Genomic DNA, 57,671 nt, shown 5'->3' with positions numbered 1-57,671 from the left:
AGTTCTCGATTCGATTCTAGCGGGGTACGTTGACGAAGGGCTGACCGCCGACGAACTGGTCGAATCGGGATACGACCACGAAACGGTTCGTCGGGTACTTTCGATGCTACATCGATCCGAGTACAAACGGTTTCAGGCCGCTCCCGTGCTCAAGGTATCTCCGAAAGCGTTCGGCGTGGGATGGCGATACCCGCTCGCGGCGAAGTACGAAAGCACCCTCCCGGAGTGAACGAAATCGGGGGAGTGTGTCACGTCCGTCCGCCGACTCGACGACGATACTCGTCGACGTAGCCACACTGAGGAGGAAATGAGAGAACCGGCTTACTTCCCCCTTCCACCGCGGAACCGGGACACCAGACCGGATGCGTACTGCGCCACCGTCAGTCCGAACACCAAACTGACGAGACCGAGTCCTCCCCAGAAAACGAGCGTCGAAGGTAGGTTACCCGTCTTTGCTGGGGAATGAATTCCGCTCATACCGCCGGACTGTTTGTCCGCGCCCACATCCTTCTGTGACCCATCACCATCGCCGACGTTCGATCCCGCATCGTTCGCCTGTTTGAGATCCTGCAGGCGTAGTTTCGAGGTCGTCGTGACGTGCTTGTTCAACCACGGTGTCATCGACCGTCCGGCCACGTCGGCGACGATATTCCGGAAATCGGCGTACGTGACCGTCCCATCGTGTTCGTTCATCCGGTGAAATACGTCCATCAGGCTACGATGCCCGTCGGTCGCCTGCTGTATCTTTTCGTCGAGGGCCCACAAGGTGAGCGCCCCGCGATAGTACGGGACCTCACGGTCGGCCCACGTGTTCGGTTTCGAGAGCGTCGATGCGTCGTACGATTTCGACGAGAGCGTTCCGACAACGGCGGATTTCGAGGTTTCGTCCTCCTTCATCGCCAGATCCGACGCGAAGTAGGCGGCGCTGGCCTCCCGAAACCACTCCATCTTATCGCTCAGTTCGAACGACTGTCGCGTGTGGAAATACTCGTGTAACCAGAGATTCTGTGGATCGTCGAGGCGGGCGTCTTCGTGTACCCATAGTTCGCCGTACTTCGGCGAGGAGTACCCACCGCGCCAAATCGGGTCGGGGAGGACGAACATCAGTACGTCGTCCGGGGGCTGGCCGGGAATCCGTTTGCTCGCCGCGCTGAGCGAGTTGAAAATCGACTTGGGGGACTCGGCTGGAGACGCATCGGCCGCGACGATCATCCGAAATCGTTGCCCGTCCGCGTGACGGACGCGTTCGTGGTACTTTCCGACGTACGTGAACGCCGACCCGAGAACGCCGGAATCGGCGAACGAAACGCTCCGATCCGGATAGTCGTCCTGGAGGGGGTGAAAATAGCTCCAGTCGTCGGCGGCCGTGGATTCCCACGCGACCGACATCCTCGGCGTCGGTGCGAGCGCCCAGTCGTCGGTCGCCGCGAACTCGCGACCGCTTCCGGAGTGAACACTCGTGGTGATCGTCATCGACGGGGAGTCAGTCTCGCCGTCCCAACGGAGTGCGTGGTTTCCGTTCCCCGTTTGGTCGCTGACGAACCCATCCGAGGACACCACGTTTCCGGTGTAATTGATGAGCCAAAAGTGGCTCCCGTCGTCGGGTGTCTCGAAATCGAGATGATAGCGAACGGTGCCGGATTGGGACGCGTGCCGCTCGATGGAAATCGAAACGGACGGCGGCCCGCTCGACGACTGTCCGCCCGACGATTGTGCCGTCGCTTGCGGAGCGAACGTGCCAGCGACGAGCGACAGCACGAGTAGTAATACGACTGTCCTCCCGGTAACCAGACCCACAGACCCCATTTACAGCCACGTCGGCCGGATGGAGTTTTGTTATACGTCGCCTGAACGAAAACAGGGTCGATCAAAGTTGTATGATGGTTTGCAGTGGAGGATGAGTTTCCGGAACTTCCGAGTTTCCCAAGGAAACAGTTTTTAAGTGAGATGGAGAAATCCCATTTCCGACGTTCTAGAAGGTCAGTTTCAGTATTCTTTGTTGGGAGAAAAGAAAGCACACACCCCCCACGTTTCCGACGTTCTACGAAATTCTATGTGAGTCTCTTTATGGAAGCAGTCGATGACTAACCGGAACAGGGAATTGAAGTCACTGGTTTCCACTCACACAGCAATTAGAAGACGAGTGGGGAGTGTTTTCTAATTGAAATCTAAGTCTAGAAAGTCGCTAGAAGAAACGTCGGAAACACGGGGGGTGTGGGTGTTCTCTGTATAGAGTCTCCACTAGAGGATAACGTCGGAAACACGGGGGGAGGGAGTGAAAAATGAATTCCTTCGATGAGATTTCGGGAACATCGGAAAAGAGGGGGGAGAACCGGTTCAAACTTCGGAAACAAGGTTATGATATATAAATGGAAAGTAGATCGAAATACAGCCCAAGAACGCTTAAATCGGGTAGAAACATCGGAACAAAGGGGAGAACAGATGACTATACGTCGGAAACGTAGTTCAATACAATCCACTGCAAATACGCCGCCAAATGCGTTGCAACGCCGATAAGCACAATAATTAACGTCGGAAAGGAGGCCCCATAATATCATAGGAGATATATGTGAGTTGTTACAAATAGTTGGTGTATGAACCAGTCTCGTGGTAACGAGCCAAACCAATCCCAGCTACGAACAGATGGTGGTGAGGGGTTCGACGTTGCTCGTGAAATTTTCGAGCAAGAAGATAACATCTTTTCAAATAAGGGCTTGCTCGAAATCGATCACGTCCCAAGTGCCGACCGGATCGTCGGCCGAGATGACGAAATTCGAATGTTAGCGGAAGAACTGCGAAGTGCCGTCAATGGGCACTCACCTGAAAACGTAATTATCTACGGGAAAACGGGAACAGGGAAATCACTGGTTTCGCGCCACGTCACAACCCGTGCAAAGGAGTTAGCGAAAGACGGGGTCAGTATTGGCACAGCATACGTCGATTGTTCAACCCATAGCACCGAGACACAAGCAGTTTCGACCCTTGCGCGCCATTACAACCAACCGGATGTAACACAGCTTCGAGTTCCTGAAACTGGTCTCTCTACTGCTGCCTACTATGAGCGACTCTGGACAGTCTTGGATTCCCAATATGACGTTGCCATCATCATCCTCGACGAAGCAGATTTGATGACTGACGATAGCATATTGATGAAACTGTCTAGAGCCGGTGAATCCGGTAGCACATCCTGTCGTATCGGAGTTATCGCGATCAGTAACAAGATCGAATGGGCAGATGATCTGAACGAACGAGTAAAGTCGAGTCTGCAGCCAAAGGAGATGGCCTTCCAACCGTATGACGCCACTCAGTTGGAGCAGATCATGGAAAACCGGAAAGACGCATTCCAATCCGATGTATTAACGAGCGACGTTATCCCGCTCTGTGCGGCTTTTGCGGCTCAGGACTTCGGTGATGCACGAAAGGCAATTGACATCCTTCGTCATTCGGGCAATTTAGCATATAAGCAGGATGCAGAGCAGGTAACTGAAGCGCATGTCCGAGAGGCGCGTACTGAAGCAGAAAAGGATCGCTTCAAGGAACTTATCGAGGGGGTTCCACAACAAGCAAAAGCAGTGCTCTTAGCACTCTCTATTCTCACAAACAACTCGGCACAAGACGAATTCGCCACACAACTCGTCTACCGCCAGTATTCGAATATTTGCAGGACAATCGATTTAGACACACTCTCCGAGCGGCGCTTCCGTGATATCTTGAAAGAGCAAGCATTTCTCGGCCTTATCGACATCCAAAAGGAGAATCGAGGTCGTTCCGGTGGCATCAATCTCCTCAATCGGCTTGTCGAAGATTCTGACCTCGTGTACGATATCCTTATCGACGATAACCGATTTTCCGAACTGAATGATAATCTCGACCAACGCCGTGTCCAAGACTGGTGAACCTGAACCTCTCTGTGTACAGTAGTTCCGAACGTCAAAATCTGTGTGTGGAGTACCTCTTCAAGTAGTGTGAACACTAGATACTAGTCACAAAATCGACTCCTAAAAATCATCTCTTTAAATACATCGTGGCTTTTTGCTTTAGCTTGCTTCCGTAGGAGACTCAAGACACTCTACAACTGGTGTGTGACCACAACCATTTCCGATGGATGGATACGCAAACAACGGAATTACACCGAACCGTCACCACTCCGCGACGCTGCCGTCATCGTGTCGCCAGACTGGGTTGTGCCAGTCGTCGTGACCGGCGCGCTCGCGCAGGGTTTCCTCGTCCGGTTCGACGCCCAATCCGGGGGCGCCGGGGAGCGAGACGTACCCGTCCTCGTAGTCGAAGACGCTGGGGTCGGCCAGATAATCGAGCACGTCGCCGCCCTCGTTGTAGTGGATGTCGAGGCTCTGTTCCTGAATCAACGCGTTCGGCGAGCAGGCATCGACCTGTAGACAGGACGCGAGTGCGACCGGGCCGAGCGGACAGTGTGGCGCGAGCGCCACGTCGTAGGCCTCGGCCATCGACGCGATTTTGTGCGTTTCCGTGATTCCGCCCGCGTGCGAGAGGTCGGGTTGAATCACGTCCACTGCGCCCGATTCGAACACCTCCTTGAAATCCCAACGGGAGTACATCCGCTCGCCCGTCGCGATCGGAATCGACGTGTGAGCCGCGAGTTGTGGGAGGAACTCGTTCTGTTCCGGAAGCACCGGTTCCTCGATGAAGAACGGGTCGTGCGGTTCGAGGACGTCGGCGAGTCGCTTCGCCATCGACTTCGCCACGCGCCCGTGGAAGTCGACGCCGATGTCCACGTCCGGGCCGACTTCCTCTCGAACCGTCTCAAGTCGCTCGCCGACCGAATCGACCGCCGCGGGCGTGTCGATTCGACGGAGTTCGGGCGTCGCGTTCATCTTCAGCGCCGTGAATCCGGCGTCCACCTTCTCGCGAGCGGCCTCGGCGACGCCCGCCGGGCGGTCGCCGCCGACCCACTGGTAGACGCGTACCCGGTCGCGGACCGGGCCGCCGAGCAAGTCGTACACCGGCGCGCCGAACGCCTTTCCACGGATGTCCCACAGCGCTTGATCGATTCCCGCGATGGCGCTCATCAGAACGGGACCGCCGCGGTAGAATCCGCCACGATACAGTCGTTGCCAGTGATCCTCGACCGGCATCGGATCCTCGCCGACCAAGTAGTCGTCCATCAGTTCCTCGACCGCGCCGCGGACCGTCTTCACACGGCCCTCGACGACGGGTTCACCCCAACCGACGAGTCCGTCACTCGTCTCGATTCGAAGGAACAGCCAACGCGGCGGGACGGCGAACAGTTCGTAGTCCGTAATTCGCATGTCGGACTGTTGTCGCGGGCGGTGGTAGTGATTTTGGGTCGCGACAGACACCGCGGCCCGGTGGTGGTAAGCGCCGTCTATCGGATGGGGGCTCTCCGACGACTGCGAACGGAACGGTTCAACACGTCGCGACGGGTATCGTCGGAGAACGTATGGACGCGTTTTGCTCGTGGAGCGGCGGCAAGGATAGCAGTCTGGCGTGGGATTTGGCGGTGGACGAGTACGACGTCTCGCGGTTCGTCACGATGATGGTCGACGGACGGGACGACCGCGATGCCGGGTCGTACCACGAACTCATCCGGCGACAGGCCCGCAGTGTCGGGACGACGCTCGTGCAACGACGGGTGACGTGGGAGACGTACGAGGAACAGTTCAAACGCGTCCTCGAATCACTCGACGAGAAGTACGGCGTGTTCGGCACCGTGGACGTCGATGCCGATAGGGAATGGGTCGAATCGATCTGCGACGAAACCGGCGTCACACCGGTGTTTCCGCTTTGGGACCGGGAACCGACCGCGACCTACCGGACGTTCCTGGACAGGGGGTTCGAGGCCCGCGTCGCGAAACTCGATTCGACGGAGATCGACGAGCGATGGCTCGGGCGGCCGCTCGACGAGACGTTTCTGAACCACCTGCACGAACGCGGTGTTCACCCGTTGGGCGAAGGAGGGGAGTACCACACCGTTACGGTCGACGGACCGTCGTTCGAGACGCGGATCGATCTCGAACTCGTCGGCTCGAAGCGGCAAGGCGACGACATCGTCGCGACGTTCGAACTCGAACCGGAGGACACACGAGATAGCCAAACGTAAAGCGCTCGCCTCCGATACGCGAACCATGGACGAATTCGAGAGCCTCAAAGGCTTTTACGACCGCTACCCGGAGGAGTGGGCGGCGTGGCGCGAACTCGTGGACACCGTCGAAGCGACGGCCCGCGAGTTCGGCTTCCGCGAGATCGACGCGCCGAGCGTCGAACCCACCGACCTCTTTCGGGTGAAGTCGGGCGACGAAATCGTGGAACAGACCTACAGCTTCGAGGACAAAGGCGGACGCGAAGTCACGCTCATCCCCGAACAGACGCCGACTCGCTCGCGGTTGGTCCAACAGAGAAAGGACCTCGGCACGCCGATCAAGTGGTTCGACACCTCGAAACGCTGGCGCTACGAGGCGGTCCAGAAGGGACGCGACCGCGAGTTCTTCCAGACCGACATCGACATCTTCGGCGTCGAATCGGTCGAGGCGGACGCGGAGATCATCGCCTGTGCGGCCACCATCTACGAGAAACTCGGGGTCGCCGACTCGGTGGAGTTCAGACTGAACGACCGACAACTGCTGGACGCCTTGCTCAACGCGATGGACGTGGAGGGAAGCAAGGACGTGATGCGCGTCATCGACAAGAAGGAGAAGATCAGTCGAGAGGAGTTCCTCGACAACCTCGAACTCGAAGGCGTGGACCGCGAAACCGCCGAGGAGATCGACGAACTCACCGCCATCAGCGGAGACATGGAGAGCGCACTGGTCGAACTCTCGAACAAAGCACCCGAGGGCGATGCCGCTGACGATGCAATCGACCGCATGCACGACCTCTACGACGTGCTTTCGGCGTACGGTGTCGAGGAGACGTGTACCTTCGACCTCTCCATCGTTCGCGGAATGGACTACTACACCGGTCTCGTCTTCGAGGCGTTTTCGACCGAGAGCGACCTCCGCGCGCTGTTCGGCGGCGGCAGATACGACAACCTCATCGAGCAGTTCGGGAACCGCGAAGTACCCGCAATCGGGTTCGCGTTCGGCTACTCCACGACGATGCAGTTGTTGAAGGAACTGGACGAGTGGCCCGACGAGGCGCTCTCGACGGACGTCTACGTGTTGACGATTTCCGATTCCGTGCGCGAAATCGGGATGGAGTACGCGAAGGGACTGCGTGCGGAAGGGCTGACCGTCGAAACCGACCTGACCGGTCGGAGCGTCGGCGAGCAGTTCGGGTACGCCGACCGCATCAACGCCGAATACACCGTCGTCGTCGGTGAACGAGACCTGAACGAGGGCGTCGTCACGGTTCAAAACATGGATTCCGGCGAGGAAGACCAGGTACCGAAGGACGAAGTCGTCTCGGAAGTCCTCGATCGACTGTAGGGTCGTTTTTCTCTTTTCTTTGGTCGAGAATCGATCGATAGCGCTGGCTGATGGTGGTGACATCAGTTATTCCGAACATCCACCACCAAGATATACCACTTGAGAATAGATATGGTAGTATGGCGTTCAGTGACCATCTCCTCACGAGAGGGAGCGACCTGTGGGAAGAGCAGAAAGCACATCCGTTCGTCGTCGAATTGGCGAACGGAACGCTCGAAGCGGATGCGTTCCGACATTGGGTAGAGCAGGATTATCGCTACCTGCTCGATTACGCTCGCGTGTTCGCCGTCGCCGGCTGCAAAGCACGCGACGAGGCGACGATGACCCACGCGTTCGATGTCGCACACACGATTCTCGCGGACGAAATGGAGTTACATCGCTCGTTCGCCGCCGACTACGGAATTTCCCGTGCCGAACTCGAAGCGGTTCAAAAAACGCCGACGTGTCTCGCGTACACGAACTACCTGTTGCGAACGGCCTACGAGAGAACGCTCGCCGAACTCGCAGCGGCCGTCTACCCGTGCGGTCAGGGATATCTCGACGTCGCGGAGCACATGGCAACCATCGCGGACGGAGAGCACCGATACACGCCGTTCATCGAGAAGTATACGAGCGACGAATTTCGTGACTCCGTCGCATGGATGCGAACGTTCGTGGACCGACAAGCGGACGAATCACCGGGAATACGTGATGCGATGGAGAATGCGTTCTTGACGAGTACACGCCTCGAAACGGCATTTTGGGGAATGGCGTACGACGGAGAAACGTGGTAGTGCTCGGGGAGAGCTATCAAAACCAGCAAAACCAGCAAAAATAGAAAATTCGTCAAAACCGTCAAAACTAGAAAAACAGTCAAAACTTCCAGATACGCCAAAAACAGAGTATCGCCACGGTGGTTTACTTTCACTTAGCTGTAGTTCCGTATGCGGCCGAAAACGGACGATAGCGGAGGTAAACGTCACGAACGAATGAGGATTTACTTTCACCATGGATAAGGCTCGAAGTTTTTTGAAGAATGGTCGTATGCCAGCGTATGGGTGTCCACGATATCGACGGACCGATCACGAAGTGGCGCTACACGTGCCCGAACGGCCACACCAGTTGGGAGACGACGAACAGCCACTTCTGGTGTCACCAGTGTAGTCGGCTCCCCGGAATGGACGCCGAATTTTGGAAGCTACATGATAGAAAGACGGGCGAGCGCCTCGCGCGCGAGAAGGTGAGTATCCATGGCTAAATCCGAGTGGCAGAACACGGGCGATACCGTTCGACGTGGCGTGTGGAATCGGCACACGGACTCGAAGCGCTACTGCCGAAACCCTGATTGTGGAAACGAACACGTCGATCCTTCGTTCGCACGGACGATGGGAACCGAAGACGGCATCGTCTATGCCTGCCCCAAGTGTACCCGTTGGGCGGCGCTAAAACGCGGTGCCGCCGCGGATCCGACGATCGAACATCGTGTCGATAGGGAATGGCGTTGACACCGTCGAGTTCCGGCTTTGGCACCCACACGCTTCACTCGGTAGAACGAATCGAGTTCACTTTCATCCCGGATAAGAACAACGGCTTTGTGCGACTGTCATCTCCCGTGTGTTCACGGATTTCGTTTCCACGATGCGGGCGACGAGAGCCGCCCGTCACTCGAAATCGATACCCGTGATCTCGAACCGTGAGCCGCCCGTACTGCCCTCGTAGACATCGATTTCCCAGCCGTGCGCTTCGACGATCTGTTGAACGATGGAGAGACCGAGACCGGTTCCGTTGTCCGTCGTGTAGCCGCTTTTGAACACTAGCTCGCGCTCGTCCGGATCGATTCCGGAACCGTCATCGACGATACAGACACCGTTCGAAATGCGTTTGACGTGAACCGTAACGTCCCGGCTGACGTGCTCGATGGCGTTTCGAAACAGGTTTTCGAAAACCTGGCTCAACCGGTCGATATCGGCCGAAATCTCACCCTCGACGTTCTCCAACACGAGGGTTGCCTCGGGCGGAGCGATACGCGACCACGCGTTCTCGACGATATCGTAGAACTCGGTGATTTCCTTGTCGTTGAGCGCGTCGGGTTTGCGTGCGAGGTCCAGCATTTCGTTTATCATTCGTTCCATTCGGTCGAGCGCACCACGAACCTCCTCAAACGCGTCCTCGGAGTCTTCCATCTCCGCGACACGAAGATATCCCTGTGCGATTCCGAGTGGATTACGAAGTTCGTGAGCGAGCATGCTAGCGAACTCGTCGAGACGCTCGTTCTGCCGCTGGAGTTCCTGCTTTCGCCGCTTGTGCTCGGTTACGTCTCGGATGATACCGATGATTTCGGGCATCTCCTCGTCGAATCGCATCAGAGTGGTATTGATTTCCGCGTACCGTGTTTCCCCGTCCGGCGTCATGTACGTCACCGAGTACGGCGAAGGATCGGGATTTCGCCCTTGGCCACGCATGTCGGCGGCAAGCCTATCGAGCGAATCGTTGGGGAACGCGTCGATACTCTCCAACCGTTCGCCAAGCACGGTCGATCGAGTGAGTCCGGAGACACGGCAAAACGCGTCGTTGACTGCCTCGATTCGGCCATCAGCATCGAGAACGAAAACCGGGTCGGGGGCGGTCTGAAACAACGTTCGAAACCGCTCTTCGCTCTGTTCTTTCTCCCGCTCGATTTCGACCGATAGTCGCCGACGTTCGAGCAACCCATCCAATCGTGCCTGCAGGACTGCCTTCTCGATGGGTGTCGTGATGGCTTCGTCGACTCCCTGCCACACTTCCGGTGTCCGTGCGGGGGACGTCGTCGACGTGACGAGCAGATAGGGGAGAAACGTGGGAAGTGCGGCTTCCTTTTTGCGTTCGAGTTCATCACGATGTCGGCTGAACGATGCCTCGTCGACGATACAGAGGTCAAACGACACATCGAGACCGTTCTCCGGAAGAACGACTTCGTATTCGGACGTGAGCCAGTCGGCTAACAGTCGACGGTTCCGTCGATGATCGATGAGCAACAGAACACTCCCCTTCGAAACGGACTCGGTCCCCTGTGCTGTCCTATTTTCGCTCATGGTTGTCGTTTCCCGCTGGACGTCAACGAACGAGATCGGTGGAGAGTGGAGAGTGGCGAATGAGCGACGGACGAAACGACCCATAGTTGTGTCCAAGAGGGAAGCATGATAGACAGCCTCTTCCTGTCAGATTCGGGATTATTATTCATAATTCTATCGAATAATCCAACACGGCATCTATTTGACGATAACCGTCAGTTTTTCGTCTCCGATGCGTCGTTCTGTTTTGCGGACTCCATCAACTTGGAGCCGGATCCGTTGCGGTTGTGGAACTCCGCGCGGAGGTCATCGTCGTCCAAATCCATTGCCGTGGACGAAAGTTCGTTTCGAAGCGATGCCAACTGTGTTTCGAGAGCGACGTAATCCTCGTTTTGCGAGAGTTCGTTCGCTTCCTTTCGATCCTCCAACGCGGCCCGTTTCGACGACAGCGAGAGAAACTGCTGTACCTGTGAGTCGTACGCCGAGCGGGTTTCGAGTGAAGAGACGATCTCTCGAAGTTGCTCCGGATCGGAAACCGGTTTGCAGATGTAATCGTCGAATCCGAGTTCAAGGATGTCGAAATCGGGTTCGACCGCAGTTACCATCGCAACTCGACAATCGACCGATAGCTCACGGATTTTGCCGAGGACTTCCTGACCGGAGTAGTCCGGCATGCGACGATCGAGAAGGACGATATCGACGGAATCGTCGATTTTATCTAGCGCTTCAGTCCCGTTGTACGCCTTCCTAACGTCGTAGGAATCATCAAGCCACCGAGCATGCAGGTCCGTGATCGCATGCTCATCGTCAACAATGAGAACAGTTGGCTCGTCAGACATTGGTTACGTGGTGTTTCACTGCCATTGCTATATCAAACGTAGCGAGATCAATTATACGTTGGCAGTGACTTCGAATATAATGCATGAACTACACTCACTTGTCTTGCAATCAATAGACGGATGGACTCCATTTTGATAAAAGCTTTTCGATAATAGCGCCGAAGATGGGAGAAAACAGCGGGAGGAGGCACCGATAGCTACAATATTGCCGACACCATGCATGGGATAGAGAGATGAGCGTTTTGACCGAGTTCGTCGTGCCAGCAGAGGAGTTCATCCTCCACGAAACACTGCGACGAGTTTCCGCGATTCATGTCGAGATCGAGCGCGTCGTTGCGGACAGCGAATATGTAACTCCGTACTTCTGGGCGAGTGGAGAGACGTTCGAATCGTTCGAACGTGCACTTGAAGACGATATAACTGTCGAATCATTAACGGTTCTGGAAGAACACGACGACGAACGGTTTTACCGGGTTTCGTGGCGCCAGCGTACTGGTACAGTCGGTCACGCCGTCTCGAAACTGAAAGCCAGTATCCTCGAAGCGACCAGCGATGGAAAGAACTGGTTTCTCAAGTTGTTGTTTCCAAGCGAATCGTCACTGACGGAGTTTCACGACTACTGTGAAAACTACGATCTCTCTTTTCAGTTGACTCGACTCTACGAATCTCGACATCCGAACGCGTTCGGGAAATATGAAGTGACGCCGAAACAACGGGAAGCCCTCGTGACCGCGCTCGATTCCGGTTACTTCAACGTTCCCCGCGAAGTAACGTTGGGACACGTCGCTGGCGAACTCGATATCTCACCGAACGCACTTTCGACGCGATTGCGACGCGGGCACGCAAATCTTATCACAAACACGTTACGTCACGACGGATGACCCTGCATTTGCAAGCCAATACTTTTTGATAACCGGGTCGCTAATAAAGGATGGTAATAGTCACACACTGGCTTTAGGGTAGGCTGATGTATGGCTTAAAACGAACACGGGTTGTCGGAAACAACTCGCAGGTATGAACGACGATAGACGGGTACGAAACATCGAGGTAAGCACGTATTTACCTCCATGTCTATCCACGTCACTCCGAAGATATCCTCGACAGTCACACCGAAAAAACCGGAACGACAATATTTGGGCCCTACAATTCACGAATCGGACACTGTCAAAGGATTCATCACTTCGACAATTGGAAATGCAAACGTATATCAGAGGATAGTCTAGGAGAACAATACATTGATATCATGCCGCAGTGTATTTAATATGATAGATACTATCCAGAATATAGAAGTAAAAGAATATATTGAGAAATGGAATAAATGAACGTTCGCAAGATAGAAGAAGACCTTCAAGGAGCGTCAAACGTTCTCGTCCTTGCCCCTCTCACCCCTGATGGCAACCGGGCGCACATGGAGCTTGTAGCTTCGATGCGGCCAAAAAATCTCAGTTTAGCAACCGTTACCTACACGCAGCCACCGGGACAGTGGCTCGAAGATTGGCAACGGAGTGTCGGGGCACCACCACGGGAAGTACGGTTCATCCATGCGAGTGGAATGGCCCAGTCCGAGACGTATGACGAACAGACTCCCGATTACGTGACGACGGACGTCGTTGACCCGACCGACCCGATGGAGATCATCGTTCCACTGAGTGACCGCCTGAAGGAGTGGACGGACGGAGAAACGCAACCAGTAGTATCAGTACAAACCCTAACAGTTCTCCTCGAATACGTCGATTTTGATACTGCATTTCGCTATCTCCACATACTTACACACCGAATACAAGCTGCAGGAGCGGTCGGATATTTCCAGATGGATCCCGATATCCACGATCCAGAAACCACGAATACTCTAAAAACGCTGTTTGACGTCGTCGTCGAGGTTTCCGATAGCGGTGCCGATTGGACGACCACACCGACCTACACTCCGAGCACGGAAACGGCTGAAACGACCGAAGCCGAGGACGACACCGAGCAACCGGAACAACCATCGACTGGCCCACTGTCGTCCATTCGAACGATCCTTTCCGGCCTCTTCGACCGAAAGAAGCCGGAACAGGAGGAGGAACCCGCCACCGAAACCAGTGTCGAGGAACCGACCGAAAGCGAAGAGGAGAGTACGGAGACGGTCCAGACACCGATCGGGAGTTTAGCGGACGAGGAGATGCTGACCGACGAAGAACGGATCCGTTCCCTTCTCATTCAGTACGGCGGTCGAATGAAACAGGCGGATATCACGACCGAGACGTCGTGGTCCAAGTCGACCGTTAGCAGGAAACTGTCGAAGATGGAGGAAAACGAGGAGATAACGCGGGTCCAAATCGGACGGGGAAATCTCGTCTTCCTCAATGGTTCCGAACCGGAAGCATCGAAATCGCCGTTCGAAGCTTAATCCTCATCGACGACGAAGGTACTGGCGATGAGTTGCTTAGTTGCTCGTCGTAGCTGTTGTGAAATCGCCGACGTCGAGACGTCGAGTTCTGCCGCGAGTTCGCCTTGTGAGATTCCCCGAGGAACGTTGTAATAGCCCGATCGATAGGCAGTGAGAACGGTATCTCGCTGACGTTCGGTCAACCGTGTACTGTCGATATCCGTATTCGAATCCGAATCGTACAGTTGACGGACGTGGAACGTAGTACCGACTTCCAGACACGCTTTTCGAAGATCGATGAGGGACTCGCGCGACAGGAGTTGGATCCGAACGACCCACCCTCCGTTTCCGCTCTGGATATCGAGCGTCCGAATACCCAAGTCGTTGGCGGTCGGAAGGAGCGGGAGCGTATCCGGTGATGGTCGAATTCGGTACGTTCGCCGGTCACCGGACGTCGAAAAGAGGATTGCTTCGCTCACGGTCGTATCCGTCTCAAGGGAGCGTTCGAACGACGAAAAATCGGTTCCAAAGACGGACACGAAGTGAAACGAACCGTCGGCTACCGGCGTTCCCTCGATCTGAACCGACAGTTCGGAGGTCGATTCGAGTGTCGGAACGAGAACGAGACGTTCATGGGAAATGAAAACCTCGGCGAGGAGAGTTTGCGGAGCGGAAGTAGGCGAAGAATCATCCTGCATACAGGACTCCGACGAGTCGTTTAGCTCCTTGGAAGCCTTGTCGGAATTGGATGCGCCATGTGCCATTGTCGAGGAACCAAATCCGGTTGTGGTATTACCGTACCTGGCTTTAAAGTTTAGGGAACAAAATGAGCGCGAAAGAAAGCTATTCGAAGCCGTATCGGAAGGCACCCTTTCGTAATTGAGTTAAATCTCGAATTGTTTTCTGAATGTTTTCTAAGAAGGTATGAAGCTGAACACGAGGGAGATAGGAGTCATGAGCGCTAACGACCCTCGCGGCCGGATATTGTCACACCCCGCCTCCGTGCTGGGCGTATCTTTCTACGTCTTATCTCCTGATTACTATAGAGAGGTTAACCAAAATCGTTCGCCGAGAGTGATTTGATGGGAAAATAGCCGTGAAAGAAAGAGAGGAGGGATACCGTCCACAATTGTTTCAGCAGACATTTCGGACGGCGATAGAGACCAATTCAAGGATAATACTGCCGATAATTCAAAAATATGTTCCGACAATAATCCCCAGACGAGGAGATGAAGAACGCAGACCCCATCGAAAAACGGTACAACAAGGCCCAAAACACCGTTTTTAATCCCCCAACCGCCATAATGACCGTCCAAGTACCCATAGTTTTATCCGACAAATAATAAAAGCAACAGATAAATCTGTCCTACATGTTATAGGGTCGTTAACTGAACTAACAATCTATCGCAACCGTTCGCAACAAATTGGGAGAACATTATTGGTTTATTACCCATTCTAGCGATAATTCATCCGTCATGAGCGCTACTGAAGTTCAGGCGGACGACGGAAGCACGCGTATCGCAGCAGATGTGAGTCCGGAACCGGAACTTTCGAAGGATAAAATCTTCCATCTCCTCCAGACCCCTCGAAGGCGTCACGTGCTCCGTTATCTCAAAGACAACGACGGAATCGTCGAGATGCGCAACCTCGCGGAGCAAGTTGCGGCGTGGGAGAACGAGACGACGGTCCAAGCGCTCACGTCGGACGAGCGTCAGCGTGTGTACATCCCCCTTTACCAGTCCCATCTTCCCAAACTCGATGAGGAAGGAATCATCGAATACAACCAGAGCAGGGGAACGGTCGAACGAACGGAGCTGGCGGATCAACTCGACCGGTACCTTACCGTCGAAACGCAAACGGAAGACGACGAAGAATCGATCCAACAACCGTCGTGGGAATCGTACTATCTGGGCGTCTCGGTGCTCAGTACCATTCTCCTTGCGGGGACGGTTCTCGGCGCACCAATACTCACAGCACTACCTGGCGTAGCGATCGGTGGGAGTATCGTTGCGATGTTCTCACTCGTAACGCTCGCACAAGCGATGTCAGAACGGGCGCGCGGACGATAACGGGGACCTATTCGACGATACTTCGGTGGTACAGAAGCTATCAGTTGGCGTGCGACGTCAGTTGCTCTTCTTTCGCGGCCATATTATCAGTAATTCTATCTATGAGTGCGAAGATGGCCTCTTGGTGGTCAGTTTTTGAATGATGTATCGATGTCGGATTGACACCGATCCGTTCGTACTCAGAAAAGTCAAGGGTTCGATCGTTTCGTTCCTCGTACTGGGCCTGTACTTCCGCGAGCAGTCCGTGAATATGAATCAACTCTTGCTTCTTCATAGTATAGCCACATGATGACTCAGCACATATATTATCTTGGGCCATTTTTGGACAGATTTTTCGGGAATAACCGTTTAGAAACCGGACAACAGTGATGAATGTTTGTCAAGATTGCGGAGCTGTCAAATTCAAAAACAGAGGGAGAAACCCATTTTCACCGCGCAAGACGAGCATTATCATGCACTTAACTAATACCCCATAGACATAACATCGAGTCGAACATGTACGACCTGACTGGCTTCCAGCGAGACCTGTTGTACGTCATCAACGGGTTGACCGAACCACACGGCCTCGCCATCAAAGAGGAACTCGAAGACTACTACGAGAAGGACATTCACCACGGGCGTCTGTACCCCAACCTCGACACCCTCGTGGACAAAGGACTGGTCGAGAAGGGACAAGTCGACCGCCGAACGAACTACTACACCCTTACTCGACGTGGTCAGCGGGAGATCGAAGCACGACGGGAGTGGGAAGCGCAGTACGTTGGCGAGAAAGAAGCAGCAGAACTCGCAGACTAACGGCACCGCCTTTTTCCGCCCGTTGTAGTCCGTTTGTACTTAAAGCACGGAACTACTAACGCATAGCTTTTGGAGGGTTCTTTTCATATCCCCACCTGATGGCCATCGGACTGCAACGGGAGCGGAGATAATGCCGAGAAATCACGACGTATCGAACCGAGTCGACGCTATCGAGCGATGTGCATACTGCAAAGATTACGTCCCAGTAACGCGCATCGAAATGGAACTACAAGAGCAAGAAGCGTATCTCCGAGCGAGCGTAGACATCTGTGAGAACTGCTTAGACGAATTACGCTGAGGGAGAATCGAAACGAGACGGTTCGCGTTGTTCCCGACTATCGTCACGCTGCATTGAAATCACACGGAAAGGGAGTGGCTAACTGACACGAGCCAAAATGCAGCTAGCACACATGCGACCACTGCGATGCTGGGAACGAGAGTAAAGAGGGGAAAGTGAAACGCCGCGCCGAGTAGTAAGAACGATCCGAGCGAGGAGACACAGAGATAATACGTATCCCATCGGTGTTCATCACCGCCGGTCTCGATGTCCGATGAGTCCTCGACGGACAGATACCGCTCTAACTCGGCTACTAGCGGGGTCTTTCTGACGATACCGCGGTCTTTGTTGTACTCGATGACGCCTTCTTCGTCGAGTTTGGGAAGGTGGGATTGGTAGAGAGGAATGTAGGTACGTTGACGCTCGTCCGATGTGAGCGCTTGGACCGTCGTCTCGTTCTCCCACGCCGCGACTTGCTCCGCGAGGTCGCTCATCTCGACCGGACCCTCCGTCTCGCGGAGATATCGAACCGCGGCACGACGCCGTCGACTCTGAAGGATGTGGAACACGTCGTCCGTCGAGATTTGCCCCTCGATTACCGATTGCCCATCTGAAGCCCGGTCATCGATACTAAGCGAAGGCCGCTCCATCGTGCTCATGACTAGTACAACCGTAATCTGGAGAGATAATAAACAGACGACGCCCTCCCATACCGTTTCAAACTGTTTCAAACGGTGAGAAAGATCGGAACTGCATGGAACGGCATTCCGAGTTTATATGGAGGATGCACGTAGCACTGAATGAAATGAGCCAGGCAAACCACATACCAGCCTGGGCAGCATCTCCCGAGGAGTTCGAACGAACTCTCGAAGTCCTCGTTTCCACAGCACGTGAAAACGGCGTCCAACTCGACCGCTCGTGGACGTTCCGTCATGACGAGCCCGAATATGACGATGTGACGGTGGAAATAACGAGCCTCGCCCCGCGCCCTGAACTAGCCGACCCAACTCCAAACCAACCAAGCGTCTCCAAAAATACGACCACCGCCGACTTCGAGGTAGCTCTCAACGAGTTGCTCATGAAGGGCCAGGAAGCAGGAATGGTGTTCGACCGTTCGTGGACGTTCCGCGACTCGAACCCCGACAGCAACGATACGATGGTCGAGATCTCTCGATTAGCAAAACCTAGCTGTTAACCCTATTCTCGTTTCATACACCATAGATAATAGACACATTATCCAGAATACGTCGCCGTCTTCGTGTTTCCGGGACAGAGATGTCAGAAGGAACCGAAAGCCATCTATGAGGTGCCATCCGGGGATTTAAATGTTCGCATTGAGTATAGAACATTGATGAAACGGTCCACTCGCCAACGGGAGCGCCGCGCGGAGCAAACCGAAACCGAGGAGGAGGGGGTCAAAGGATGTCCCGAGTGCGGGTCGAAAAACCTCGTCAATAGTGCGGACCAGTCCGAACTCGTCTGTGATGACTGTGGATTGGTCGTCGAAGAAGACCACGTCGACCGCGGGCCGGAGTGGCGCGCGTTCAATCACAGCGAGCGACAGAGCAAGTCGCGCGTCGGTGCACCGACTACGCAGACGATGCACGACAAAGGGCTGACGACGACCATCGACTGGAAGAACCAGGACGCGTATGGTCGGTCGCTGTCGTCGGAAAAGCGCAGTCAGATGCACCGACTGCGAAAGTGGCAAGAACGCATTCGAACGAAAGACGCGGGCGAGCGCAACTTGCAGTTCGCGCTGTCCGAAATCGACCGAATGGCATCCGCGCTGGGTGTCCCACGGTCGGTACGCGAGGTCGCGTCGGTTATCTACCGGCGTGCATTGGCCGAAGACCTGATTCGCGGACGCTCCATCGAAGGCGTCGCAACGAGCACGCTGTATGCCGCATGTCGGCAGGAGGGTATCCCACGAAGCCTCGAAGAGGTTGCAGAGGTATCGCGGGTGGATCAGAAAGAAATCGGCCGAACATATCGGTACATCTCGCAAGAACTCGGTCTCGAGATGAAGCCGGTCGACCCAAAGCAGTACGTCCCCCGTTTCTGTTCCGACCTCGGTGTCAGTGAAGAGGTACAGTCGAAAGCGAACGAAATAATCGATACGACCGCAGAGCAGGGGCTCCTCTCGGGGAAATCCCCGACAGGCTACGCTGCTGCCGCGATTTACGCTGCCTCGCTTCTCTGCAACGAGAAGAAGACGCAGCGCGAAGTCGCCGACGTCGCCCAAGTGACGGAAGTGACGATCCGAAATCGATACCAAGAACAGATCGAAGCGCTCGGTATCCACTAAGCGTTTAAGCGCTTCAGACATCCAGCCCAATTTTTACTGCCCGAGGGAGTTTCCGACTAGTTGCGAGACAGGTCGGCTACATCGGGCACCCTGATTTCCGATGAGTATGAGATATCAGAAGTCGTGTGAACGTCTGGCATGTAACATCTCCCTTGGGCGTGGCTGCTGGGGGAGAACACATATTGTTGGATTTTCTATACGAATCGGGACGGAACTTCTCCGTCACGTTTCGTCGGAATGGATCGTAGAACGCGGAGGGTACGCTATCGAAGTTACGTCGAGTGGAAGGAAACGTTCGCCCGGAAGGAGAACTTTCGTAGGAGGATGGTGACACGAAGCGGGGTGCCAGCCCACTACCATCGCCTCCGGCAACGCCGGGCGAGTCGTTTACCGTAACGCACACAAGACGCCCACATGAGGGCGTACTAAACACGACGTCGGTAGAGCACTTTATTATCCACCAATTAAACGACAATAGAAGCAAAGATACCAGTGATGAAAGGACGGTGAGAGTGTGTCAGAACCAATTATCAAAATAGATATTGATCAATATCATTAAATAATTTGGAGTCTTCGTTGGGATTATGATTGATATTATTGAACTCGTCGAAGAGAACATCGAGTCGATGTTAAATTCCGGTGAGATAGAATGTCCGTCGGAGGACTGTGATAACCGGCACTTTCGGGTCGACATTTGGCAGGACGACGAACAGGGAATCGTCGGAGACGCCTGTTGCCGCGACTGTAATCTACAGATACGACTTGATCTACCCGACGAGTCGGTCAATAAGGCCGGATCCACGCTCGAAGAGTTGGAATCGGAATTACAACAGCCGACGCCATCAGCAAGCGATGGAAAGCAGGTAGAGATCGTTGAGTGACTATAGAAGATGGTGACAGGTGTCCAAACGTTCGCCGACGCGACGTCCGATAGATATTTGCCCACTGCACAAAAATCACGAGTGTAAGAATCAGAGAAAGGGCAATATTTGAGTATTGTGCCAAATATCTACAGACATAACTCAATAATCTTCGATCAATCGGATACTGTTAAATAATATTTGTAATAGGGGGGCATAAATATTGTCTGAAGTAGGAAGGTTTATAACCTCTGTCAAAGAATATCACACCATACTACCATGTCAGAGGCAGAAACGGTTAGTAACGTGGCGACCGCACGCGACCTCACCGCGTTTCAGCAAAACGTTCTGATAGTCCTCGCAGAAGAATCCCGATACGGTCTCGCTATCAAGCGCGAGCTTGAGGACTTCTACGATGAGGAAGTGAACCACGGCCGTCTGTATCCCAACCTCGATACGCTTATCGAGCGTGGGCTGGTCGAGAAGAGCGAGCTCGACAAACGGACGAACGAGTATGCGATTACGGACGAAGGTATCGAGGTTCTCCTCGACTCGTTCGAATGGCGCTTCAAGAAGTTCATCACGAACGACGAGCGCGCGGAAAAGGTCGAATCGCTCCTCGAAGCGGCCCAGTAACCTCCGACGGTCCCCGATCTTTTTAGAGTAGTACCGACGCGTAAGCGTTCACTCGAACTGCATGAGACGTTCTCTAATCTCTTCTCCATCCACTCCGTCGAGTGCTTCGAGTCCGGCCTGTACGACCAGCGGATAGAAATGGCGGTTCTTCTCTAGTTCGTCGCCGACGGCTCGTTCGTACGCGAGATTGAGCTCCTTGTAGCGGAAGTCGAGCGTGGAACGCTGGTTCTCGGGGAGATACATGTAGGTGCCGACGCGAGTCGCTTTCACGCTCTCGGAGTCGCTCACAGCGGAAGAACCAGTGGTATCGTTCACGTTCCGCGTACGGGAAAATCCGACCGATTCGTCGCTTGCGGACGCTTCGTCCGGTTTGGAGAGTTCGGATGGTTCGGATGGTTCAGATGATTCTGATGGTTCGGATGACTTTGATCGTTCGGACTGTGTGGACGGTTCTTCGGAGTCTTCCTGTTGCTCGCGCTGTGCACGGCGACGACGCCGAAGACGGTCGGCACGGCTCTCGTCGCTCATGCGGTTACCTCCACCAACCCGAGTTGACGTTCGAGGTCCTCGGCGATAGAGAGGAAAACGGCGGCCATGTCACACTCCTCCTCGAACTCGAAAATCGAACAGCCAGCCGAGAACGCACGTTGGAGGGTTACCCGTTTTCGAACCTCCCAAACGGGAATATCGGTGAACGCCTCATCGAACCACTTGAGCATCGAGTCCGCCTCGTTGGTCGCCTCGACGCGATTGGCGACGACACCGAGATCGCGAACTTGTGTGTCGTACTCCGCCTCCAGTACCTCCATCTGGTCGAACAGGATTTCCAGCGCGCGTTTACTCGTCGATTCGGCGAGCGCGGGGATGAGTACGTTTTTAGCGGCGAGCAAAGCGTTGTCAGTGAGATTGCCGAGATACGGCGGGCAATCGATGATAATGACATCGTAGTCGGCGTCGAGCGCGTCGAGGACCTGTACGAGCCGCTCTCGGCCGCGCATCGCCATCGTCAGTTCGGGTTCAACACTGGTCATGTCGATATTGCTCGGAAGCACGTCCATCTCCTCGTGGGCGACGATGAGCGAATCGACGTCCCCGCGCACCTCGTGATCGGTCAGCGCGTCGAACAGGGTCGGTGGTTGTGCCTCGTACTCCGATTCCAACCCCAGTCCTTCAGTTGCGTTCCCTTGTGGATCGAGGTCCACAAACAGCACATCGTTCCCCCGATGACTCAACGCCCCGGCGACGTTGATAGCTACCGTCGTCTTTCCCACCCCGCCTTTCTGATTCGAGACGGCTATTTTGGCTGTATCGGACATACAAAATCGAAAAACCATCCAAACCACATAAAACCGCGTCAGACATTCACAAAGGAAGCTCAAAAGGAGGGTTGCGGGCTTCAAGGGACGAATATTCCGAGTTGATGGGAAGAGAGAATCGAACAACACATCGTGAGCAAAACCAGAAAAGAGAGAAAAACTGTCAAAACCGGTTTTGACGGTTCGTCTAGCAAAACAGCTTTGGCACAATTGGTACTGATGGAGGGGCAAGCGAGGAACTCCTGAGTAGCTATACGACAGCGTTAGACGGGACGCTGTCCCCGCTCGACAGCGATCATGAGCGTTCCGGCAGCGAGTACGATCACACCGACTGCGAGCAGCACGATTGGCCCGTCGAATCCTGGGATGTAGCTTTCGAAGAGTAAAGCAGCACCAATTACCAGTAAAGCCACCCCAGTCCAAAACCGTCGTGTTCGACCGAACATCCTGGACTAGTTCGAGAGACATGTGTATAAAGAGAGGGGCAAAGAGAGAGAGAGAGAGAGGGCGCCAAAGAGAGAAGGCCGAAGTAACTGAGGGGCGAGTTCGGTCGTCAGCCAACAGAACCGACGAGTAGTGTCGAATGAGGGTATCGGAAACAACTTATTTCGATCATCAAATGAGAGGAATACGAAACGGCGGCAATTCGTCGCAACGGTCGGCGCCACGGGGGTTGCTGGCTGTTCCGCGTTCAGTGTGGACGACGAAGTGGAGACACTGACGTCCAGTCCGAAGGGGGGTAACGCGACAGTAGAGATGAAAACCGACGGGGAGGGTAATTACTTCGACCCAGTCGGGTTGTATCTCATTCCGGGGGACAGCGTGACGTTCATCACGAAAAGCGGAAACCACTCCGCAATGGCCTACCACAAAGGAAACATCTACGCCGAAGCCAATCGGATACCGAAGGACGCAGCAGCGTGGGGGAGCAAAGTCCTGCAAAAGGGGAAATCGTACGAGCACACGTTCGAGGCGGTGGGAACACACGGCTACTACTGTATCCCCCATAAGACGCTCGGGATGCTTGGACGAATCATCGTCGAAAAACCGGGTGGGCCCGCCGAGGGAGGTATGTCACCGGATGTGAAAGTACCAACTGGAGACATGATTCCCCGTAAAGGGTCAGTTTCTCACAGTGATTTCACGAAGTGAACCGTACATCGTGAGCGAGAGTTTGTGTACCCGATTGAAGTGTGAGAAATGAATAAGAGCGGAGAACGCCCTCCAGCGGGTTTTGAACGCCATCGTATGAGAGGTTGTCTCAAGGAAATACTATAGGGGTTCGGTCGTTAGTTGTCGTCGGGATGAAAAAACAAGAGCTCATTCATCTGCATGGACTGCTTTCGGAAGTACGAACACGATTCGAGATCAAATCCGACTCTACATTTGACTTCCCGGAATATGACGGACAAAATACGCGACCTACTTCTATTCATCACTCGAAAAACGACCACCGAGAAGCAGTACTCACGCTAGGGGACGAGCTTACGACAGAACTGACGAGCGAGACGACCGAGACAGTCGCTCCTCACGCCGACTAATCCTACACAGCAGTATCGGAAGATCACGATACCGATCAGCGGTAGCGCTCGATAGCGACGTTCTCCAAGAGGAGACGGACAGAAATCCGTCAATCGAGGAGGGGAACGGGTCGAAGCAAAGACAGAACGACGAAATCGGGGAAATAAAGCCGACTGTTGGAACTACTGTCAAGATATTTACGTTATCGGTGAGAATATTTCAGGAGTAGAAACCAGAATCCATAGAACTGTAAATAACCCTTCGCTAATTTTGTATAGCGTCATGTAATATATTCACTCGAAAATCGGCCGCAGTCATGCGATTTTCGAGGTCCAGATAGCAATTCCGATTATATTGGTAATGGGAAGTGGGTTATCACCGGTGGTCGTGCGGAATGGTCGACCGAGAGAAAGGGTGGGTTTCACAGTCAAAGAGCGGGGACGACGAACGACGGATAGGAGAGCGCTCGATTGAGAGTCCGAGAATCGGAATCGCTTCCAGTACCGATCGAAAGCACGTCACCTATCGGACAGGCGTTCCGATTCGAACGGGTGGGAAAGACATGACTACCGTCATCGTCGAATCCGAATATAGTTGTTATCAGACACCTACAATTAGCAATTGAAAAAGACAGTAGTATGATGAGTATTTAGGCGATAAATATGCAAAACAGGAAAACCAGCGGTATAAGCGAGTATTAGAGGATTCGAAACGACATGAAACCATCTGAGAGAGATATCTGGGTTTAAGATATTACAACCGTACATTTTATCCGTAGGAGAACGTACAACTGACCGAAATCGGAAGAGTAAGGTATTGTCAGCGGTCGTACAAGGTATCCCTTCACGGAAGAAAACAATGATTGAAGCAGTCCGCGTCCTCTTCGTTTCCCCGCCCGACGACGAGGGAGTGACAACGGTGCTTCGAGAGCGATCGGGTATCACCGTCGAAACGACGGCAGGCGTCGAAGATATCCACGAGATACTCGAAATAGCCGACTGTGTCGTTTGTACGACAACGATCCGCGGAATGGACGTCGTTTCGTTCTTGCAGGACGTTCGACAGTCACACCCATCTATCAGGCGTTTTCTCTTTTGCGATGCGGATGACCGGACCGTCGAGAACGTCCTCGATAACGACCTCGCGGAATGGATACCAGCAGCGGGTGGTGGCCGTGCATTGGCGAGTAGAATGAACCACACTGCGAAACGGATTCACCACGATAGACGACTCTCGGCGGTACAAGACGCACAGAAACGGCTGATAGACGCCGAGGAAGAGGACGCGATTGCCGAAACGACGGTCAACGTTGCGGAATCGGAACTCGGCTACTCGTCCGCAATCGTGGCACGATACGACAGCGAAGAGGGTGCGCTCCGACCGGTCGCATGGGAAGGAGTTTCCGAACCGGACGACGAACTGTTCGACATCGACGCCGGTCTTGGGTGGAAAGCATTTCTCGAAGGGGAAACGTGCAGCGAGAGCCGAAATGACCACTACGGGCGACGTCTCGCCCTTCCGCTCGGAAAACACGGTGTACTGATCGTCACCGAGGGTTCACAGAACGAGTACGACGAGAGCAAATCGAATCTCACAGAGGTACTCGTTTCGAACGCCGAGACGGCACTTACCCGTCTCGATCGTGAGTGGGAACTTTCAACGCAAGAAGCGGCCCTGTCGGATACCGAAGCGATACTCAACTGCACACAACGCCGAGAATCGGTCGTTCGAGACGTACTGACGACGCTCATCGACATGGATACGCGAAGTGGCATCGAGCACGCCGTCTGCAAGCGGTTGACGAACGCGGACCCCTATCGATTTGCATGGATCGGGGAGTACGACTCGACGACCGACAAACTCTCGGCACGGACGTGGGTGGGTAACGAGCAGGAGTTTCTCGACGAACTCTCGGAGACAGGGGCCGAGACAGCACAAACGACCGCATGGACGGCGGCACGGGAGAGGGAACCAGCAATTGACGATGATCTCCTCGGTGACCCGCCGTACGAAACGTGGCGACAAGAAGCACTCAAAAGGGGATATCGGGCGGCAATCAGCGTTCCCCTCGTCTACGGAGGGAGTATCTATGGCGTTCTCACCGTGTATGCTGGCGGACCGGGTATGTTCGATTCGGAAGAAAAATCCCTGCTCGAAGACGTCGGAAAAGCGATCGCCTACGCCATCAATGCCGTCGAAAGCAAGAAAGCACTGGTGAGTGACAGCGCAGTAGAGCTGGAGTTCCGGGTATGTGACCCGCAATTTACGCTCATCAAGCTCGTCAAGATGGCCGACTGTCGGTTCGAATTCGAGAGCGTTATCCGCGAAACGGACGATACGCTTCGACTGTTCTTCACTACCGAAGGAACGACGCCGGAATCCGTCGTCTCGTTTTCCGACCAGTCGCTCATCATCAACGATATCCGGCACGTCACCGGGGATAACGAGAGAAATTTGTTCGAATGCACGGTGACGGGGACGAACGTAATCTCGTTGCTGCTCGACCACGGAGCGATCCCAAAATCTGCGACAGCGGAGGGAAGGGAAGCGAGACTGACCGTCGAGTTGCCACAAACGGCGGACGTTCGCCTGTTCGTCGAAACGTTCCAAAATCGCTACAGCGACACGGAACTCATCGCCCGTCGAAAGCGAGACCGACCGGTACAGACCGAGCAGGACTTTCGAGCACAGTTGCGCCACCGCCTCACTGATCGGCAATCGGAAGCGTTGGAAACGGCGTACTGGAGCGGCTTTTTCGAGTGGCCGCGGGAAAGCACCGGGCAAGAGATCGCCGAATCGCTCGGAGTCTCACAGCCGACGTTCAACCGCCATCTTCGGGCATCAGAGCGCAACTTGCTGACAATACTGTTCGAAGACGAGTGAAACAGAGACACGATTTATACATATTGAAGCCCGGGGGAAAACGGGCTACGAATATAGCTATAACATCCATCAGTCGGCCGTTAATTATATACTACAGAGATGAGTGGAGAATCCAACAATGCCACTAACCAGCCACATCCTGGCAGTTTGACAAAATCGGCACCGACGGTATCGAATAACGACGAGACGGGTATCGAACGACAACTGTACGATATCGTCGCCGAAGTGTCCCTCTCCGGTCCCGATCTTCTCCTCTCTCCCACTGTCAAAGCCGTTACCGATGTCACCATCGAAATCGAACACTTGACCGGGACGACGCCGAAACACCTCTTTATCTCAGTCCGTGGCGAGGAGTTCGACACGTTCGAGCGCGAACTGCAACAAGACCACACGGTTGCCGAGCCGGTGCTCGTCGAGACGTACGAAGGACGCCGAGTCTATCGGTTGGAACCGGTTTCCACCGTCGAGCTCATTGCGCCACGCTGTCCGGAACTCGACGCGCGTATCCTCGACGTGGAAAGTGGGGATGGCGGTTGGGTCGTCAGGATGCAGATACCAACCCGCCAAGCACTCGTCTCGTTCCGGGAGTACTGCCTGGAAAACGACGTGACGTTCCGTGTCAACCAACTCGGTAACGCGACGGACCACGAGGAATCCGATGTCGTGGGGTTAACCGAAAAGCAAAAACAACTGCTTCGGATGGCGTTCGAGTGCGGGTACTACGAGATTCCACGTCGAATCTCGCAGAACGAACTCGCACACGAGCTCGATATATCGACATCCGCGATATCACAGCGACTCCGCAGGGACACGGAACAACTAATCGGTAGTACGTTAGCCGTCGAGAAGAAGGATTGCTGACGATAGTGAAGGAACAACGCTGAACCCAGCGAGGAGGAACTTAAAGTCTACACGGTTGAAGCCGCACGTTTTGGGAGGGACAGCACATAGAATCGCTTGAGCATGTCAGGGGATGTCAAGCGTTCGGTGGCCGCATGAATCCGCTCGGTCACTTCGGTATAGTACTGTTCGTCTTTGGATTCGTCACTTTCGGATTAGTTACGCGCGACAAAATTCGGGCGGCGAAAATAGTAACCGTAGCAGCACTGGCCATGGGTATCGCACCCGATATCGACCTCCATATGGCGCAGTTATCACACCGAGGACTCACGCATACGCTTTGGGCGGCGCTCCTCGCAGGGGGAGTACTCGCTTTCATCGTATACTGTTTCGAGCCGCTCGCACTCGATGGAAAACGCGAAGAATCGTTCTATGGGTTCGTCACTGGGTTCGGAGGAGTCTGTTGTCACCTTGCTGGCGATGTGATCACGCCGATGGGAATCAAACCGCTCTACCCAGTGCTCAAAAAGCCGCATACGTTCAACCTCGTCTATGCGAACAATGGACCAGCGAATATCGCGTTACTCGTCGTCGGCATACTGACCTTCCAATTGACGGTCCGTCAAGCACGGAAATCCGACTCCATACCAGCGTACGACACGGGATTCGATCACGCGGAATTTCGATTCGATTCCGAATCAGGAACGGACGTCGAAACGTGACTCGATGATGTGTGTCCCTTGAACGGATACGCCCAATCCGTTTTCGATGGTAGTGAATACACATCGTGTCCTTTCTCGGCCGTTCGGGCAACAGTTGCGTGTGTAGCTCGAACATTTTTATTTATAGACGAGAAAATTAAATATAAAGATCTGAAGAGAGACGAAGTGGTTCCATTTTATGAGTGATAATTTATATATTTTAGGATAATCGACATCATGCTCAGCGTTGAGAAATAGATGGAAAATTATATAATATGACGGAAGTGTGTGTTAATCGAGAACAGAGCGATGAGCAGAAACGATAGAAGAGGGGGTCTCGTATCGAGGGAGACGGGGATATCGAGAGAGACCGAAACGAAGACAGGGACGGATATCTGTTCGTACTGCGGTTCGATAGTTGAGACGAACGAATGGCATCCAGTCCTCGCCAGTGATGATGGAAGTGGGTTCCGAATCCATGCGTTCTGTGATAAACGATGTCGAGCGCTGTGGGGAGAATAAACGCCTCTCGGTAAACTCGTCCCCCAGCAACTGCTTCCGTCGAAATCGGTTACTACTCGGTGACGAGCACTTTTTTGACGACTTTGGGATCTTCCAGCAATCGGTGTTCGGTATAACTACCTTCAGCACTCCCACCGCTCTGACGGGCTTGTTCGATAACGTCGAGGAACGCTTGCTCGCGGAGCAAGTCTCGCACGCGTCGGGTTGAAAGCGGATCGCTATCCATCTGGCGACAGACTTGTTCGTACACTTCGTATACCCGGCTGGTTCGGAACGCATCCACGTCAGGATTGTCCAGCGAGAGGATTGCAAGGGCCTGGAGCGCGTATTTTGAGTGTGGCGTCGCGCCACGAATCAGTTCACGAAATCGGTCGTTTTCCGCGCGTTCGCGCGCCTTCTTCACGTACTCTTCCCGAACCCGCTCAGCGTTCTCCGCTTGCGCGAGTTCACCCGCATATCGAAGGATGTCGATCGCTTTGCGAGCGTCCCCGTGTTCCTGTGCGGCCTGAGCGGCGGCGAGCGGTATCGTTCCGGGCTCCAAAACGCCCTGTTTGAACGCGTCACTACGGGCCTCCATAATGGCTCGAAGCTGGTTGGCATCGTATGGTGGGAAGACGAATTCACGCTCACAGAGACTCGATTTCACCCGCTCGTCCATCCGATCTTTGTACTTGATCTTGTTGCTGATACCGATGACGCCGAGTTTACAGTGCTGTAGTTTCCCTGCTTCACCCGCACGCGAAAGCTGCATCAGAATATCGTCGTTTTCCAGCTTGTCGATCTCGTCGAGAATGATGACGACGACGTCGTACAGAGCGTCGAGAATCCGCCACAGGCGCTTGTAGTATGTCGAAGTGGAGATTCCTTTGTCAGGGATCGAGATGTCCGTCTCCTCGGTGTTCGTTGTGCTCGCAATTGTCTGGACGGCTTGCGTTTCGGTGCTGTCCTGTGCACAGTCCACGTAAGCGACACCGACGGTGACACCCTCCTCGTCAGCCTCTTCGACGAGACGACGGGAGACGTGTTTGGCACAGAGTGATTTTCCGGTTCCAGTTTTTCCGTACAGTAAGACGTTGCTCGGAGATTGGTTGAACAAAGCAGGATTCAGAGCGTTCGCTAGAGCAGAAATTTCATCGTCTCGGCCCACGATCCTCCCGTGAGTAGGGAGGTGGTTGATTTCGAGGAGTTCCTTTTTGGCGAAGATGAGGTCCTCCCGGGAGAAGAGTTCGTCCGAGTCGGCATCGCTCATGGACACCACGTTTCCAGTGAAATCCCTTTACTGTTCCGGGCAGGACATAGGTGGAAGTCGGATGGAAGTTGGGTAGAAATCGGATCGTTCAGTTGAGTTCTGCTGGTTCCGGTCGAACCGCGACCGTACTCTGCGCCAAACTTTGGTCGTCGTTGTCGGTGGTGAGTCGTTTGGAGATCAGTCACTTTGGGAGAGATTGAAGTGAGACACACACACCACGTTTCCAGTGAAATCGGCTGAAAAGGTGGGGGTGAGAAGAGAACTCCCGGCAATATTCACCTATTATTGATGACAACAACCATATAGATCAAGAGGGCATATGGAAAAATATATATACCTACACAGCATAAAAGTCCATTGGGTAGTCATTAACTACAATGAATTCGTGACGTATGTCACGAATAGTTAGAGCTGAAATGAGGGTTGGACTGTTCTCGCGAATTCGTAGGGTTTTCACTGGAAACGTGGTGTCTCAGGAACGCGATCTAAGCAGCTGATGACGAGAGAGAATCGGGAGCGAAAAAGAAGAGGAACGGTATTTTGCCCGTTTACGTGGGCGTTCTCACACCTGATTTCCAGTGAAATCGATCCGTTTCCCAGAGCGAATCGATCCGTTTCTCACACCACGTTTCCAGTGAATTCTCTCGTCCTCTCGATCTCCTCGTCATTCTTGCTTTCCTCGTCATTTTCGCTTTCCTCGTCCCTCTCGTTTCTTTTCCGTCTTTTCGTTCTCCTGTAATCTTGACTGTCACCCCGTGTTATTTCGTTCTCGTTTGCTCGGATCAGAAATCTAAGAACTGCTCTTTTTCTTTCCCTTGGACACCTCGCTTCCGGTGAAATTTGTGCTTATACGGCTTGTAGACCGTGTCTATCTGCTGACTGCACTTCTCTTTTTCGTGTTTGATTCTTGTCCATTATTGCTTTCCAACTCCTTCGCATACGCTTCCTTTTAGACTTCGGGACGCTTCCTCACTGTCTGAACCAAAAGTTTATAATCCTATATTTTCACTGGAAACGCGGTGTCTCCCTTCTGTCTATATATTTTCATACAAATATAATTATTCTCCTTCTTGTTTATGTTCTTCACACGTACTTCATGGGGATCTGTAGCATTTCCTGTTGTTTTGTGGTAAGGAAACCCCCATCAAACCCCCATTTCATCTGCACCCCCACCCACCTTTTTCCGATTTCACTGGAAACGTGGTGTGTGTGTGAATGAGATATACGCTACCATATGACATGCAGTATAACTCGACATCTGTATCGTTCTATCTACTATCTAATTGTATTTTTCCGATTCCGAACACGGCCAGTCGACTATCGAATGGTCCGTGAGAGCAGTTTCCATGCTATCAACGATTCCACAAAATTAAGTATACTGTGCTGTATTTTCCCATATATGATCTCCATATTATCGTTTCGCGATTTTCACTTCCCAGTAGGATCGTACTAGATCGTTCATTCAACGTTCAAACAGTGCTTGAACGGCTTAGTCACGCGATAATAAAAAGTCTCCACGTATACGCTATGAAAAAGATGCCCTCCCTGATGACGTATCGCCGTACTCCTGTGCTCCCCTCCCACGTGTTCGCTACTGCGATGTCCGAATCGCGTTTCGAACGTAGACGAAATACGGGCAGGAATTGTAAGCATAGCGGCCAGAAAGAAAGTATAGTCGGCCGCTCTTGCATACAAGCAACAACTCTCGCGCCCACTTGGTTCACAAATCGGCACCCATCCCACTCACAAAGTGAATGGTGCGTGTCGGAGGGTGTCGACGAACCCCGGTCAGGGAAACTATCAAACGACTATCGAAGTTGGAGTGAAATCTGATGTCACATGAAATCAATGAACGACAAAAATGGGATGTCGTATCGAAGTTAGTCGAGCTTGCCAGCGACGAACGTGCCTGGCTCGCGACAGCGATGGGGACGGGAGTGCTGGTGTATCTCACGTACCTCATGACGCATCCGTACCCGGCGTACGGTGCGGGCCTCTATATGAAAATCGCACGTGAAATAAGTGCACACGGCTACGGTCTCCCGGCCCAAATCCCACTTTATACCAAGGAGGGTGTTCCGTTCGCCTATCCGCCGTTGATGTACTACGTTTCTGCGATTCTGATGGACACGACTGGCGTCGATCCCATCACGTTGAGTCGTCTCCTTCCCGGTCTCGTCACGATCCTGTATCTCGTGCCGTTCTACTATCTCTCGCGTGAGATACTCGATTCGACGCCGCGAGCAGGATTCGCCACGCTTCTCCTCGCAGTGTCACCGCCCGTCCTTCAGTGGCACCTCTCTGCGGGTGGCATCGTTCGTGCCCCCGCATTCCTCTTCGTCGTGACTGGCGCGTACACGGGTATCAAGCTGTTCAAAACGGAGGAGAGAAAGTGGCTCTTAGCCTCCGCTGTCCTTTTCGGGTTGATCATACTCACCCATCCGGTTTACACCGTCTTTTTCGGGACGACGTATCTCGTGATGTACGTGTGTTTCAACCGAACGCTCCGGGGACTGGTGTACGGTGGAATCGTCGTCATGGGAGGGGTGGTAATCTCCTCCCCATGGTGGCTTCAAATCATCGCCATTCACGGCCCCAGTATCTTTACCGCCGCTTCCGGGACACACACAGGCTTGGGTGGTGGGACGCACCGTCTGATCAAGCAGTTCATCTACCCGCTGGACATGAGCATGCCGACCATCTTCTTCATCGGCTCGTTCGCCGGTGCGGCATATCTCGTCGCAAAGCGACGGTTTTTCCTCCCGTTGTGGATGCTTTCGGGTGCGTACATGCTCGGAAAGCTCCGGTATCAGTTCCCGGCAGGTGTGATGATGGCGTCGGTACTCGTGTTCGAGGTCGTCATCCCGCTGGTCCGTCGCTGGTCGAAGCGGACGCGATACTCCCGGTCCGCACCGCTCGCTGTCATCATGGTTCTCGCGATCCTGGTATCGAGCGTCGGTGTCGCGTTCGCGGCGGGTGATTTACACTCCCATCTCGGTAGTTCGACACAGCCGTCGTTCGTGGACGACGACGACATGGCTGCGATGCAGTGGGCTCAGGACAACACGAGTCCGAGCGCTAACTTCGTCGTCCTCGGCGACAGCGCGGAGTGGTTCCCGCTCATGACCGACCGGACGATTCTCATCGGCCCGTGGGGGGTTGAGTGGAAAGGCCATGCCAAGTATCGGCATCAGCTAGGCTTGTACAAGCGAATATCTCGCTGTCCGGGCAAAACCTGCTTGACCCAGAAGTTGGTTTCCAACAAGGTCAACCCGGATTACGTGTACGTCCCGAAAGGACATTACACCGTCCGTGGCATCGACGAATATCAGAAACCGTGGATGCGTGAGCACCTCGTCGATTCGGATCGATACAAACTCGTCTACGAGAACGAGGGTGCGATGATATACCGCATCGAAGAGCCGATGGAACCGACACAGGTTCCGGACGATGGACCACAACCGGTTCCGTCCCTCTCCGAACCTATTTCTTCATCGTCGTCCGTCTGATCGTCTGATTCAGAATTCCGTTGAGATTCTGGCTTCTGAGTGAAAGCATCCGTAGCGGTGCCATCATTCTCGTCGCCGTCATTCAGTACACCGGCATCGTCACCGCGGTTCTGTACGCTGTCGTCCGTGCGACGGGGAACAATTGACTTGTCGAAACACGTCACCCGAATAGCGTCGAGTAAAGCAACCAGATGTTGAGGACGATGATGAGCGCGATGACGATCCCGAGCATGCTCGTCGTTCGTGACGAGTTGCGGAACGAACCCATGATTCCCTCCTCCCGGGTGAACCAGACGAGCGGGATGAGGACGAACGGGAGTTCGAAACTCAGCGCGACCTGCGAGGCGACGAGCACCGACGTCGGGTCGAACCCGGCGACCACGACGGCCAAACTTGGAATGAGCGTGACTGATCGTCGAATCCAGACGTTGATGTTGAGGTCGAGGAAGCCATCCATCACCGTCTGTCCGGCCATCGTCGCCACGAGCGACGAGGAGAGTCCGGCGGCGATGAGGGCGATACCGAACGCCAAACTAGCGTGTCCACCGAACACACCATCGAGCGTGACGTACGCTTGGTTGAGGGTTTCGATGCCGGTGCCCTGAAGCGCGGCCGCCGCGACGATGAGCATCGCCGCATTGACGAACATGGCCCCGAACAGCGCGATGACGGTATCGACGCTTTCGAGGATGAAGTGACGCCGGTGAACCTCTTCCGTATCCCCTTCGTCCTCGATGAGACGGCTCCGACGATCTTGGACGATGTACGGGTGGAGGTAGACGCTGTGGGGCATCACGGTGGCACCGAGTATCCCGATAGCGACGTACAGTGCGCTCGCATTCGGGATACTCGGTGCAAGTCCGCTCGTGATTTCTCCCGCGGTCGGTTGCGCGAGCGCCATCTCGAAGATGAACGCGATCGAGATGACGCCGACCAGGGACATGATGAGCAGTTCGACCCATCGAAATCCTCGTTTGTGTGCGGTTCTGACCCCGAGAAGCGCGAACGAACTGATTCCCGCCAGTATCGCACCCGCCCAAAGCGGAAGCGAGAAGATGAGGCTGAAACCGATGGCTGCGCCGATGATCTCCGCCATATCCGTCGCGATCATCGCGAGCTCCGCAGCAGCCCAGAGTACGAGGACGACAGGCCGGGGCAATCGCTCCCGACAAAGCTGTGCGACACCCTTCCCTGTTGCGATACCGAGCTTCGCCGCGACTATCTGAATTCCCATCGCCATGAAACTGGCGAGGACGATGACCCAGAGGAGCGCTGATCCGAACTTCGCACCGCCCGAAATGTTCGTGGCCCAGTTACCGGGGTCCATGTACGCGACACTGATGATGAATCCCGGCCCGAGGTATGAGAGAACTTCCCGAAAGGAGTATTTCATCACATCATCTCCTCGTTGTCGGTAGAGAATCCCAATCGCTCGTTTGCTACTCGCGACATGGCATTCCAGCTCCCTGCTTTTGACTCATCTAATTCTTTGTTTAGCGTGCCCAAATATAACTCTGATGTCTTCCCCGGTATGTTGCGGGATTCTCCCGACAGCGTCAAAATTTTGTTCACTTCGGTCGCTCAGCCATCGGCGCTACCGATTCGAACCGTGAGGACGGGGACCTCCGAGCGACGGATGACGTTTTCGGTGACGCTGCCGAGCATCCCTCGCACGACCCCGCTTCGACCGTGGGTTGCGATAACGATGAGATGGACCCCGTTCTCGATGGCGTACTCGACGATCGTTTCGTGGGGAACCCCTTTGAGGACGTGGCCTTCGATGGTGAGACCCTGCTCTCGTCCCTCTTGGACGACTTCCTCGATGAGCGATTCCCCCGGTGGGTTGTGAACGTCGGTGAGAACGTTGTCGAGTCCAAGCGGACTGTTGGCCGTATTGAGTACGTACACTACGTGGAGCGTCGCGTCGAACTGTGCCGCCAACTCGAAAGCGTGCTCCAACGCGACGGCTGACCTGTCGCTTCCGTCGGTCGCCACGAGTATTTCGGTGTACATTTCCACTCACTCGTTTCGAGTTACTATTCGTTCCTTTGCGTGATATACTCTCACATTCTATGTAGTCGGACGGTTGTGAACTTTTCTCTCATTTGGTAAAAACCGACGACTCATGCCCGCTTTCCAGTAAACAGTCCCGTCCGAAGGGAACCCTTTTGGCCGTCCCGAATGTCGTACGAATCAATGTTCGGAACCAGCGGAATTCGCGGCCCTGTCGGCGAAGTAGTCACCGGAGACCTCGCGTTGTCGGTCGGTCGAGCGCTCGCCTCGACCGGCGTCGAGCGCGTCGTTATCGGACGTGACCCCCGCGACAGCGGACGATTCCTCGCGGATGCGCTTTCGGCCGGTCTCCGTGAATGTGGAACCGATGTCGTGATGCTCGGTCTGGCCTCGACGCCGACCGTCGCTCGAAGCGTCGAGTGGCAGGACGCCGACGCGGGCGTCTCCATCACAGCATCACACAACCCGGCGACGGACAACGGAATCAAACTTTGGAACCCGTCCGGGCAAGCGTTCGACGCCGACCAACGCGCGGAAATCGAATCCATCATCGAGGACGAGGCGTTCGACCTCGCAAGCTGGGACGAAACCGGCGAAGAAACACACTGGGATGGGGCACACGACAAACACGTCGAAACCCTTGCCGAGGCAGTCTCGCCCGCTGATCTCTCCGTCGTCATCGACGTCGGGAACGGTGCTGGTGCGGCCACCGCCGACGCCCTCTACGAACTCGGCTGTGACGTGGAGACGCTGAACGCGCAACCCGACGGCCGTTTCCCCGCACGCCCGAGCGAACCAACGGCGGAGAACTGCCAGTCGCTCTGTGATCACGTCACGGCAATCGGCGCGGACCTCGGAATCGCACACGATGGCGATGCCGATCGCATGATGGCCGTGGACGAAAACGGCGACTTCATCTCGGGCGACGTGTTGCTCACCCTGTTCGCACGCCAACACGCCGGTGAAGGTGAAACGATCGCCACGCCGGTCGACACCAGCCTCATCGTCGAGGACGTCCTCGCCGAACAGGGCGCGGACGTGGTGCGGACGCAGGTCGGTGACGTGTACGTCGCCGAGCGCGCGACCGAACCCGGTGTCGTCTTCGGCGGCGAGCAGTCCGGCGCGTGGATTTGGGCCGACCAGACGCTCTGCCCCGACGGTCCCCTCGCGGCCTGCCGCCTCGCCGAACTCGTCGCCGAAAACGGGTCGCTGTCGGAGCTCGCGGCCGACGTCGGCGAGTACCCTATCCGGCGGAAGAACGTCCACGTCGAGGACAAGGTCGGTCTGATGGAATCCCTCTCGGCCGCCGTCACCGAGCGCTACGAAGACGCCACGACCATCGACGCGTCCGCGTGTCGCTGGACGAGGGCTGGTTCCTCATCCGCGCCAGCGGCACCGAACCGTTGGTTCGCATCGCCGCCGAGGCCCGCGACCCGGACGCCGCCGACGAGGTGTTCGAGACGGCCGACGCCTTCGTGGCCGAATACGCGGAATAGCGGGCTTCTTCTCTTTCGCATCGATAATCTCCGTTCGGAAGACACACCAGATTTCCTGTGCTATCTCTCGTGGTTTAAGTAGGACACTCACACCATGTTTCCTCTGCTATCCTGCGAATAGAACACATGGAAGATCTATCCGGGGTGATGTTTTATTAGTCAATATATACAATATAGCCGTACTGGATTTTTACTTGGGCTAAAAAGATGGACTTTAGCGGTAGTTGGTCGCCCTCATCGAAAAGCAGAGGAAAACCGGTGTGTGTCTGATCACGAAGCAAGGAAACTGGTGTGGATGGGAGCAAACTATTTGAAAACTGGGAAGTGTAATTCCAACAAGACAGACGAAATGTACTCTTCCCGTTCGACTTTGTCATAGAATGTCGTGGTGAGTGAGAGAGGTCATTTCGTGTGCTCTGTTGTCCGAGAGTGGGGTACCCGTCGCTTTGACGCTGAATCTCCGGTTGTTCTTGAAACAACCCCAGGCACATGAAACAGACGAAACTCAGTTTTAAGGAGTGACATTTTCCGAAATGGTCGTTTTCAGCGTTTCTACTCTAACGTCACACGGCAGGAACAGACGAAATCCACTCTCTTACTCTTTCGAAAAATACCCTACCGTGCCCACCGTTTCCTCCCGATCTTCTATCTTCTAAAACAAAAGCTAGACACACATATACTCTCTCTACAGTAGACAATACCGTTTTATCTTCTATGCGAAAGTATTAGGCGTATTTTTAAAACCTAACTTCGTCAGTTTCGTGTGCTCGGTGAGTTTTCGAGAAAGCCGTTGGATCAACCACATCTCTACCTATGAGTGCACTCTTCAGAGAGAAAGCACACGAAATGACCTCTCTCACTCCTACCAAATCCACCTGCCAATCCTCCCGCGAAGACAGACGAAATGTGCTCTCCCCTTCGACGGCCTTCACCATAACTACCCGTAGCCACGGCTCCCATCTAGACGTTCGGAAGAGTGGATGACAGCTGTCCCTGCCGACGTCTGCCACGGCGACGACGGGACGTTTGTTACTATTCCGCGATCCTAGTAATAAGTTTTGGCTCGGCCGATATTGCTACTTTCAGGCATTTCCACATATCTGTTTGTTTGTTCTTTCTCACCGTCGAATTCGTCCGTTTATGTGGCGGCTAGCCACGCGTTTACTCACCTGATAATAATATTCTTCCCGTGTGAGCTCCGGACGATGTCTACGACCGACTGGAGCGTTCGGTATCTTTGGCTCGCAATTCTCAGCGCGTGCGGGGTGGTTGGTGCATGGATCGTCGATAGTACGTTCGTCCTCTCGGTTGCGTACGTAACTATCGCCGCGTTCGCAACGCTCGCGCTGTTTCACGCGTATCGACTCCGGACTCGTGCCCGTTCGTATCCGCAAAAAATAGACCGCGTTCCATGACACTACCCTCGTCGATTACTCGACGGTGACGCTTTTCGCCAGATTTCGCGGTTTGTCTATCGGGCGACCCAAATTCTTCGCCGCGTAGTAGGACACTAGCTGCAACTGGATGTTCGCCAGCAGTCCCGCCCAGACGGTGTGAGTCTTCGGGATTTCGAGGAACGCATCGGAGATTTTCTCCGAATCGTGGCCTGCACACGCGACCGAGACGATGGGTGCGCCGCGTGCTTGTGCTTCCTTGGCGTTCTGCAGCGTCTTCTTGTCTTTCACGCCGTTGAACAGCGCGAACACTGGTGTATCCGGTGTTACGAGCGCGAGCGGTCCGTGCTTCAACTCGCCGGAGGCGAACCCTTCGGCGTGCTCGTAGGTGATCTCCTTGAACTTCAACGCCCCCTCCTTGGCGACGGCGTTGTTCAACCCTCGACCGATGAAGAAGAACGCCTCGCTGCCGGTGTATCGGCTGGCTATCCGTTTGGCGTCCGTGGTGTCGAGCACTTCCTGAACGTGCTCGGGCAGTTTCTCCAAGTCGCGGAGGAGGTCCGCTTGGTCCTCCGGCGATGTCGCCGTCTCGATGTCCTCGGCGAGTCGTAGCGAGAGGAGCGAGAGCATGACCGCTTGCGAGGAGAACGTCTTGGTGGCGGCCACACCGATCTCCGGTCCGGCGCGGATGAACAGCGCGTCGTCGGCTTCGCGGGCCGCCGTCGAACCCATCACGTTCGTTACGGTGACGGTTCGTGCGCCTTTCTCTTTTGCTCCTCGTAGCGCACCGAGGGTGTCCGCCGTTTCCCCGCTTTGGGTAACGGCGACGACCAACGTGTCCTCCGTGATGGTGCTGGCAGACGAATCGACGTATTCGCTCGCTCGGAACGCCTGTGCACGGATTCCACACTGGTTGAGGAGTTGCTGTCCGTACAGCGCGGCGTGATACGACGTCCCGCAGGCGACGAACTGAACGTCGTCTACATCGGCGAACGTCCCGTCCGGGAAGGCTTCGAGGCTGACTTCCCCGTCCTCCACTCGTCCTTCGATGGTGTTGGCGAGCGCGTTCGGTTGGGTGTTGATCTCCTTGAGCATGTAATGCTCGTAGCCACCTTTACCGGCGTCCTCGGGGTCCCAGTCGATCCGTTCCACGTCACGAGTGACCATGTTCCCGTCGAGGTCGGTCATCGTCACGCCGTTCGGTCGAGGACGGCGACGTCGCCGTCCTCGAAGTAGACGACCCGATCAGTGTGGTCGAGGAACGCGGGCACGTCGCTGGCGAGGTAGTACTCGTTGTTGTCCAGTCCGAGGATGAGCGGCGATCCCTGTCGGGCCGCGTAGATGGCGTGTACGCCATCGACGATCGCTGCGACCGCGTAGCTGCCTTCGAGGTCGCGAATGGTTTGGCGGAACGCGTCTTCGATGCTGGACGCGTCTTCGAGATAGTATTCGAAGAGATGTGGAATGACCTCTGTATCGGTATCGCTCGTGAACTCGTAGCCTTCCCCTTTGAGCCACTCTTTGAGTTCGTTGTAGTTCTCGATGATACCGTTGTGAACCACGGCGACGTTTTCCGTCTCGCTCGTGTGGGGGTGAGCGTTTTCGTCGGTCGGTGGTCCGTGCGTGCTCCATCGCGTGTGACCGATCCCGACGTTCCCTTTGGGGACGCTCCCGACGATACTGTCTTTCAGTTCGGAGATCTGGCCCGAACGCTTGTAGACCGATATCCCTGACCCGTTCTGGACGGCGACTCCGGCCGAATCGTAACCTCGATATTCGAGATTTTCGAGTCCCGTAACGAGCTTCGTAATCGCATCTCCTTCGCCAATGCGGGCGATAATTCCACACATCCTACGTCTCCTCCGTTTTTCTCGCGGACTGCTCGTACTGTCGTTCCGAGCTGGCACGCCCCGTCGTATCGTGAAGCAAGCCAGAACGAACCGTCGCACGTCCGTCTATTGTGTCAAGGTAGTTCATGGGTGTGTCCTATAGGCCCCGCCGTCCCACCTGCTGGAAACGACTGGCTCTTGTCTTCGACATTTCTCCCTACCCCCATTACTATAGACTGATTAAGGGGGTATCTTAGCAGGAATGTAAACCGAATGTATCGGGTTTCGATACAGTTACACTCTGTTTAGATGTGTATTTATAATGTTAAACATTTCCACACTTCGGCGCCGAACTACCCGTTGACTAGCGGTTTCAACCGTCTCTACTGCGGTTTTTCGGACGTGTTATTTGTATTCCCAGGTTCCTGTCCGTAGAGGATGACGATGTTCTTCCGGCCGATATTTATCTTACTCACCTGTTTCCTGTCTTCCATCTTCGAAAGGAGGCGGCTCACCTTCGATTTCGACCAACCCGTCCGCTCGATGATCTCTCCCTGTGGAAGTCGACCGCCGTTCTCTCGCAGGAGTTTTAAGACGCGATCCGCGTCCGTCGTCACTTTCCCATCCTGTAGGTGCGGCTCGGGTTTGGGTTCTCCGTCCCGACTGCTCTCGCCCCCGAGTAGCGTCGGGAGCCATTCGGTTCCGTTCCGCTGAACCAACAGCGCCATCCCGACGAGTAAACTCAGGAAGACGAGGTACAGACCACCAGTGAGAACGCGACTGTTCGGGTTCGTCCCGAAGCTGTGTTCGAACCCGTCACTGAGTCCATCACCGTCGGTATCTCGCTTCAACGGATCCGTTCCGAGTTTCTGTTCCGTCCCGTCACTGAGTCCGTCCCCGTCGGTGTCCGCTTTCGTCGGATCCGTTCCGAGTTTCTTCTCTTTTCCATCTTCCAACCCATCCTCGTCGGTATCGGGTTTCATCGGATCCGTGGCACCTGCGACCTCCACGCTGTCGTTCAATCCGTCCTTGTCGCTGTCCGCCATCGTGGGTTTGGTCGTGCCGTTCACCTCCGAAACGTCGGTCAATCCATCACCGTCGGTATCGGCGTTACTGACGTTCGTTCCGAGTTCGTACTCTCGCTTATCTGACAACCCGTCCGCGTCGGTATCCTCCTGGGTCGGATTCGACCCGATGCTTATCTCTTGTCTGTCGCGGAGTCCGTCCCCGTCCGTATCCGCTTTCGTCGCGTTCGTCCCGTAGTTGTTCACTTCTTCGCCGTCTTCGAGCCCGTCCTTGTCGGTATCCTTGCTCGTAACGTTCGTTCCGAGCTTGATCTCCTTCTTGTTGGTCAGGTCGTCCCCATCGTCATCGCCCGTCTTCACCATGAGATAGACGGGAACCGTTTGCTGTGCGATGACCTTCTCTCCGTCTTTGACCGTCGCAACAGCGTTCTGTCGTCCACTCGCGTTCGTCGAAATACTCCCGAAGCTGAAGTTGATCTGTTGGACGCCGTTGGGGGAGAGCGATATCTCTCGACACGTCTTCGTACCCGTCAAATTCGTCGCGTTGTTCCCCGGCGTACGGAAATTAGTACACACCTCGTGCGTTCCGGAACGATTTCCTGTATACACTGTTACAGTTTCGTTGTGTGGTGCTGACCGCCACAAATATGTTATATTTTCCCCGGCTTTGGCAACGCCCGCACCCGAGTACGTAACGCTCTGAATAACGAATTGATTACCTCCCGGTGTTGCACCGGCGGACGCGGTCGGCGCGACGGCGGTGAGGAGTAGCAGGCAGACGGAGAATATGGCTAGTTGCCTGTTTGTCATGTTGGTGTGAAGTCTGGCTTCCGGTTTCGTAAGGTGAACCGTTCTATGTTTGGTATTTCCGCGCTGAGTATTTTTCCTTTGGGGTTGGATTTCTACTGCTTATACCTTTTGTATTTAGCCTGCCTTACTAGTAGGTTACGACCGAGATTCGTCTGTTTATGGAGATCTGATGGATTCTCGGATGTAAATAAACGAAAACATGAGTTGCATTAGTAAAAAACTGATCCGCAAAGCATCCCTATCCGTCACTCGTTTGGTCGATCGTTACGCGAGTTGCTGTCCAACTGTTAACGCCCAGAACATGCCGAGGATCGCCAGTCCAACCGAACCCGATGGGAGTATTGCGAACGGGGACAGACCGAGTGCCGCTCCGGCGAGCAGAGTTACGCCGATGCCGGATGCGCCGAGGTAGTAGTGTTCCCAGCGAGTTTGTTCGTCATCGCTTACATCTTCGTCGTCATCCGCCGCAACTGCGGTCGGTTCGAGGTAGTCGTACAACACGTCGGCCATGTCCGTTTTTTCTACGGTCCCGCGACTCTGGTCGTACTCGATGATGCCCTCTTCGTCGAGTTTCGGCAGATGGGACTGGTACAGCGGGATGTACACACGCTGGCGTTCACTGGACGTGATCGCCTGAACGGTGCTGTTGTTTTCCCATGCGGCGACCTGTTCCGCGATGTCGCGCATCGATTCCTGTTCGTCCGAGCCGTGTAGATATCGAAGGACGTAACGACGTCGTTCGTTCTGGAGGAGATGGTAGATTTGATCCTCGCCCAACTCTACGGACGATGTCGTGTCCATGGAGCTAGATTGTTCTTCGACCTGTTGTGTCGTTGCGCTCATACATGTCCGTTCCTGGGGGAGGTAATAAACGGAGAAGCCGCTCCCGGATGTTGCACCCACTTTCCCGTACTGTTCGTTCTTGTTCGTTTACCATTCAAACCGTTGTAGCGAGTTCATAATGCCGCAGTCTTGCGATTATCCACCCGCATGTATTTTCATAACATATCGGACCCGTCAGCCACGAAGACCGGCTGACACGGGGGTGGCTTATCTATTTGCTATTACGCGTGCGTGACTGGTTGTGGATATTATCTATCTACGGATTGTGGTGTGTTATCTTTCCTCTCCCCGCATATCTTCCTACTGAAAAACCGCCACTCTCGGGCACGAGGCCATTAGTCAGTGTATAATAAAGCCCACAGGGTTTGATGGATTTTAACGAGGAAAGTCCGACCGGAGAATCGAAGGAAACTCAACCTCCGCTTTCCCTCGCTGCCGGTCGCTCTGGTATCAGTCGATACCGGGGAGCACTCGAATGGAGGACAATCACCCATGAACTCGACGATAGGAGACATCGACAGCCAGCCGGATTACGCTGGAAGTGATGAGAGCGACGTAACAGAGGCCCGGGAAGCGACGATCTGTGTCGTCGGTCTCGGCTACGTTGGACTCCCGTTGGCAGTCGGATTCGACCAAGAAGGGTACAACGTCGTCGGCTTCGACATTGACGACAGCAAAGTCGAAACCCTTCGCGGCGGCACTGACACCACGGGCGACCTCGGAGACGAGGCCATCGCTGAGAGCGAAATCACGTACACGAACGACCCCGATGAGATCACCCGTGCGGATTACGTGATGATCGCGGTTCCGACGCCGGTCGACGAAAACGACCAACCCAGCCTCGACTTCGTGGTGGCTGCCGGAAAAACTGTGGGCGAACACATCTCCCCCGACACGACCGTCATTCTCGAATCCACGGTCTTCCCGGGAGCGACCCGTGAAGTCCTCGTTCCCGCAATCGAAGAAGCGTCCGGACTGACCTGCGGTGTGGACTTCTTCGTCGGCTACTCGCCGGAGCGCGCAACGCCCGGCGACCCGGAGCACGGTCTCCGCGACGTCGTGAAAGTCGTGGGCGGAATGAACGACGAGGTTCGTGACGATATCGCCGAACTGTACGCGACCGTCATCGACGCGGGTGTTCACAAAGCGGACTCCATGGAAGTCGCGGAAGCGAGCAAAGTGGTAGAAAACGTCCAGCGTGACCTGAATATCGCGCTCGTGAACGAACTGGCGATGGCCTTCGACAGCATGGATATGGACATCGACACGCGTTCAGTCCTTGAAGCGTCGGGGACGAAGTGGAACTTCCACGACTACCGCCCAGGACTGGTCGGTGGTCACTGCATCCCCGTCGATCCGTACTTCTTCATCCATCGTTCCAAGCAGTCTGGATTCTCGCCCAAACTCATCCAGCAGAGCCGTGACGTCAACGAAGCCATGCCTGCCCACCTCTCTAACATGATGATAAAGGAGCTGAACCGGGCAGGAAAGACGCTTCGAGACAGTCGCGTCCTCATCCTCGGGCTGACCTACAAGCCGGACGTGGCCGACATCCGCACGTCCAAAGTGGACGGCATCATTCGTCAGCTCCAGGAGTTCGACATCGAGACCGTCGGTTACGATCCACACGGTGACAACGAACTCATGCGTGAGAAGTTCGGCATCTCCGTGGAGGAGGACGACGACTTCTCCTTCGACGGATACGACGGCATCGTCCTCGCCACGCCGCATCAGGATTTCTACGATTTCGACTTGGAGGAGATGGCGGACCGGATGAACGACGATCCCGTCTTCATCGACGTAACTGGCGCGTTCAACGCCGAGAAAGTATTCGACGCCGGATTCGCTTACCGGAGGGTGTAGATGTACGAAGGGCACACGATAGGCGTCGTCGTGCCCGCGTACAACGAAGAAGGGTTCGTTGGCGATGTTCTCGACTCGCTCCCCGACTTCGTGGACCGTGTCTACGCTGTTGACGACGCCTCGACCGACGGTACGTGGGACGAAATTAGAGCACACGCAACCATCGAGCGTGCACCCCGTGCAGGGGAGAGTGACGACGCCGTCAACGGCGTCGTCGCCATTCAGCATGCGGTGAACCGAGGGGCCGGAGCGGCGATCAAAACGGGGTATCTCGCGGCCCGCGAGGACGGGACGGACATCACCGTCACCGTCGATGCGGACGGACAGATGGACCCCGATATAATGACTCGGTTTCTCGACCCGATCGTGACCGGAGACGCCGAGTACACGAAAGGCGACCGTCTTTCGAACTCGGAACTCCGCGAAGAGATGCCACGATTCCGCCTGCTCGGAAACTGGTTGTTGACCGGGTTGACGCGCATCGCCAGCGGCTACTGGGACATCACTGATCCACAGAACGGGTACACAGCGATCTCGTTGCCAGCGCTGGAGGCTATCGATCTCGAAGGGATGTACGAGTACTACGGCTACTGCAACGACATCCTCGTGAAGCTGAACGTCGCCGGCATGCGGGTCGCGGACGTGGATATGCCCGCGACGTACGGTGACGAGGAGAGCAGTATCCAGTACGGCGACTACATCCCCAAGGTGTCGCTCATGCTCCTCAGAAACTTCTTCTGGCGGCTCGGGGCACGCTACCGAACTCACCCGCTCGGTATCGCCTATCTCTTCGGCATCGTCAGCGGATTAGCGGGGATCGCACTCGGTGTCCGAGCGTTGGGCTCGACCCTCACCGGGACGAAGAACGACGACGCACGCAAATCGCTCACGTCGCTTCTCGTCGGCGTCGTCGGAATCATCGTCGGAATCGTCCTCGACAGGAGGCAGAACCCATGAGAGTGTTCGTCACCATTCAACACCCGGCACACGTCCACTTCTTCCGCAACGCGATCGCGGAACTGGAGGACGAGGGGCACGACGTTCACGTCTTCGCCCGTGAGAAGGAAATGGCGGTCGAACTGCTCGATCGGTACGACATCGACCACGAGGTGCTGGCTGGCACCGCGTCGGGTCTGTCGGAACTGGCACGGGTACAGGCGACCTACGAGGCGCGTCTGCTCCGCCGGGCAGTTCAGTTGAGGCCGGATGTGATAACCGCCATCGGCGGTGTAGCGGCCGCACACGTGGCAACGGCCGTGCGTGCACGCAGCGTCATCTTCTACGACACGGAACACGCGAAACTCATTCAGAAACTCGCGTTTCCGTTCGCCGACGCCATCTACACCCCCGATTGTTACACGCGTGATGTGGGTTCGAAGCAGGTTCGATACCCCGGTTATCACGAACTCGCGTATCTCCACCCCGACCGATTCACGCCCGACCCGACGGTGGTCGAGGAACTCGGTCTCGATCCCGAGGAGAAATTCACCGTCCTCAGGCTCGTCGAGTGGGGCGCATCACACGACGTGGGACAAGGTGGATTCGACGACGTACGCGATGTCGTCACGCAATTGGAGGACGCCGGTTCGGAGGTGCTCATCACCTCCGAACGCTCGCTCCCCTCGTCGCTCGAATCACACCGGGCAACGGTCGCGCCACACCGGATGCACGACCTGCTCGCGTTCGCCGACTTGTTCGTCGGGGAAGGCGCGACGATGGCGGCGGAGAGTGCGTCCTCGGTACGCCTGCCATCTACGTTAACACGCTAACGATGGGCTACACGGACGAACTGGACGAGCGCTACGAACTCCTGTTCAACTATCAGCAGGAAGACCGACACGAGCGCGCGCTCGAACAGTCGGTTTCCATCCTCGAAGGCGACACCGACTGGCAGCAACGCCGAGAACGGCTTCTCGATGACAAAGTCGATACGACCGACGTCATTTTGCGCGCCCTCACCGGCCGTTCCCGGAAACACGGTCGGACGACACGGCCGGGCGCGGAGGTTTAACTATGATAACGAAACCACGATTCGGCAGACGGAGGCGATAATCGATGTTTGGGAATATGTCTGGCTGGTTGAAGCAGCGACGGTTCGACGTCGATGCGGCAATTCTCGGTCTCATCGTCGCCATCGGGCTGTTTCCGTTGCGGTTTTTCGCCTCACAGATATACATCAAGACGATTCCCATCGTCCTCGGCCTCGGCTGTGGACTCTATCTGCTCGCCGTCCGCAACGACCGAGAGACGATTTACGAGTATCCATCGTTCTCACAGCTAGTCGCGCAGGTACTCCCGAGTATCTGTTTCGTGCTGATGGCCGCGATGATCGCCATCGCACTGCACGCGAGCGAGCGCTCCCGGTTGTTCTACGTCCTCTCTGGCATCACGGGAACGCTCATCATGCTTCAAATCCTGTTCGTGGACGACGAGGACCTCCTTCCGTCGCTTCTCTTGGTCCAGGTAATCGCGCTCGCGTTCGTCATTCGGCTCACGGCGGTGTACACCACGCCGACGTACATCGGAATCGACATCTGGACGCACATGACACAGTTGGCCCGGGGTGTTTTCGAACAGCACTCCCTCTCCGCGATGAACGGGAACAAACAAATCGCGGCACCGCTGTTCCATTTGCTCGTTGCGTCCTCCGCGATGTTGTACGACGTGTCGCTTCGGAACGCACTATACCTCTCGGTCGGTCTCGTGATGCCGATGGCGATTCTGTTCGTCTACGGCGCGACGAAGCTACTCGTTCCGGTACGGTGGGCCGTGCTCGCGGCAATGTTGTACTCGCTCGGTGACTACTTCATCGAGTGGGGGATTCACCTCATTCCGACGAGTCACGGTCTGTTGTTCTTCATCGCTATCGTCTACGCACTCCTGCGAATCATGCGGCTGGAGTACAACGCACGGGACTTCGGCCTGCTCGTGTTCCTTTCCATCGCCATCATCCTGACCCATCAGGTGTCGACGTTCATCATGCTCGTCGTGGTGTTTTCAGGACTGCTAGCACAGTTTGTGTTCAAGCTGGATATCTTCCAGATGACGGCTCGCAGACCAGGCGTCTACCGAAAACTGGAACCCGTCAATCTCGCGGGACTCCTTGCGTTTGACATCGGTCTCGTCACGTTCATGTGGTCGTTTACCCCATACAACGGGAATTCGTTCCTCAAAACGGTGTTGTTGTATCTGAAACAGACATTAGTATCGAGCGCAGGACTGTTCAATCTCGCGAGCAACAACTCCCAGTTCATCACGCTTTCCGCACCGACCCTTCTCCAAAAAATCGAGACGTACATCGACGCGTCGGGATTCCTGATCCTGTTCGCGTTGGCAACCGTCGGTTGTCTGTACGTGCTTCGCCGGAAACGCATCTCCCATTCGGTGTTTACGCTCTTGTTCGCGACGATCGTGATGACGGCCTTCACGCTCGGTCTACCGATGTTCGGCATCCGAAACTTCATCCCACAGCGCTGGTTCGCGTTCCTCTACGCGCCGATGGCCATCCTCGGTGCGATGGGTGTCGGCTATCTCGTGCACAACCTCAACCGGAACGTCGTGGTTACAGCGTTGGTCGTCCTCGCGCTCCTGTATCCGAGTGTGATGGTTATCTCCAGCCACGGGACGTTGGACAGTCCGTTCTTCCCGCAGGACCAGGAGCGACTGACCTACACCGAGTCGGAAATCGCGGCGGTTCACACCATCGCGGACATGACGGGGTCGCCCGATTCGTCCCAACTCCCTCGGGATCAATCGTTGTTCATCCACACCGACCATCCGTATCAGACGGTGTTCGCCAGAACAGGGGCGTATCCGGCGACTGCGGCCAATCTCTCTGCCGATAACAGGGATGGTCCGACCGACCATCCGCTTACGGTGTATCGAAAGTACCAGTCCACCGGGGCACCGTCGTTCCAGCTCGTCAAACAGCTCAACGAGAGCCAATCCGAGCAGGCCAACGGCGATAAAACCGCGAGCGTTCCCGTCTACCGACAGGTCTCCCAACAACAGATCTGTCGTCCCGACCAGAGCATCCTCTACGACAACGGGGACGTGATGCTCTGTGCCAACCGGACTGTCTGAGGTTGACAGCCGCCTCCCCGGACGGGCGCGGGTTTCGCTTTGACGTTCCAGTAGCCTTTTTTCGCCGCCTGTCGCATGGTGAGCCATGCAGGGAAAACGCGTTCTCGTAACCGGCGGTGCCGGATTTATCGGCTCGAACCTCGCTAACCATCTCGCCAAACAGAACGAAGTCGTCGCGATCGACGATGGCTATCTCGGAGTCGAGGAGAACCTCGACGACGACGTCGAGTTCCACGAACGGAGCGTCCTCGAAGACGACCTCCCGACCGACGTGGACGTGGTCTTCCATCTCGCTGCGCTCTCGTCCTACGCGATGCACGAGGAGAACCCGACGAAAGGTGCACGGGTGAACATCGAAGGGTTCGTCAACACCGTCGAGCAGGCTCGGAACGACGGCTGTGATACCGTCGTGTACGCGACGACGTCGTCCATCTACGGTAGTCGGACGGAGCCATCCCCGGAATCCATGGACGTGGAAGCCCGGACGGGCTACGAGGCGTCCAAACTGGCCCGCGAACGCTACGCCGAGTACTTCGCCCACCACTACGACATGAACATGGCCGGAATGCGATTTTTCTCCGTCTATCAGGGCTACGGCGGCGCGGAAGAGCACAAAGGGGAGTTCGCCAACATCATCGCCCAGTTCGCCGACGACATCGCTCACGGCGAATCGCCGGAGGTCTACGGCGACGGAAGTCAGACACGCGACTTCACGTACATCACGGACATCGTCAGCGGACTGGAAACCGCGGCAGAGAACGAACTGACCGGCGTCTACAATCTCGGCACCGGCGAGAGCTACGACTTCAACACCGTGGTCGAGTACATCAACGACGAACTCGGCACGGACGTCGAACCCGTCTACGTCGAGAATCCCATTCCGGACGACGTGTACGTCCACGACACGATGGCGGACGTGACCAAGTTCACTACCGAAACCGGCTGGGAACCCGAAGTCAGCTTCGAGGAAGGCGTCCACCGCGTTTGCGAGCAGTACGAATAGTCCCCCGTCGTTTCCTTCGTGTTTGAGTGCGCGTTTATCCGTTTCCTAATCACTTGACGTGAGCGGTGTGGGATCTTTCCATCGCCTGTCCGATCAACACGTCACACACGACCGAATTTTGGATTCGATCGACCAGTTACGGTCGACCGACCGTCGAATTAGAAGAAGCCGCCGTCGTCAGTGGTCGTCGTCGTGGTACTCGATGTCGTCGAGATGCCGCCTCCGTTGGTCGTGGTCGTTCCCCCCGTCGTGGACGTACTGCTTGTGGACGACGTCCGCGAACTCGTCGAGGTACTCTGCCGCTGCGTCGTCTGGTGGGTCGTCTGCTGGGCCGTCGTTTGTCGTTCCGTCGTTTGTTGTTGGGTGGTCTCCTGACCGTTGTCCGACCCCTGATTCTGGTCGCTACTGTCGCCTTGGTCCGAGGAGGCACTCTTCGAAACCGGCCAAATGCGCGCCTGTTCGTCCGGTTGCCCCGACGCCGGTCCATTGTACAGATAGAGTTGAACTCGAACGTTGTCGCCGGACAACGCTGGGTCGCCGGTGAGCGTCACCTGCTTTTTCTGTCCCGCATCGACCGTTACCTGTTCTTTCGCAAACTGGGATTGGTCCGTCACTTTCCCGTCTTCGACTCGCTGGAGGAGGGCGACGACGGTGTACTGTACGGTTTCACCCTCGTGGTTCTGAATATTGACGGTCACACCGTCCGAGGCGAGGTCCGACTGATACATCGTCTGTGTGTTGCCGTCTATCTTGTTCGTCTGCGGATGGAACTCGGTGAACGGCTCCGGTTGTGGCGGGTGAAGTACGGCGTATCCGGCGCTAGATGCGAGCAGAAGGACGCTGATGACGATACCCACGTTCAGTGCCATCGTCAATCCGCCGTTCGAACGATCCGCCGGACTGAACAACAGTCCGGGAAGACCGGGTGAGTACCGATTTTCCGCTGGCACGCGTAACCGACGGACGAACGCGACGACACCGGTCACTGCGGTGAAAATCACGATACCGTACAAAATCGGGTGCAGACGAACCCCCCATGGCGTGAAGTTCGCCAGCGCGGCTATCATCGGGACGATGGCGACGCTGAGGGTTGCTGCGAGCGCGACTCGCACAGTTCCTCCGATGGCGTACGCCGAGATGTTTTCGCTCGGCTTGAACGACCGGTCATCGTTGTCCCCTCCTTCCGGGAACAGCGCCGAGACGAGAACGTACCCCGGTAAGAAGACGACGAGCGGGACCACGAGCGCGACCTGTAATCGTCCGCCGATCCCCATATACGAAGCGGCACCGCCGACAGCAGTCAGCACAAGCGCCAGCGTGAGGTCGAGAAACCACCAGCGGCTATTCGTACTCATTGTCCTGGAAGTCGTTGTACGCGGGTTTTATTATACGGCTGCTAATCAGTTCTCCGACGGAACCTCGTCCGCTCCGTTCGTTTTAGACCCCGCATCGTCCGTGTTTTTGGCTTCCGTCGGCAGATGCAGCACGTCCGTCGGGTTGACCCTGTTCTCCGAACATTGGGCGACCCATCCGACCATATCGTTGATCCTGAGTTTGTGCCGTGAGGGCAACTCGTGGATCGTTTCGTGCTCGGGGAACAACCGCTGGTCGAGGTTGTAGCGGTCGTACACTTTCTGACGGTCGGGCCACGCAGACTGATATTCCGTAACGAACGGAATCTTTCGGCGTGCGAACCGCTCCATCTCCGACAGGAGCGTCGAGGTGTACGGACGGTCCGGCGGACGGTGACGGAACAGGTCCTCATCCAGTTGTCGAATCGCCCGAATCACCGTGGACGTGTTGCGGTACTCCGGCGGTGTTTGGAGGTGCCATTGCAGCAGTTCCGTGTCGGCCGCGATGAACGATTCGAGATAGTTGTCCGCGAGGTGGGTTCGGGACGGAATCGTCGGCTGGTTTCGGATACTGAACAGCGCGAGGGCGTTCTGGACGTCGTCGGTTCGACTCCAACAGCGATCGAATTCGGCGTCGATGGCGTTCCGGACGAACTTTCCGGCGGCATCCGAGTCCGACGTGTACTGTTCGGCGAGTTCAGCACTGTGATCGGGGAGGTACCCGAAGTTATCGAGCGAAGCCTCGACCGGGTCGGGATTCGGCTCCATCCGCTTCGTTGGAATCGTCTTCCCGAACAACTTCAGCTCCGTCCGCTTGTGACCGAAGCCCTTCAACAGCGTATCGAACAGGAGAGCGTGGTACATCGTGTCCACCTCTATCTCGCTGTTGTAGCCCGCGTGGTGGATATGAATCGACTCCTTGATGCCGTTGGTGTCCCGGACCTTCTGCTCGCCGGGTGTGATGTAACGGTCGTTCGTCACTAGCGTCGTGTGATCGACACCGTACTGCTTTGCCAGCCGACGGGCGACCTTCACCTCCTGTGCGTCCGGCATCCCGACGGTGTACGTGTGATCGATCTTGGGAAGTTGGGACAGAAGCGTCCGCGAGTCGTACCCCGCTGACAGTAGCAATCCCTTCTTGCCGGGTTGGCGCGAACGGAGACGAATCGCACGCTGGAGGCGGTCCGCGAGTTCGTCCACGTAGTCCATCTCCTGTTCGTCGTAGACGAACCTATCGAGCTCGTTCACACTGTTCGGAGTCAGGTAGCCGTCGAACGGCGTTCGGCTGAGCTCGTGAAACAGCGTCTTGTCCCCCAGAACGACGCCCATGTGGAGAAATTCACCCACGGACTGGCGACGCATCGTGGGATTATCGATGGTTTTTGCGACGGCAGCCGCGTCGGACCCGAACACGCGAACACCCGGATCGTCGGTGTAGAAACACTCCCACGACCGAATCGGATCGGTGATGACGACCGTTTCCCCCTCGTGTTGGATGAATGCGAGATACGATCCGTTGAGATCCCGAACGGCGTCTTTTCCCTTCTCTACGTACTGTTCCAACAGCCAGCGGGCGGGTTCGGACCACCCTCGTTTGTTGGGGTACGCTTCCCCCCAAATGATACACGATCCGAGGTCGCCGGAATAGGAGGCGCTCCGGCCTGGAATCCCGAGCCCCGTATCCCGAATTCCGACGGTCGCGACTTCACTCGTCACGATATCGTCGAACTCCCGCTCGGAGCGGAACCGTTCGAACTCATCCTTATCACCGAAAACACCAAATATCTCTTTGTTCATCGTTCGTCCTCCTCTATTGGGGTATTGGGCGGTTGTTCCGTGCCACGACGGTCGACGGCTGCACGCCGATCTCCTCTCGTCTCTTCTATTCTCGCTCGTGTCACGGTTGGCTCTACTATGACTATAGCCTCAATGGCGGTTAACTATACACAGTATAACATCAGGAATATTGTGTTTAGGAATATCTGAAACGGTCCTCATTCTCCGATGGCACCGGCCATCGTTTGGAACACGTCTCGGATTCCGTAGTTCGCCCAGGTCTCCATCACAAGGATGGCCATCCCGTAGAACACCGCGCCGGTGGCGACCATGACGACGAACTTCGGAACTCCTCCGAAGGGGAGTCGTGCGCCCACGAAGGTTACGACGGCGAGCATCCCGAGGCTTGCCGTGAGCGGATAAAAAAGGAGACGAAGGAACTGACGATAGCTTCCCTCGACCTCACGGACGGCGAGGTACGTCGCGACCGGTTCCGAGAAGAACAGCCCGCTCCCGACGATGAGCGCACTCGTTCCGACGATACCGTAGGCTTCGGTTACTGGATAGATCGCGATCACGAGGATGACCAGCTTTCCGACTTGTATCTTGGTGGCGATATCGGGTTTCCCGACCGCTTGAAACAACGGCCCCGTCGTCGAACCGATCGAGCGAAGCATACCCCACAGCGCGAGCAACTGCATTATTTGGACTGCGGGTTGCCACTCCGCCCCGAGAAACGCATCGACGAATACGGGCGCGACAGCGACGATACCCACGGCGAGTGGGATCGAGACGAACGTCGCCAGTTGTACCGTCTTGAAAAACGCGCGACGGAGGTTCGAAGCGTCGTTCTGGAGTTTCGAGTAGGTCGGGAAGATGACGCTCGATAGTACCTTCGTCACTTCCGTCGCCGGAGCGTTCGAAACTTTGTACGAGTACTGGTAGATTCCGATGGCAGCGTTCCCAAGTAACCATCCGACGAACATATCGTCCCCTTCCGTCGTGAGAAAGACGACGATGCCGGACGCAGTAATCCATTTCCCGTAACCGACGAGTTCCTTCGTTTGCTCCCTATCGATACTCGGCCACGGTTTGTAGTCGTGAAGGACGTACGATAACGCCGTTGCCGTCAGCACGCCCGCGATGTCGCCGACGACGAGTGCCCAGACGCTTTCCCACAGGTACGCCAACCCGATCGTGACACCGACCGCGACGACTGCTTTTCCGACCTGATAGACGAACTGCTTATCATAATCCAGATTTTTCTGGAAATAGACGATACCGGGATTCTGGATACCCGTCAAAAACGGTATCAACGACATCACCCGTATGACCTCCGTCGCCGGTGGTCCCGCCCCGAAAAACGTCGCGATGTACGGTGCGCCGAGATACCCGATTATCGAGAGGATCGTGCCACGAATCACCGTCAACGTCCACGCAGTGTCGAGGTACTCGTTGACGCCGTCCTCCTCTTTTTGAATGAGCGCCTCTTTGATACCGAGATTCGACAAGCGTCGCATGGCGGCCAACGTCAACAACGCGTACGCGACCAACCCGAACTGTACCGGTGTCAGGATGTTTGCGAGGACGATTAGCTTGACGAGTTGTAGTCCCCGTCCGATGAAGTTCGCCATCGACGCCCAGATGCCGCTTTTCACTGCCCGTTCCGAGACGCCGCCCCGGGGTGACAACACGCGCTTTAGCGACTGAAACAATTCGAGCGGTGATCTGCTGCTCATCGCGAGTGTGTCACTCCCCAAAGTGAGGATGCGTCTAAAGACGGATCATCGTCCTGATTCGGTAGAAATAACGCATTCATCGGTGTAGAATGGTGATATATTGATATGTGCTGTGGATATCGTCCGATACTCGATATAACATATATCCTTTATTGACTTCGTTATGGCCCTGCTAATTCATCCACCCCCCGTTCGGCTTCGGATTATCTGTGATATATATTTATGAGTCGCCTCATGATACATTCATATGCGTGATTTAGAGCGGTTTATCGCCCAAAGCCGCCCTTGGAAATGGTGTAAGCGGACGGGTATCGCACCAGCACTGTCAACGCTCTACTGGCACGCCAAACTCGCAATTCATCTCTGGTCTACTACGGTGACGATCGACGGTGTTACCACTGAATTCGCGACAGATTCTCGAACCGAGTATCACAGAGCATCCTCGCTCGTCGGCGAACAGGCTGTCATCGAATCCTTGCTCCAGGACGTTCGAGAGTCGGATGTGGTGTACGATATCGGTGCGAACATCGGGACACACACGTGCTTTGTCGGAAAGCGTCTCCGGAGCGGGAGGGTCGTTGCATTCGAACCGATGCCGACGAACGCGGTTCGTCTCCGACACAACCTCTCCGCGAACGTCCCCATCGATCGGTGGGAGGTCGCCGAAATCGCCCTCTCGGACGAGGACGGGATCGGATCGCTTGCGATCCGGAGTCTCAATTACGGCGAAGGAAAACACTCCCTCTCGGTCGATGGCGAACTCGACATCGATGTGTATCGGGGCGAAACGCTCGTCGAAGAGGGTCGGTATCCATCCCCCGATATTCTCAAAATAGACGTCGAAGGTGCCGAGTTACAGGTTCTCCGTGGATTCGAATCAATCCTTCCGGACATTCGTGTCGTGTATGCTGAACTTCATCACGAACTCAGCCAACACTACGACACCACGACAGAGGAAATCGAGGCGTATCTCCGCGATCACGGATTCGACGTCGAACGGCTGAGCGAGCGGTCCGATGCCTATCACATTCGGGCGACTCGGTCCCAAACCTGAGCCGATGTCGCAAGCGGGGAACAGTGGTCGCCGATCAGAAGTCGTTGCCCCAACCGTCGTAGCCGTCGGAGCTACGGTCATCGATGCCGTTGTCGAGGTCACTCTTCTTGACGTACGTGTCCTCGGAGTCACCCGTGAGGAGCAGTGCGACGTCGTCACGCCGTGACCGTGCGGATACTCCTTCGATCCACGTTCCGTTGCCGCTGACTTCGAGCGGGTGATCTTCGGAGACGTAATCTCCCTCGTAAACCAGACAGTTGTCGCCTGCGATGGTCAGTGCGCGTCGGCCCCAACCACCGCTGTAGTTGACGTTGACGGCTCGGAACTCACAGTCGTCACGGTTGTTTTGGATGGCGCTCCGTGACCCCGTAGTCGGTGCCTCTCCCGTGATAGTGACGTTTTCGAGGTAAACGGGATCGTCGCCGTCCTTGATTTTGATGGCTGGACCGCCGCCCGTATCGTGCTTGACTTCGGTATTTTCGATACGCGTGTGTCCCGCACTACCGCGAATCATGACTCCGGTCGTCGGGTCGTCCGTTCGAACGGTGACGGTACAGTTCTTGATGTAGTTGTAGTTGGCACCGTGCGTTACCCATATCGCCGGACTTTCCTCGACGTTCGTCTGGAAATCGACGTTTTCGGCGACGAGCAGGTTACCCTTCTCCATGCGGAGACCACGCTGGGCGATTCCGTGCGGGTTCTCCTGGTCCACGATGATCGTGCGTCTTTGATATAGCTGTCGTGACCGCCGAGACGGACGTTCGTCCCAGTACTGTTCTGGAAGCGGCCCCCCTCGATTTGCACGGAACCGTTCCCGTTTGCGGCGTACAGACCGTTGTCGGGGAAGGGACCGAGCACACAGTCGCGGAACGTCATCGTCCCTTCGTTATTGTCGTTGCACATGATTCCCGTCGGACCACGCCAGAGCGAATCACTCGGCGTTTCGCTGGACCACGCCGCGCCATCCGGTGCGTGGAACCGTTCGACGAGACCCTGTCCGTCGGGGTCAGTGATGACCATCCGCGCTGGCCCCCACGTTCCACTGTCGTGTTGGCCGAGAACTTCGATGTCGCGGACCAGGAGGCCGTCATCGACGGCCGCCTCGATGACACGAATTCCCGTGTCGTCGGCCGTTTGATCGACGGTGAACCCTTCGACGCGAAGGTCCGTTCCCGGTTCGTATTCGACTCCCAATCGGAAAAGACGGTAATTCCCATCGCCCCCACTGTCGAAATCGTGGTAGTTTGCCGGAACGAGCTCCGCGTCGTCCCCGGCGAGACCGAAGTTATTGAACCCGGCAAATCGGAACTGTTCGTCCATGTAGTATCGCCCCGATGGGAAGTAAAGGAGCGTATCGTCGTCCGCATGTTCCCGAAGAATCGGTGTAATCGACTCGTCCCCTCCGTCGTCAGCCCCTACCTCTGTCACGTCAATGACGCTATCGTACTGGTCTTCATAATCGGACTTGCTTGCAGAAGCAGACCCCATGACAGCAGCCGATGCCGCAATTGCACCAGTAAGTTTGAGATAGGTTCTACGACTCGTAATATTTCGATTTTGCCTGTCTGACGCCATCAAAAGTGCGGTATCGACCCCACATATTAATTATCAGGTGCCTAGTTCAATTCCTCCCCGTTTTCCCTCTGTTGGAAACGTTGTAAACGGTGTTTTCACACTGATTTTCCCATGTGCACAATCGTTGACATTGTGCCCTTAAGCTCCATATAAGAAAATACCTATGCCTGGTTAGGTAGGGTAGCGATGAGACGACAGACACGACGCACGTTTCTGACGACGGTCGGTGCGGCCGGTGCGGCCGGTCTCGCCGGATGTTCCGCCTTTGGGAGTGACGATAGCTCCACCACCTCCACGAAGAGTACCACTGACAAGGGCGACGGCAAGGGAACGACCTCCACGAAGGGTGGTAATGACACGACCACCAACGATGGTGGCAACCAACAGAGCGGTCCGGAGACTTTCGAGAACTTCGAAAAGCTCAGCCACTGGAGTGCGACGAACGGCCAAGGGGCCCTCAAAAAGAGTACGAAGGTAAAATACGAGGGTTCACAGTCCGCTCACATCACGGGAAGCAAGAAGACGAAGTTCGGGCAAATACAACGCATCGATTACAGTAGTGATCCTGCTGATCTCAGAAACAAGAACCTCTCCCTTGCGTACAAGTGTACGTCACACGAGTACTCGAAGATCGAGGTGCAACTCTTCGCCCCCGATCGCGGCCACATCG

The 57,671-nt window shown here is 55.5% G+C and carries 47 protein-coding genes and 3 pseudogenes (1 of these 50 running past the window's edge); 30 read left to right on the top strand and 20 right to left on the bottom strand.

The window, feature by feature from the left end; genetic code table 11:
* A protein-coding gene (locus tag A4G99_RS02625; RefSeq protein WP_066139088.1) for an NAD+ synthase crosses the window boundary here: on the top strand, positions 1–229 show its end. It extends 1,439 nt beyond the left edge of the window; 229 of the gene's 1,668 nt are visible here — the last part of the coding sequence; the start codon falls outside the window, past its left edge; the stop codon is at positions 227–229.
* A 92-nt stretch (positions 230–321) separates the two neighbouring features.
* On the opposite strand, the gene A4G99_RS02620 is transcribed toward A4G99_RS02625, so the two are convergent.
* Positions 322–1,806, bottom strand: coding sequence for a glycyl aminopeptidase (locus A4G99_RS02620; RefSeq protein WP_223301639.1), 1,485 nt, complete (start codon positions 1,804–1,806; stop codon positions 322–324).
* A gap of 788 nt (positions 1,807–2,594) precedes the next feature.
* Between A4G99_RS02620 and A4G99_RS02615 the strand changes: the two genes are divergently transcribed.
* The gene (locus A4G99_RS02615; RefSeq protein ID WP_082837686.1) at positions 2,595–3,896 is read left to right on the top strand and encodes an orc1/cdc6 family replication initiation protein; all 1,302 of its coding nucleotides are present in this window, start codon (positions 2,595–2,597) and stop codon (positions 3,894–3,896) included.
* 243 nt (positions 3,897–4,139) lie between these two features.
* Here the strand turns inward: A4G99_RS02615 and dgoD are convergent, their stop codons facing one another.
* Positions 4,140–5,288: a galactonate dehydratase gene (gene dgoD / locus A4G99_RS02610; RefSeq protein ID WP_066139084.1), complete on the bottom strand. Its 1,149-nt coding sequence runs from the start codon at positions 5,286–5,288 to the stop codon at positions 4,140–4,142.
* Positions 5,289–5,440: 152 nt separating this feature from the next.
* Here dgoD and A4G99_RS02605 point away from each other — a divergent pair, with 152 nt between their 5' ends.
* From A4G99_RS02605 to A4G99_RS02585, 5 genes are all read left to right on the top strand, one after another.
* Positions 5,441–6,100, top strand: coding sequence for a diphthine--ammonia ligase (locus tag A4G99_RS02605; protein ID WP_066139082.1), 660 nt, complete (start codon positions 5,441–5,443; stop codon positions 6,098–6,100).
* A gap of 25 nt (positions 6,101–6,125) precedes the next feature.
* Positions 6,126–7,424, top strand: a complete 1,299-nt coding sequence (gene hisS, locus A4G99_RS02600; protein WP_066139079.1) for a histidine--tRNA ligase — start codon at positions 6,126–6,128, stop codon at positions 7,422–7,424.
* Between the two features lie 119 nt (positions 7,425–7,543).
* Positions 7,544–8,197, top strand: coding sequence for a thiaminase II (gene tenA, locus A4G99_RS02595; RefSeq protein ID WP_066139076.1), 654 nt, complete (start codon positions 7,544–7,546; stop codon positions 8,195–8,197).
* A 260-nt stretch (positions 8,198–8,457) separates the two neighbouring features.
* Positions 8,458–8,661 carry a hypothetical protein gene (locus A4G99_RS02590; RefSeq protein WP_066139072.1) on the top strand — a complete coding sequence of 68 codons (204 nt, stop codon included), beginning with the start codon at positions 8,458–8,460 and terminating at the stop codon, positions 8,659–8,661.
* Positions 8,654–8,908 (top strand): hypothetical protein, encoded by a 255-nt coding sequence (locus tag A4G99_RS02585; RefSeq protein WP_066139069.1) that lies wholly within the window; start codon positions 8,654–8,656, stop codon positions 8,906–8,908. The genes A4G99_RS02590 and A4G99_RS02585 overlap by 8 nt, the downstream gene beginning before the upstream one ends.
* Positions 8,909–9,064: 156 nt before the next feature.
* Here the strand turns inward: A4G99_RS02585 and A4G99_RS02580 are convergent, their stop codons facing one another.
* Positions 9,065–10,474, bottom strand: coding sequence for a PAS domain S-box protein (locus A4G99_RS02580; RefSeq protein WP_066139065.1), 1,410 nt, complete (start codon positions 10,472–10,474; stop codon positions 9,065–9,067).
* Between the two features lie 194 nt (positions 10,475–10,668).
* Positions 10,669–11,292 carry a response regulator transcription factor gene (locus tag A4G99_RS02575; protein ID WP_066139062.1) on the bottom strand — a complete coding sequence of 208 codons (624 nt, stop codon included), beginning with the start codon at positions 11,290–11,292 and terminating at the stop codon, positions 10,669–10,671.
* 233 nt (positions 11,293–11,525) lie between these two features.
* On the opposite strand from A4G99_RS02575, the gene A4G99_RS02570 reads away from it, so the two are divergent.
* Positions 11,526–12,173 carry a helix-turn-helix domain-containing protein gene (locus tag A4G99_RS02570; protein WP_066139059.1) on the top strand — a complete coding sequence of 216 codons (648 nt, stop codon included), beginning with the start codon at positions 11,526–11,528 and terminating at the stop codon, positions 12,171–12,173.
* A gap of 929 nt (positions 12,174–13,102) precedes the next feature.
* Positions 13,103–13,681, top strand: coding sequence for a hypothetical protein (locus tag A4G99_RS26715; RefSeq protein ID WP_223301638.1), 579 nt, complete (start codon positions 13,103–13,105; stop codon positions 13,679–13,681).
* On the opposite strand, the gene A4G99_RS02560 is transcribed toward A4G99_RS26715, so the two are convergent.
* Positions 13,678–14,358, bottom strand: coding sequence for a helix-turn-helix domain-containing protein (locus A4G99_RS02560; protein WP_223301637.1), 681 nt, complete (start codon positions 14,356–14,358; stop codon positions 13,678–13,680). The genes A4G99_RS26715 and A4G99_RS02560 overlap by 4 nt on opposite strands.
* 777 nt (positions 14,359–15,135) lie before the next feature.
* Here A4G99_RS02560 and A4G99_RS02555 point away from each other — a divergent pair.
* Positions 15,136–15,729 (top strand): hypothetical protein, encoded by a 594-nt coding sequence (locus A4G99_RS02555; RefSeq protein ID WP_223301636.1) that lies wholly within the window; start codon positions 15,136–15,138, stop codon positions 15,727–15,729.
* Between the two features lie 40 nt (positions 15,730–15,769).
* Here A4G99_RS02555 and A4G99_RS02550 read toward each other — a convergent pair whose 3' ends face one another.
* Positions 15,770–16,003, bottom strand: coding sequence for a UPF0058 family protein (locus tag A4G99_RS02550; RefSeq protein ID WP_066139152.1), 234 nt, complete (start codon positions 16,001–16,003; stop codon positions 15,770–15,772).
* A gap of 221 nt (positions 16,004–16,224) precedes the next feature.
* Between A4G99_RS02550 and A4G99_RS02545 the strand changes: the two genes are divergently transcribed.
* Entirely contained in the window at positions 16,225–16,524 is a 300-nt protein-coding gene (locus A4G99_RS02545) for a PadR family transcriptional regulator (protein ID WP_066139052.1), read from the top strand.
* A gap of 357 nt (positions 16,525–16,881) precedes the next feature.
* On the opposite strand, the gene A4G99_RS02540 is transcribed toward A4G99_RS02545, so the two are convergent.
* Positions 16,882–17,460: a hypothetical protein gene (locus A4G99_RS02540; protein WP_066139149.1), complete on the bottom strand. Its 579-nt coding sequence runs from the start codon at positions 17,458–17,460 to the stop codon at positions 16,882–16,884.
* A gap of 95 nt (positions 17,461–17,555) precedes the next feature.
* Between A4G99_RS02540 and A4G99_RS02535 the strand changes: the two genes are divergently transcribed.
* The 4 genes from A4G99_RS02535 (at position 17,556) to A4G99_RS02520 (ending at position 20,605) form a co-directional block, all read left to right on the top strand.
* On the top strand, positions 17,556–17,996 hold the full coding sequence (locus A4G99_RS02535) for a hypothetical protein (protein WP_223301635.1): 441 nt from the start codon (positions 17,556–17,558) through the stop codon (positions 17,994–17,996).
* 156 nt (positions 17,997–18,152) lie between these two features.
* Complete coding sequence (locus A4G99_RS02530) at positions 18,153–19,109, top strand: transcription initiation factor IIB family protein (protein WP_066139049.1); 957 nt, start codon at positions 18,153–18,155, stop codon at positions 19,107–19,109.
* A 584-nt stretch (positions 19,110–19,693) separates the two neighbouring features.
* A complete protein-coding gene (locus A4G99_RS02525; RefSeq protein WP_066139044.1) occupies positions 19,694–19,990 on the top strand; it encodes a hypothetical protein in 297 nt (98 codons plus the stop codon).
* A 258-nt stretch (positions 19,991–20,248) separates the two neighbouring features.
* Positions 20,249–20,605, top strand: coding sequence for a PadR family transcriptional regulator (locus tag A4G99_RS02520; RefSeq protein ID WP_066139041.1), 357 nt, complete (start codon positions 20,249–20,251; stop codon positions 20,603–20,605).
* A gap of 48 nt (positions 20,606–20,653) precedes the next feature.
* Here the strand turns inward: A4G99_RS02520 and A4G99_RS02515 are convergent, their stop codons facing one another.
* Together A4G99_RS02515 and A4G99_RS02510 are read right to left on the bottom strand one after the other, a co-directional pair.
* Positions 20,654–21,133 carry a hypothetical protein gene (locus A4G99_RS02515; protein WP_066139038.1) on the bottom strand — a complete coding sequence of 160 codons (480 nt, stop codon included), beginning with the start codon at positions 21,131–21,133 and terminating at the stop codon, positions 20,654–20,656.
* Positions 21,130–21,921 (bottom strand): ParA family protein, encoded by a 792-nt coding sequence (locus A4G99_RS02510; protein WP_066139035.1) that lies wholly within the window; start codon positions 21,919–21,921, stop codon positions 21,130–21,132. The genes A4G99_RS02515 and A4G99_RS02510 overlap by 4 nt, the downstream gene beginning before the upstream one ends.
* Before the next feature lie 696 nt (positions 21,922–22,617).
* Here A4G99_RS02510 and A4G99_RS02500 point away from each other — a divergent pair.
* The 5 genes from A4G99_RS02500 (at position 22,618) to A4G99_RS02485 (ending at position 27,887) form a co-directional block, all read left to right on the top strand.
* On the top strand, positions 22,618–23,073 hold the full coding sequence (locus tag A4G99_RS02500; RefSeq protein ID WP_223301634.1) for a plastocyanin/azurin family copper-binding protein: 456 nt from the start codon (positions 22,618–22,620) through the stop codon (positions 23,071–23,073).
* A gap of 152 nt (positions 23,074–23,225) precedes the next feature.
* A complete protein-coding gene (locus tag A4G99_RS24225; protein WP_082837684.1) occupies positions 23,226–23,462 on the top strand; it encodes a UPF0058 family protein in 237 nt (78 codons plus the stop codon).
* 838 nt (positions 23,463–24,300) lie between these two features.
* On the top strand, positions 24,301–26,325 hold the full coding sequence (locus tag A4G99_RS02495) for a bacterio-opsin activator domain-containing protein (protein WP_223301633.1): 2,025 nt from the start codon (positions 24,301–24,303) through the stop codon (positions 26,323–26,325).
* A gap of 147 nt (positions 26,326–26,472) precedes the next feature.
* Positions 26,473–27,186, top strand: a complete 714-nt coding sequence (locus A4G99_RS02490; protein ID WP_082837683.1) for a helix-turn-helix domain-containing protein — start codon at positions 26,473–26,475, stop codon at positions 27,184–27,186.
* 134 nt (positions 27,187–27,320) lie between these two features.
* Positions 27,321–27,887 carry a metal-dependent hydrolase gene (locus A4G99_RS02485; RefSeq protein ID WP_066139029.1) on the top strand — a complete coding sequence of 189 codons (567 nt, stop codon included), beginning with the start codon at positions 27,321–27,323 and terminating at the stop codon, positions 27,885–27,887.
* A gap of 553 nt (positions 27,888–28,440) precedes the next feature.
* Here the strand turns inward: A4G99_RS02485 and A4G99_RS02480 are convergent.
* The gene (locus tag A4G99_RS02480; RefSeq protein WP_066139025.1) at positions 28,441–29,637 is read right to left on the bottom strand and encodes an orc1/cdc6 family replication initiation protein; all 1,197 of its coding nucleotides are present in this window, start codon (positions 29,635–29,637) and stop codon (positions 28,441–28,443) included.
* A gap of 1,925 nt (positions 29,638–31,562) precedes the next feature.
* On the opposite strand from A4G99_RS02480, the gene A4G99_RS02475 reads away from it, so the two are divergent.
* Positions 31,563–33,146 carry a glycosyltransferase family 39 protein gene (locus tag A4G99_RS02475; protein WP_223301632.1) on the top strand — a complete coding sequence of 528 codons (1,584 nt, stop codon included), beginning with the start codon at positions 31,563–31,565 and terminating at the stop codon, positions 33,144–33,146.
* Positions 33,147–33,306: 160 nt separating this feature from the next.
* Here the strand turns inward: A4G99_RS02475 and A4G99_RS02470 are convergent, their stop codons facing one another.
* Positions 33,307–34,539 (bottom strand): Nramp family divalent metal transporter, encoded by a 1,233-nt coding sequence (locus tag A4G99_RS02470; RefSeq protein WP_066139018.1) that lies wholly within the window; start codon positions 34,537–34,539, stop codon positions 33,307–33,309.
* 188 nt (positions 34,540–34,727) lie between these two features.
* The gene (locus tag A4G99_RS02460) at positions 34,728–35,159 is read right to left on the bottom strand and encodes a universal stress protein (RefSeq protein WP_066139012.1); all 432 of its coding nucleotides are present in this window, start codon (positions 35,157–35,159) and stop codon (positions 34,728–34,730) included.
* A gap of 183 nt (positions 35,160–35,342) precedes the next feature.
* Here A4G99_RS02460 and glmM point away from each other — a divergent pair.
* Positions 35,343–36,655: pseudogene (gene glmM, locus A4G99_RS02455) on the top strand (phosphoglucosamine mutase).
* A 1,205-nt stretch (positions 36,656–37,860) separates the two neighbouring features.
* On the top strand, positions 37,861–38,070 hold the full coding sequence (locus tag A4G99_RS02450) for a hypothetical protein (RefSeq protein WP_066139009.1): 210 nt from the start codon (positions 37,861–37,863) through the stop codon (positions 38,068–38,070).
* A gap of 15 nt (positions 38,071–38,085) precedes the next feature.
* Here A4G99_RS02450 and glmS read toward each other — a convergent pair.
* The 3 genes and pseudogenes from glmS to A4G99_RS02435 all read right to left on the bottom strand — a co-directional run bounded on the left by glmS (position 38,086) and on the right by A4G99_RS02435 (position 42,556).
* Positions 38,086–39,899 (bottom strand): annotated as a pseudogene (gene glmS / locus A4G99_RS02445) (glutamine--fructose-6-phosphate transaminase (isomerizing)).
* Between the two features lie 362 nt (positions 39,900–40,261).
* Positions 40,262–41,437: a helix-turn-helix domain-containing protein gene (locus tag A4G99_RS02440; RefSeq protein ID WP_223301631.1), complete on the bottom strand. Its 1,176-nt coding sequence runs from the start codon at positions 41,435–41,437 to the stop codon at positions 40,262–40,264.
* 540 nt (positions 41,438–41,977) lie between these two features.
* Complete coding sequence (locus A4G99_RS02435) at positions 41,978–42,556, bottom strand: hypothetical protein (RefSeq protein WP_066139005.1); 579 nt, start codon at positions 42,554–42,556, stop codon at positions 41,978–41,980.
* Between the two features lie 492 nt (positions 42,557–43,048).
* On the opposite strand from A4G99_RS02435, the gene A4G99_RS02430 reads away from it, so the two are divergent.
* The 5 genes and pseudogenes from A4G99_RS02430 to A4G99_RS02410 all read left to right on the top strand — a co-directional run bounded on the left by A4G99_RS02430 (position 43,049) and on the right by A4G99_RS02410 (position 49,505).
* A complete protein-coding gene (locus A4G99_RS02430; protein WP_066139001.1) occupies positions 43,049–44,419 on the top strand; it encodes a nucleotide sugar dehydrogenase in 1,371 nt (456 codons plus the stop codon).
* Positions 44,420–45,376 (top strand): glycosyltransferase family 2 protein, encoded by a 957-nt coding sequence (locus A4G99_RS02425; RefSeq protein ID WP_066138997.1) that lies wholly within the window; start codon positions 44,420–44,422, stop codon positions 45,374–45,376.
* Positions 45,373–46,430 (top strand): annotated as a pseudogene (locus A4G99_RS02420) (DUF354 domain-containing protein). The gene A4G99_RS02425 and the pseudogene A4G99_RS02420 overlap by 4 nt, the downstream one beginning before the upstream one ends.
* A gap of 56 nt (positions 46,431–46,486) precedes the next feature.
* Positions 46,487–48,502: a hypothetical protein gene (locus A4G99_RS02415; RefSeq protein ID WP_223301628.1), complete on the top strand. Its 2,016-nt coding sequence runs from the start codon at positions 46,487–46,489 to the stop codon at positions 48,500–48,502.
* Between the two features lie 85 nt (positions 48,503–48,587).
* Positions 48,588–49,505, top strand: a complete 918-nt coding sequence (locus tag A4G99_RS02410; protein ID WP_066138992.1) for an NAD-dependent epimerase/dehydratase family protein — start codon at positions 48,588–48,590, stop codon at positions 49,503–49,505.
* 158 nt (positions 49,506–49,663) lie between these two features.
* On the opposite strand, the gene A4G99_RS02405 is transcribed toward A4G99_RS02410, so the two are convergent.
* The 3 genes from A4G99_RS02405 to A4G99_RS02395 form a co-directional block, all read right to left on the bottom strand.
* Positions 49,664–50,860, bottom strand: coding sequence for a DUF1616 domain-containing protein (locus tag A4G99_RS02405; RefSeq protein WP_223301627.1), 1,197 nt, complete (start codon positions 50,858–50,860; stop codon positions 49,664–49,666).
* A gap of 45 nt (positions 50,861–50,905) precedes the next feature.
* The gene (locus tag A4G99_RS02400; protein WP_066138988.1) at positions 50,906–52,654 is read right to left on the bottom strand and encodes an asparagine synthase-related protein; all 1,749 of its coding nucleotides are present in this window, start codon (positions 52,652–52,654) and stop codon (positions 50,906–50,908) included.
* Positions 52,655–52,851: 197 nt separating this feature from the next.
* A complete protein-coding gene (locus tag A4G99_RS02395) occupies positions 52,852–54,372 on the bottom strand; it encodes a lipopolysaccharide biosynthesis protein (RefSeq protein ID WP_066139129.1) in 1,521 nt (506 codons plus the stop codon).
* Positions 54,373–54,619: 247 nt separating this feature from the next.
* Between A4G99_RS02395 and A4G99_RS02390 the strand changes: the two genes are divergently transcribed.
* A complete protein-coding gene (locus A4G99_RS02390) occupies positions 54,620–55,426 on the top strand; it encodes an FkbM family methyltransferase (protein WP_082837681.1) in 807 nt (268 codons plus the stop codon).
* A 34-nt stretch (positions 55,427–55,460) separates the two neighbouring features.
* Here A4G99_RS02390 and A4G99_RS26705 read toward each other — a convergent pair whose 3' ends face one another.
* On the bottom strand, positions 55,461–56,093 hold the full coding sequence (locus tag A4G99_RS26705; RefSeq protein WP_223301626.1) for a hypothetical protein: 633 nt from the start codon (positions 56,091–56,093) through the stop codon (positions 55,461–55,463).
* Positions 56,015–56,854, bottom strand: a complete 840-nt coding sequence (locus A4G99_RS26700) for a hypothetical protein (protein WP_223301625.1) — start codon at positions 56,852–56,854, stop codon at positions 56,015–56,017. Before A4G99_RS26700 ends, A4G99_RS26705 begins: the two co-directional genes overlap by 79 nt.
* Positions 56,855–57,187: 333 nt before the next feature.
* Between A4G99_RS26700 and A4G99_RS02380 the strand changes: the two genes are divergently transcribed.
* Positions 57,188–57,671 (top strand): twin-arginine translocation signal domain-containing protein (locus tag A4G99_RS02380; protein ID WP_150123010.1); only part of this gene is annotated, 484 nt, incomplete at its 3' end.

The sequence above is a fragment of the Haladaptatus sp. R4 genome (assembly GCF_001625445.1).
Classification (GTDB): domain Archaea; phylum Halobacteriota; class Halobacteria; order Halobacteriales; family Haladaptataceae; genus Haladaptatus.
The sequence above is the reverse complement of the archived record's forward strand: the minus strand, read 5'-3'. Positions and strand labels throughout refer to the sequence as shown.

Bases quoted from the DNA above. Each gene is read 5' to 3' on its own strand.
- A4G99_RS02620 (WP_223301639.1), bottom strand. From the start codon at position 1,806: ATGGGGTCTGTGGGTCTGGTTACCGGGAGGACAGTCGTATTACTACTC.
- A4G99_RS02615 (WP_082837686.1), top strand. From the start codon at position 2,595: ATGAACCAGTCTCGTGGTAACGAGCCAAACCAATCCCAGCTACGAACA.
- dgoD (WP_066139084.1), bottom strand. From the start codon at position 5,288: ATGCGAATTACGGACTACGAACTGTTCGCCGTCCCGCCGCGTTGGCTG.
- A4G99_RS02605 (WP_066139082.1), top strand. From the start codon at position 5,441: ATGGACGCGTTTTGCTCGTGGAGCGGCGGCAAGGATAGCAGTCTGGCG.
- hisS (WP_066139079.1), top strand. From the start codon at position 6,126: ATGGACGAATTCGAGAGCCTCAAAGGCTTTTACGACCGCTACCCGGAG.
- tenA (WP_066139076.1), top strand. From the start codon at position 7,544: ATGGCGTTCAGTGACCATCTCCTCACGAGAGGGAGCGACCTGTGGGAA.
- A4G99_RS02590 (WP_066139072.1), top strand. From the start codon at position 8,458: ATGGGTGTCCACGATATCGACGGACCGATCACGAAGTGGCGCTACACG.
- A4G99_RS02585 (WP_066139069.1), top strand. From the start codon at position 8,654: ATGGCTAAATCCGAGTGGCAGAACACGGGCGATACCGTTCGACGTGGC.
- A4G99_RS02580 (WP_066139065.1), bottom strand. From the start codon at position 10,474: ATGAGCGAAAATAGGACAGCACAGGGGACCGAGTCCGTTTCGAAGGGG.
- A4G99_RS02575 (WP_066139062.1), bottom strand. From the start codon at position 11,292: ATGTCTGACGAGCCAACTGTTCTCATTGTTGACGATGAGCATGCGATC.
- A4G99_RS02570 (WP_066139059.1), top strand. From the start codon at position 11,526: ATGAGCGTTTTGACCGAGTTCGTCGTGCCAGCAGAGGAGTTCATCCTC.
- A4G99_RS26715 (WP_223301638.1), top strand. From the start codon at position 13,103: ATGGATCCCGATATCCACGATCCAGAAACCACGAATACTCTAAAAACG.
- A4G99_RS02560 (WP_223301637.1), bottom strand. From the start codon at position 14,358: ATGCAGGATGATTCTTCGCCTACTTCCGCTCCGCAAACTCTCCTCGCC.
- A4G99_RS02555 (WP_223301636.1), top strand. From the start codon at position 15,136: ATGAGCGCTACTGAAGTTCAGGCGGACGACGGAAGCACGCGTATCGCA.
- A4G99_RS02550 (WP_066139152.1), bottom strand. From the start codon at position 16,003: ATGAAGAAGCAAGAGTTGATTCATATTCACGGACTGCTCGCGGAAGTA.
- A4G99_RS02545 (WP_066139052.1), top strand. From the start codon at position 16,225: ATGTACGACCTGACTGGCTTCCAGCGAGACCTGTTGTACGTCATCAAC.
- A4G99_RS02540 (WP_066139149.1), bottom strand. From the start codon at position 17,460: ATGAGCACGATGGAGCGGCCTTCGCTTAGTATCGATGACCGGGCTTCA.
- A4G99_RS02535 (WP_223301635.1), top strand. From the start codon at position 17,556: ATGGAACGGCATTCCGAGTTTATATGGAGGATGCACGTAGCACTGAAT.
- A4G99_RS02530 (WP_066139049.1), top strand. From the start codon at position 18,153: ATGAAACGGTCCACTCGCCAACGGGAGCGCCGCGCGGAGCAAACCGAA.
- A4G99_RS02525 (WP_066139044.1), top strand. From the start codon at position 19,694: ATGATTGATATTATTGAACTCGTCGAAGAGAACATCGAGTCGATGTTA.
- A4G99_RS02520 (WP_066139041.1), top strand. From the start codon at position 20,249: ATGTCAGAGGCAGAAACGGTTAGTAACGTGGCGACCGCACGCGACCTC.
- A4G99_RS02515 (WP_066139038.1), bottom strand. From the start codon at position 21,133: ATGAGCGACGAGAGCCGTGCCGACCGTCTTCGGCGTCGTCGCCGTGCA.
- A4G99_RS02510 (WP_066139035.1), bottom strand. From the start codon at position 21,921: ATGTCCGATACAGCCAAAATAGCCGTCTCGAATCAGAAAGGCGGGGTG.
- A4G99_RS24225 (WP_082837684.1), top strand. From the start codon at position 23,226: ATGAAAAAACAAGAGCTCATTCATCTGCATGGACTGCTTTCGGAAGTA.
- A4G99_RS02495 (WP_223301633.1), top strand. From the start codon at position 24,301: ATGATTGAAGCAGTCCGCGTCCTCTTCGTTTCCCCGCCCGACGACGAG.
- A4G99_RS02485 (WP_066139029.1), top strand. From the start codon at position 27,321: ATGAATCCGCTCGGTCACTTCGGTATAGTACTGTTCGTCTTTGGATTC.
- A4G99_RS02480 (WP_066139025.1), bottom strand. From the start codon at position 29,637: ATGAGCGATGCCGACTCGGACGAACTCTTCTCCCGGGAGGACCTCATC.
- A4G99_RS02475 (WP_223301632.1), top strand. From the start codon at position 31,563: ATGGGGACGGGAGTGCTGGTGTATCTCACGTACCTCATGACGCATCCG.
- A4G99_RS02470 (WP_066139018.1), bottom strand. From the start codon at position 34,539: ATGAAATACTCCTTTCGGGAAGTTCTCTCATACCTCGGGCCGGGATTC.
- A4G99_RS02460 (WP_066139012.1), bottom strand. From the start codon at position 35,159: ATGTACACCGAAATACTCGTGGCGACCGACGGAAGCGACAGGTCAGCC.
- A4G99_RS02450 (WP_066139009.1), top strand. From the start codon at position 37,861: ATGTCTACGACCGACTGGAGCGTTCGGTATCTTTGGCTCGCAATTCTC.
- A4G99_RS02435 (WP_066139005.1), bottom strand. From the start codon at position 42,556: ATGAGCGCAACGACACAACAGGTCGAAGAACAATCTAGCTCCATGGAC.
- A4G99_RS02430 (WP_066139001.1), top strand. From the start codon at position 43,049: ATGAACTCGACGATAGGAGACATCGACAGCCAGCCGGATTACGCTGGA.
- A4G99_RS02425 (WP_066138997.1), top strand. From the start codon at position 44,420: ATGTACGAAGGGCACACGATAGGCGTCGTCGTGCCCGCGTACAACGAA.
- A4G99_RS02415 (WP_223301628.1), top strand. From the start codon at position 46,487: ATGTCTGGCTGGTTGAAGCAGCGACGGTTCGACGTCGATGCGGCAATT.
- A4G99_RS02410 (WP_066138992.1), top strand. From the start codon at position 48,588: ATGCAGGGAAAACGCGTTCTCGTAACCGGCGGTGCCGGATTTATCGGC.
- A4G99_RS02405 (WP_223301627.1), bottom strand. From the start codon at position 50,860: ATGAGTACGAATAGCCGCTGGTGGTTTCTCGACCTCACGCTGGCGCTT.
- A4G99_RS02400 (WP_066138988.1), bottom strand. From the start codon at position 52,654: ATGAACAAAGAGATATTTGGTGTTTTCGGTGATAAGGATGAGTTCGAA.
- A4G99_RS02395 (WP_066139129.1), bottom strand. From the start codon at position 54,372: ATGAGCAGCAGATCACCGCTCGAATTGTTTCAGTCGCTAAAGCGCGTG.
- A4G99_RS02390 (WP_082837681.1), top strand. From the start codon at position 54,620: ATGCGTGATTTAGAGCGGTTTATCGCCCAAAGCCGCCCTTGGAAATGG.
- A4G99_RS26705 (WP_223301626.1), bottom strand. From the start codon at position 56,093: ATGGAGAAGGGTAACCTGCTCGTCGCCGAAAACGTCGATTTCCAGACG.